The following is a 57,671-nucleotide window of genomic DNA, read 5'->3' on the forward strand; positions in this document are numbered from 1 at the left end:
CGGCCTGGCGTTGTAGGTGTAGCTCGATGCCTCGGGCTCGTACCACTGAATGTCGATGGTGAAGATGTCATAGCCATAGGGCAGCAGCTCGCGTGCCTGTATCGCCGCCACCTCCAGTGCCTGTGCTTCGGTAATGGTGGTGGCAAAGCTGTTCCAGCTGTTCCAGCCCATCGGTGGTGTGGGAGCGAGTTGGGCGTTGCCGGAAGGAAGGGGCGCCGCGCTGCCCCGGGGTGCAGCAATGGCTGCAGCAAGCCCGCCCAAGGTAGCACCCGACAACAGGGTGCGCCGCCCGATTCCTCCCCGCGCTCGCGCCGTCTGGTCGGACATCATGCATCTCCCGTCGTTCGGCGCCGCAAATTTCGTTTGCGCCTATATTGTCCGACTATATCGCAGCAGTTCGACCGTCAACGCGAGAGACTGGCCTCAAGCGCGCAAGGCGATTTCGGTATCTTCATGCGCTTCCAGAATCAGTGCCACCGTCGTTGCGCGGGCGGCTGGGCCATCCCCTTCGGTGATCGCCGCAAAAAGGCTGCGGTGGAGCGGCATCGAATCGCGCAACTTATGCGCGCGACAATGCTTGAAATAGGTCGTCCAGCGCACGGCCGCGCCGATGCTGCCCGACAGGCTGACGAGCAGTTCGTTGCCAGTCGCCTCGAGGATGGCGTTGTGGAAATTCTGATCCGCGGTCTGCCCCTCCGGGCTCGCCAGACCCGCGTTTTCCATGACTTCCAGTGCATGCCCCATGCGGGCAATGTGGCGGGGCGTGCGATATTGGGCCGCCAGTTCCGCTGCTGCCGGCTCCACAATCATGCGCAGCTGGAACAGGCTCCGCACGAATTCCGGGCTGGGGGGCTCGCCTTCGAACATCCAGGCGAGGAGATCGGGATCGAGCAAATTCCAGGCTGCGCGCTCGCGCACGCGGGTTCCGGTCTTTTGCCGGCTTTCGATCAGCCCTTTGGCCGAGAGCATTCGAAGCGCTTCGCGGACGACGCTACGCGCTACCTTGCGCGTTTCGGCGAACTCCAGCTCGCCGGGTAGCAATGCGCCAGGCGCATAACGCCCGGTGACGATTGCAATGCCAATCTCCCGCGCCACCGCGCGATGCGCGGGATCGCGCTTCGGTTTTATGGCCAATCGGACCCCCTTTGCAGCCCTGTTCTGACGCTGCTTCGTGGTGATCGCAAGCTGCCCTGAACGCTTGCTAATCCACAAAAGTCTATTGTCATATAAATCAGAAACGGTATTATGTCAGACAACTGGGTGCAAACGCCGCCACAGAAGATGCGGCGTTGCCCGTGCAAAGGGGAGGTTGAAGGGATGAAATTTCTGCATCGTGATTCGCTGCTGGGTGCCTCGGTGCTCGCGCTTGCAATGGCGTCGCCGGCCATGGCGCAGCAGGCGGCTGCACCCGCACAGACGGGCGGCGCGGACGCCTCTGACGAAGTCGTTGTGACCGGTGTGCGTGCCAGCCTTCGTTCGGCACAGGCGCTGAAGCGCAATTCCGACCAGATCGTCGATTCGGTGCAGGCGCAGGACATTGGCAAGCTGCCGGACGCGAACACCGTCGAGGCGCTGCAGCGTATCACCGGTGTGCAGATCCAGCGCCGCTATGGCGAAGGGGCCACCGATTTCGACCACCGCACCCAGCCCGCGATCACCGTGCGCGGCCTGACTCAGGTGAGCAATTTCATCGACGGTCGTTCGGCGATCTCCGCTTCCGGCGGCCGCACGCTCGACCTCGAAGCGACTCCGCCGGAACTGCTTGCCGGCATCGACGTGTTCAAGAACCCGCCGGCCAGCACGATCGAGGGCGATGTCGGCGGTGTGGTCAACATCCGTACGCGCCTGCCGTTCGACCAGTCCGGTCAGCTCATCAGCTTGACCGCCAAGGGCAATTACTACGACCGCGCGGACAAGTCCGGCGGCTCGGTGTCCGGCCTCTACAGCAACCGGTTCGAGACCGGGCTGGGCGAAATGGGCATCCTGATCAATGCCAGCTACGCCAAGAGCTCCTATCGCCAGGATGCGATCCTGATCGGCGCGTTCGGCCCGATTCCGGCCGGCACGGTGATCCCGGGTGCGCCCGCCAACGCGCAGGTGCCCTATGGCGAGCAGATCTATGACGATGGCGGCGATCGCAAGCGTTTGGGTATCGCCGGTGCCTTCCAGTGGCAGATGAGCGACCGCTTCCGGCTGACGGCGCAGGCGCTCTATTCGCGCTACACCTTCTTCCGTCAGGGTAAATATTATTACTATAACAACAACGGCAATTCGGTCACCACGCCGCTTGCCGGCGCGGCCTTCACCTGGGACAGCAATGGCTATGCGACTTCCGGGTCGCTGGCCAACCAGGTGTTCGAATCGGCGCGGTTCGACCAGGATCTGACCAACACCACCGGCAACTACACGTTGAACGGCAAGTGGGACGTAACCGATCGCCTGCACATGACGTTCGACGGTCAGTATCTGAAGTCGAGCTATAATGCCGATCGCAACGGCTTCGTCATTTCGCTCTACGACCAGACCGGGCAGACGCCCTATACCGCCAAGAACCAGAGCATCGTCGATTTCGACCTGCGCGGTTCGCGTCCGGTGTGGAATGTTCGTAACCCGGCGCTGCTGTCCGACCCGAACAATTATGCCTTCACCTATATGGCCGACGCCATCCAGCGGAACGACGCCGACAACGTCTCGCTGAAATATGATATCGACTATGACGTCGAAGGCGGCTTCCTGAAGAAGCTGCATGCCGGCGCGCGCTATTCGAACAGCACGATCGACCTGCGCGGCACCTGGAACGGCTTCTGCCTGTTGCCGTCGGGCCCGAACCCGAGCTGCTCCTCGGCGAGTGGCATTCCGTTTGTGCGCGTGTCGCAGCATCCGGAACTGGCGATGAAGGGGCCGACCCCGAACTTCTTCGACAGCCGTACGCTGACCGGCGGGATCCTCTATCCCGACTTCGAGTCGGGCAGCAGCCTGTGGGACAGCCTGACCAAGACAGAGAAAGTGTTCGGGGCTACGCCGAAGAACAGCTTCTCGCCGGGTGACCTGAACCACCAGACCGAAGAAACGATCGCCGGCTATGCCATGGCCGACTATGCCAGCCGCATTGCGGGTCTGGACATCGACGGCACCGTAGGGGTCCGCGTCGTGCGCACCAACACGGGCTCGACGGGTACGATCTTCAACAGCGATGGCAGCCAGGCGCCGCTGAACGTCAGCCGCAGCTATACGAAGGCGCTGCCCAGCTTCAATCTGCGGGCGCATCTGACCGATACGCTGCAGGCGCGCTTCGCCTTCTCCAAGTCTTTCGCGCGGCCCAATTTCGACGTCATGTCGACCAACGTCTCGCTCAATCCGGCGTCGCAGAAGACCTATCAGGTCAAGGACGCGAACGGGAATGTCGTTGCCGCCTATCCGACCGGCAGCTCAGGCAATCCTTATCTGAAGCCGATCACTTCGACCAATTACGACGCGACGCTGGAATGGTATTTCACGTCGACGGGCTCGGTAACGGTCGGCGCGTTCTACAAGGACGTGAACGGCTTCCTGGCGAGCGGCACGCGCTTCGACACGTTCAACGGCGTGACCTATGCGATCGGGACCAACGTCAATACCGGCAATGGCACGGTGAAGGGCTTCGAGGCTGCGTATCAGCAGTTCTTTGATTTCCTGCCGGGCGTGCTCAAGGGCCTTGGTGTTCAGGTCAACTATACCTTCGTTGACAGCAGCGTGAGCAACCCCTTTGCGGGATCGGGCTCGAGCATCCCGAAGATGGTGCCGCTGGAGAAGCTGTCGAAGCACAACTATAATCTTGTCGGCCTGTACGAGCATGGCCCCGTCACGGCGCGTGTCGCCTGGAACTGGCGCGGCAAGTATTTCGACACGACCACGGGCAGCGGTGCCAATGGAACTACCCAGTTCCAGAAGCCCTATGCTTCGCTGGACGCTTCGATCGGGTACAATCTGAACTCGCACATCGCGATTTCGGTCGATGCGGTGAACATCACCAACCGCATGAACGTGACCTACATCGATACGCCCAGCCAGCCGCTGCAATATACGCTCAACGACCGTCGCTTCGGCTTCTCGCTGCGGGCGACCTACTAAACCCTCCCAAGTGACTGCCGGCACGGTATCGCTACCGTGCCGGTTCTTTTCTGGAGTAGTGACTCTCCGGTGCCCGCTCCGATCGACAGCTCTGGCGATGCGCCGCTTTCGCATGTCGCAATCATCGGCGGCGGTACGGCCGGCTGGATGGCGGCGGCGGCGCTGGCGCGGGTGCTGGATACGCGCCGCATCGCCATCAGCCTGGTAGAATCCGATGCGATCGGCACAGTCGGCGTCGGCGAGGCGACCATTCCCCCCATCCTGGCCTTCAACGCTCTGCTCGGCATCGACGAAGCCGCGTTCCTCCGCGCCACGCGAGGCACCTGCAAGCTGGGCATCGAGTTCGTCGACTGGCAGCGGTCCGGCAGCCGCTATTTCCATCCGTTCGGTACCTATGGCATCGATTTCGGCGCGATTCCGTTCGAGGCGCTGTGGCAGCGCGCCAGACTGGCCGGGCAGGCAGCGCCGCTCGACGCCTATTCGATCTGCGCACAGGCCGCGCGGCTCGGGCGTTTCCAGCGGCCGGACGAAGGCGCGGCGAATACGCCGCTCGCGCACATCGGCTATGCCTATCATTTCGACGCCGCGCTCTATGCCGCTCACCTCCGTGGGCTGGCAGAGAAGGCAGGCGTGGTCCGCCACGAAGGCCGCATCGAACAGGTCGCCCGACGGGCGGACGGCGCGATCGACGCCGTTGTGCTGGAAAGCGGCACCCGCATCGCCGCCGACTTCTTCATCGATTGCTCGGGCTTCCGTTCGCTGCTGCTGGGCGAGGCGCTGGGCGTCGGGTTTGAGGATTGGGGGCATTGGCTGCCCAATGACCGCGCCGTGGCGGTGCCCTGCGCGATCGGGCCGGAGGGGCTGACTCCCTATACCCGCTCCACCGCGCGCGGCGCGGGCTGGCAGTGGCGCATTCCGCTGCAGCACCGCGTGGGCAATGGCCTTGTCTATGCAAGCGCACACCTCTCCGACGACGAGGCCACGGCGCTGCTGCTGGACAGTCTGGAAGGCGAGGCGCTGGCCGAGCCCCGGTTGCTACGCTTCCGGGCAGGGCGGCGGCGGCGGTTCTGGGAGAAGAACTGCGTCGCACTGGGGCTGGCAAGCGGCTTTCTGGAGCCGCTGGAGTCGACCAGCATTCATCTGGTCCAGGCCGGCATTGCCCGGCTGCTGGAAATGCTGCCGCTGGGTGGCGGCACCCCGGCGGACATTCGCCGCTACAACCGGCTGATGGCGGCCGAGTTCGACAGCGTGCGCGACTTCCTGATCCTGCATTTCCACGCCACCGAGCGCGACGACACCCCCTATTGGCGCGCGCTGCGGACCATGGCGGTGCCCGATACGCTCGCCGAACGGATGGACATCTATCGCGCCAGCGGCCGCGTCTATCGCGAGGCCGACGAGCTGTTCAGCAAGACGAGCTGGCTGGCGGTGCTGCACGGCCAGGGCGTGCCGGCCACCGGCTATGATCCGATTGCGGATGGCATGGCGCCCGCCGAGGCACAGGCGCGGCTGGCGCGGATCGCCGAAGTGACGGGACTGGCAGCGGCACGGATGCCCGACCATGCCGATTACTTGCGGGCACGCGGCGCCATCGGGACGACAGGACAAAAGGGATGATCGGTGTGAACAAACTGGGCTTGCTCGCGGCAGTAGGAACGATGGCGCTCGCGTCGGGCATGGGGCTGGCGCAGGACGGGCCGAAGATCGGCGATCCGCCCCAGGTGCAGCCGGTGCAGGTCGATCCCCGCCGCCCGGACTGGGAGAATCCCGCAGTGTTCGCGCGCGGCAAGCTGCCCGCGAACGCCACGCACTTCGCCTATGAAAGCGTGGCGGCCGCACTGGCTGGCGACCCGGCCAAGTCGAAGCGCTATCTGTCGCTCGACGGCCAATGGCTGTTCCATTTCTCGCCTTCGTCCGATGCGGTGCCGAACGGCTTTGAAAAGCCCGGTTATGACGTATCGCGCTGGAAAAGCATCAAGGTGCCTGCCGACTGGCAGACCGAGGGCTATGACCAGGCGCGCTATTTCAACATCACTTATCCGTTCCCGGCGAACCGGCCGCTGATTCCGCACGCGACCAATCCGGTCGGCTCCTATCGCCGCGACGTGCAGCTGCCGGCCGACTGGGCGGGGCAGGATGTCGTGCTGCATATCGGCGCATCCGGTTCGGCGACGCAGGTGTGGGTGAACGGCGTCGAGGCCGGCTATTCGGAGGATTCGAAGCTTCCGTCCGAATTCGACGTGACGAAGCTGATGCATCCCGGCCGCAACACCATCGCCATCCAGATCCATCGCTGGTCGGACGGCAGCTATCTGGAAGACCAGGATTTCTGGCGCGTCTCCGGCATCGAGCGTTCGGTCTATCTGGCCGCCGTGCCCAAGGCGCGGGTGGCCGACCTGTTCGTCCATGCCGGGCTCGATTCAGCCTATAAGGACGGCAAGCTTTCGACCGAGCTGACTCTCACCGATCGCGCCGCGCCGCTCACCGCGCGGATGACGCTGCTCGACGGCGACAGGCAGGTGCTGGTGCGCGAGACGCAACTCGCCGCCGGACCGGCGCAGAAGGTGACGCTGGCCGCCGATGTGCCGGGCGTGCGCCAATGGACGGCGGAGACGCCCAATCTCTACACGCTGCTCGTCGAGCTGGTCGATGCGCAGGGCAAGGTGGTGCAGGCGACGCCGCAGCGGATCGGTTTCCGCACGGTGGAGATCAAGGACGGGCTGGTCAGCGTCAACGGCAAGCCGATCACCATCCGCGGCGTCAATCGCCACGAGCATGATCCGGAGACGTTCCACATCGTCAGCCACGCCTCGATGGAGCGCGACATCCAGCTGATGAAGCGCGCGAACATCAACGCGATCCGCACCTCGCACTATCCGAATGACCCCTATCTGTACGAGCTGGCGGATCGCTACGGCCTCTATGTGATGGACGAGGCCGATATCGAGAGCCACGGCTATATGGATTATGCCAACAAGCATGCCGAGCGCCGGGCCGAATTGCAGGTCGGCTTCGATCCGGCGTGGAAGGACGCGCATGTCTCCCGTGTCGTCAACATGGTCCAGCGCGACAAGAACCATCCGTCGGTCATCATCTGGTCGCTGGGCAACGAAGCGGGCATCGGGCCGAACTTTGCGGCGGCAGCGGCGGCGGCGCGCGCGGTCGATCCGGGCCGGCTGATCTCCTACCTCGGCTGGGGCACCTGGGACGGGATTCAGGACCACCGCCCCAACTGGTATGCCGACATCTATGCGCCGATGTACGATCCGGCGGTGAAGCTGGAGGACTATGCCACCAACTGGAACTTCAAGCAGCCGGTGATCCAGTGCGAATATGCCCATATGATGGGCAATTCGGGCGGCGACCTGAAGGATTACTGGGACACGATCTACGCCCACCCGAACAAGCTGCAGGGCGGCTTTGCGTGGGACTGGGTCGACCAGTCGATGTACCGCTATACCAAGGATGGCCGGCGCTACTGGGGCGACGGCAGCGAATATGGGCCGAACCCCGGCGGCGAGATCGAGTTCGGCGACGGCCTGCTCCAGTCGGACCGCACGCCCAATCCGCAATGGTTCGAACTGCGCAAGGTCTATGCGCCGATCCAGTTCGAGGGTTTCGATCCTGCCAGCGGCCGGCTCACCGTGCGCAACCGGCATGATTTCCGCGACCTGTCCGGTTTCACCTTCGATTGGGAAGTGCAGGAAAACGGCGTGAAGGTCGCCAGCGGTGCGCTGGCAACGCCGGATGTCGCGGCGCACGGCGCAGGCACGATCGCGCTGCCGCTCGCGGGGCTGACCCGCAAACCGGGCGCCGAATATTTCGTGACGATCCGCGCGCGCGCCAAGGCGGATGCGGTGCCGCTGGTGCCGGGCGGCACGGTGATCGGCTGGGAACAGTTCGCGCTCGATCCCGCCTATCGCGCGGCCGAAGTCTCCGCACCCAAGGGGCGGGTGACGGCGCAGGACGGGCAGGGGGCGATCACCCTGTCGGCCGGTGGCGCGACGCTGGTGGTCAACCGCGCGACCGGGCTCGTCGATCGCTACGCGGCGGGCGGCAAGACGCTGCTCAGCGGCGGCGCGCCGCATTTCTGGCGTGCGGTCACCGATAACGACATCGGCATCGGCACCGAAAAGCAGCTCGCTGCGTGGAAGGTGATGAGCGACAGCCGCACCGTCACCGGCGTGGCGGTGCGCGATCTGGGCGATGCCGGGGGCGAAGTGCAGGTGGATTATGCCATGGGTGGCGGCGCGGTGCGCTTCACCAGCGTCTATCGCATGGCCGGCGACGGATCGGTGGCCGTCGACGGGCGGTTCGTGCCCGTTTCCGGCGAGCTGCCGCCGCCCTTCCGCATCGGCCTGGCCTTCACCACGCCGGGCAGCCTGAAGACCGTCGAATGGTATGGCCGCGGGCCGCACGAAAGCTATGTCGACCGCAAGACCTCGGCACCGATCGGGCTGTGGCGCGGCGCGATTGCCGAGCAGAACCACGATTATATCCGCCCGCAGGAAACGGGTAACAAGATCGATGTCCGCTGGATGGAACTGTCGGGCGCCGGTTCGGGTCTGCGGGTGCAGGGCGACACGCCGCTGATGATGAACGCGCTGGCCTTCCCCTATGCCGATCTCGACCGGCACGAACCCGGCACCTGGAAGAGCACCGATGTGGTGCCCAAGGCGCAGGGCACGCTGCTGGTCGATGCCGCGCAATGGGGCGTCGGCGGCGACACCCAGTGGAGCGAGTTCGGCAAGCCGCTGCCGAAATATCGGACGCAGCTGGTGCCGACCAGCATCCGCTTCCGGCTGACCCCGTTCCAGGGGGAGGGTACCACCCCTGACAGGGCGGTGCGGGCCAGCGCGACCGGCGAGGAGTAAGGGGAATGGCGTTGCGCCGGTTGAGCATGATGGTGGCGGCGGTGGCGTTGGCAGGCTCGCTCGCCGCCGCCGATGTGCCGGCGCCGCGCTGGGACACGCCCGGCGATCGCAACCCGCTGATCCCCGGCTATTTTGCCGATCCGTCGATCGTCCATGACGGTGGCCGCTGGTATATCTATGCGACCATCGATCCCTGGGGGGACGACCGGCTGGGGATGTGGACGTCTGCCAACGGGCGCGACTGGACCTTCTCCACGCCCACCTGGCCGACCAAGGCGGCAGCGACCAGCTCGACTTCGGGCGATGCCAAGGTCTGGGCACCATCGGTGGTGCATGCCGCCAATGGCGCCTGGTACATGTATGTGTCGGTCGGCAGTGAAGTGTGGGTGGGCACGGCGCCGTCGCCTGCCGGGCCGTGGCGCGACGCCAATGGCGGCAAGCCGCTGATCGACAAGAATTTCGCCCCCGCCTACCACATGATCGATGCCGAGGCGTTCATCGACAGCGACGGCACCGCCTATCTCTATTGGGGATCGGGGCTCAACTGGACGAACGGCCATTGCTTCGCCGTGCGGCTGAAGCCCGACATGGTCCATTTCGACGGGCCGGTGCACGACGTGACGCCGGCGCATTATTTCGAAGGCCCGTTCATGGTGAAGGCGGGCAACCATTATGTGCTCAGCTACAGCGACGGCAAGACGACCGAGGACACGTACAAGGTCCGCTATGCGATCGGCGACACGCCGTTCGGGCCGTTCCGCGAGGGCGCCGACAGCCCGATTTTGTCGACGGACCGCGAGCGGCAGGTCATCAGCCCCGGCCATCACGCGATCTTCCGCGTCGGCGGGCAGGCCTATATCCTCTATCATCGCCAGTCGCTGCCCTGGCCGGGCAAGGGCGATGCGACGCTGCGCCAGATCGCCGTCGATCCGCTGGCCATCCATGACGACGGTACGATCGACCGGGTGACGCCCAGCCATGGCAGCAGCGTGGCGGGGTTTGCGGCGCATCGCACCACCGGCATCGCAATGACGCTGCGCGGCGCCGCTGCCGATGCGGCGCATGGGGCGGAGCGCGCGGGCGACGACAATTATGCCACGCTGTGGCGGCCCGCGCCGGATGCGGCGCCTTTGCTCGTCGCTGATCTCGGCCGCGTGCGTGCCGTGCGCGAAACCCGGCTGCGGATGGAATATGCCAATCGCGGCTATGATGTTGCGATCGAAGCCTCCGCGGACGGCACCCATTGGCGCGAGGTGGCGGCGCAAGCGGGTGCGAACGGATCGCCGATCGTGCTGCGCCATGCGGTTTCCGCCCGCTTTTTCCGGCTGCGTGTGCCCGCCGGCGCGGGCGTCTGGGAGTGGCAGATATTCTGATCGACGCGGCGACGCTACGGCAGCCGCAGAAGGCGTGATCCTGCCGCGTCGCGCGGTGGCGCGCGCGCAATTTTCTCTGCCCTCTTTCGGAACTTCGTGGGTTCGGTATGGTTCCAGCCGTGGAGAGGCTGGAACGTAAATCTGCGCATGTCCGCTCCATGCCATGGTTTCTTCATGGCAGTCACATTGGTTGATGGAAAAGAGAGTATGTGGACAAGTCTAATCGCTGCGATGCTGGTCCTGGCGCCGCAGGGTGGAGAGGGAGTCGAAGGTCGCTGGAAGACGCAGACCCATAACGCGATCGTCGAGATCCAGCGTTGCGGGCCTTCGATTTGTGGCAAGGTCGTCACGTCCGACGTGCTGCGCACCAATCCGAACCTGCGCGACGTCAAGAATTCCGACAAGCAACTTCGAACGCGCCCCTTGCGGGGCCTGCAGATACTGAGCGGCTTTTCGCCGGGCAGCAATGGCTGGACCGGCGGCAGCATCTACAATGCCGAGGACGGCCGGACTTATAGCGCCGACATCACCATGGCGGGTCCGGACCAGCTGAAGCTGCGCGGCTGCGCGCTCAAGATTTTCTGCCGCACCCAGACCTGGACGCGCGTGCGCTGAGCCGCGCGTGCGTCCCAGTATCCCCCAGCGTATTTCGAGGTAACATCATGTCGTATCAGCGTATTTTGTTCAGTGCCGGTTCGGCGCTGCCGCTCGTGCTTGCCTTTTCGGGCACGGCCCATGCCCAGGCATTCTATCTTCAGGAACAGTCGGCCCGCGGCGCCGGCCGCGCCTTTTCGGGCGAAGTTGCCGATCAGGGCGCAGCGTCGCTCTGGTGGAACCCGGCGGCGATTGCCGACGCGACCGACACCGAAGTCGTGCTGAACGCCACGGCAATTCTGCCGCGCGGCGATGTCGTCAATCGCGGCACCCAGATCATCCGGCCGGGCGGCCAGCCGGCGGCGCCGGTGGGGGGCGATGGCACCAGCCGCAATCCGATCAACAACGGCGTGCTCCCTTCGGGCGCGATTGCGGTGCCGCTGGGGCATCGGGTAGCGCTGGGGCTGGCGGTGACGTCGCCCTACAGCTTCACCACCGAATATCCCTCGACCAGCTGGGCGCGCTACAGCGCCGAGCGGACGCGGCTGCGCACGGTCGATATCCAGCCGTCGCTCGCCGTGTCGGTGACCGATTGGCTGCGCGTCGGCGCGGGCGCCAATGTCGAATATACCGATGCCAGCCTCAGCAATGCGCTGCCCAATGTGCTGGCCGTGCTGCCCGATGGTCAGCAGAGCCTGAAGGGCGATGGCTGGGATGTGGGCTGGAGCGCGGGCTTCCAGATGCATAACAGCCGGCTGACGGTGGGCTTCAGCTACAAGTCGGCGATCCACCACAAGCTGAAGGGCGACCTGGTGGTGAGCGGGCTGCTGGGGCCGCTGGCGCCGAACAATGTTTCGCTCTCGGGCGTGCGGGCCGATTTCTACACGCCGGCGCAGGAAATTGTCGGCGCGCGCTATCGCGTCACCGACCGGCTGACGCTGAACGGGCAGGTGGTCCATTACAACTGGGACAAGTTCGACGCGATCCGCTTGGGCGCGCCGGTCAACCAGGCGATCCCGGAAAATTATCGGGAGAGCTGGAGCTATGCGGCGGGCGTCGATTACGCAGCCTCGCCGAAGCTGACGCTGCGCGCCGGCGTGCAGCGGGCGCTCACCCCCACCCAGGACGGCCAGCGCGATGCGCGCGTGCCGGACTCGAACCGGTGGAATTTCGGGGTGGGCGGCACCTATGACGTGTCACGCCGCTTCTCGCTCGACGCCGCGGCCAACTATGTCGACTTCGCCAATGCGCCGATCGACCGGCCGACGCTGGCTGCGGGATCGGCGGTGCTGACCTCGGGCACGCTGCAGAATGCACGCGCGTTCGTCTTCTCGGTCGGCGGCCACGTCCACTTCTGAGGCAAGCAAAAGGGGGGCCGCCGGGGGTGTTCCCCGGCGGCCCCAGCTACGGGGGTTAGAACTTCACGCGGACATCGACGATGAAGGCGCGCGGCGGCAGATAGCTGAACTGGTCGCTCTGGCCGTAGCCGCTCTGGTAGGTCGTGCCGTTGATGGTAGTGGTCGGGGCACCCGACGAGCTGTTCGCGATCGATGTCACCGCGCGGCTGTTGAACACGTTCGACACGGTGGCACCGATGCGGAAGCGCTTGCCGATATCCTGGCTGATCGCTGCTTCGCCGATGCTGTACGGCTTGATGCGATAGAGGCGCAGGCCCGGAAGACCGTTATACTCGGTCGCATATTGCGGGCCGGTATATTTCTGGTTGAACGACAGGCGGAAGCCGTTCCGGTGATAGGCGAAGCCCAGGGTGCCGGTAGAGAAAGGCGCCTTGGCGATCTGTGCGCCGGTCGAGACGTTCTGCGCATAGTTGTACGATGCGTTGGCGAACAGCGACAGGCCGGTCAGCGGCATCACGCTCGCCTGGCCTTCAACGCCCTTATAGTGGACCTGGCCGATATTGATGAGCAGCGTCGTGTCGCAGCCCACCGCCGTGCAGGTGCCGATCTTGTTGTTCACATTGATGATGTAGCCGTCGAAATCGAGCGACACCTTCTGGCCGTGCCACACGGTGCCGACCTGATAGTTGGTGGTGGTCTGCGGCTTCAGCGCATCGAGCGACGACGAAAGCGAGCTCGAGGCCGAATAGAAGCTCGACAGATCGGGCACATACATGCCCTGCGCATATTGGGCGTAGAAGGCCCAGTTGCGCATCACCTGCCAGTTGGCGGTCAGGAACGGCAGCGTCTTGGTCCAGGTGGCGCTGGTGTCGAGCGGGCTGCGGGTCTTCTGGTTCAGCGCCGCATCGACGCCGCGGTTGAAATGGACATATTTGATGCCCGGCGTGATCGACACGCCGTCCATCGGCCGGAACTCGAATTCGCCGAACAGCTGATACTGGTCCCAATTGGAATGCTGGACGAAGTTGATGTTCGCCTGCGAGATCGATGGCAGCGCGTTGGCGGCGGCGGTGCCGCTGCCGTTGTTGAACTTCTCGTTATAGCTCGGCAGGCCGGTGGTGCGGTCGAGATCGAAATTGTGGCGATCGGTGGCCGAATGCTCGTACCAGCCGCCGACGCGGATCTTGCCGAGCGCGAAGGTATAGTCGATCTGGCCGATATAGCCGAGCACGCGATATTTGTTGAGCTTGTTATAGCCGAGAATGTCGTTGGCATTGGCCGGATTGGTCACTGCCTTGTAGGGCGATGCCGGCGTACCGGCGCCGCTGAAGCCCGTGATGACAGTGCCGGTATTACCCGACATCGTGTTGTTGGTGTAGCCGTACATGTACACGCGATTGTCCATCGCGAAGCCCGAGCCGAGATTGCTCTGCAGGCGCAGGTAGGAGAAATCGGTGGTCTTGTCGGTGCGGTTGTACTTCCAATAGTCCATCGAGTTCGGGTTGTTGCTCAGCCCGTAATTCTTGCCCCAGATGCCGACCTGCGAGTTGGCGGCGCAATTTTCACCGGTCAGCTGGGTAAGCGGCTGACCGTCCGGGCCCAAAGCCGCCTTGGAGAAAGTGCCCGATCCCATGGTCGCGCTGCCGCAGGTGGCGCCCTTCAGCACGTCCGACTGGTAATAGAAGTTGCGGTTATAGGTGCTCATCACGGTCAGCGTGTTGGCCGTGCCGATGGGGATCACGCCCTTGGCATAGAGGTTCTTCGAACCGACCTGCGAATAGCTGAGCGCACCGTCCGAGGTGAGATACTGGCCGGTCACGACGAAGCGGGCGCCGCCCAGCTTGTCGATCGTGCCGGTCTGCAGCTCGGCGCGGCCCATGAAAGTGTTCCAGTTGCCCAGAATCGCTTCGACCTGGCCGCCGCCCTGTTCGGTCGCGGCGCGCGAATAGAGGTTGATGTTGCCGCCATAGCTGGCCTGGCCCAGCTGGCTGGCATTGCCCGGGCCGCGATCGACCACCGCGGTCTCGATCGTGTTCGACGGGAAAAAGGCCGTCGAATGGTGCGTCGGGTTGTTGGTGTCGGCAAACGGGATCGAGTCGTAGGTGACGTTATATTCGCCGTCCTGGAAACCGCGGATCGTCACCTTGCTCTCGGAAAGGCCCACACCGTTGTTATTGCCCGACACCGAGACGCTGGGGGACAGCGCGACCAGCTCGTTGAAATCGGCTGCCGGCATGGTGGTGTCGATATAATCGCGGCTGATTGCCGACTGCGGCTGGGTGGTGGTGAGCGAGGCGGTGAGCGGCGCGCCGGCAGCGGTACGCGAACCGATCACGAGCACGTCGGAAGAGGTCAGCGACTGCTTGTCGTTCGCCTGACCGGCCTGGTTGGCGCTGGTCGACTGATCTGCGTCCTGGGCTTGGGCGATGGTGGGGAACGCAAGCGCGCCCGTACCGACAGCCGCCAGCAGCGCGGCGCGAAGTGCGATGGTTTTCATGATCTTCCTCGTTGGCTGATTGCGTTGGGGGTCTTGCCGGTCCGCTGCGCGCAGTGCCGCAGCGCGCATGGCGGGCATGCGCGACAGGGCTGGGCGCACCGCGCACGCGGACGCCGCCAGAAGTTGGCGTTGAACAATGGAATCCCCTTTGACCCCGGAGCGACCTGCAGCACGGTTCCGCACCGCTGCTCCCGGATTTTCCGCTAGGTCCGGCGCATGACGGATCTGTGACTCCGGGGTGTTCGCGGCTGCGGAATCAGCCAACATTGCAAACTTAGAATGTTCGGATCATTCCGCTGTCACATCGCCGTTGTGATAGCAAAATGCCGCGCATTTCCTGTGCGCGCTGCTTTCATGATGGGACGAATTCTCGATGCGTCGCTGGCACAAGATGCTTGCCCCCTGGTTCGCGCTGCTCCTCTTCCTGCTCGCCCTGACCGGCGTTGCCACTCAGGCGACGTCGCTGCTCGATGTGCGCACCAAGCCTGCCGCCGCTGCGGTCGAGGCAAAGCCGCACAAGCATGGCGACGGAGATGCAGCGGCGGCCGCGCCACGCGAGAAGCGCAGCGCGATGGGCGGATGGAACCACTGGATCAAGAAGCTGCATTCGGGCGAAGCGCTGGGGCCGGTGGGCATTGCGCTCAATCTTCTCGGCGGAACGGCGCTGCTGTTCTTCGCCTGCTCGGGCTTCTGGATGTATCTGTCGATGTGGCTCAGGCAGCGGCGGGGCCGGCGACTGCGGGCGCGCTGATCGCGTCGTTCGCGGGAATGCGCACCCGGACTTCGAGCCCGGGTGCCGCATCTGCCAGATCGAGCTGGCCGCGGTGGAAGCGCACGATCGCCTGGGCAATGGCGAGGCCCAGCCCGCTGCCGCGCGCGCCTGAGGCTGCCGTGCCACGCTCAAAAGGTTGCTTGACGCGCGTCAGATCGCCCAGCGGCAGGCCGGGTCCATCATCGCGAATGGTGATGACGGCCCCGTCGGAGTCGCGTTCGAGTGACAGCCGCGCGCAGGTGCCGGCGGGGGTATGCGTCGCGACATTTTCCAGCAGATTGACCAGCAGCTGATTGATCAGGTCTGCATCGCCGGTGATGGTCACATCGTCGAGGCGGCCGACTTCCAGCCGTCCGCCATGGTCTGCGAGCACCGGCTCCATCGTATCCGCGACATCTTCCAGCAGCGGCCGCAGCGACAGCGCCGCCATGGCGGAGGGGTGCCGGCCCGTCTCGATTTCGGCCAGGCGCAACAGCGCGTCGAAGATCGCGATGATCGAGGCACATTCGCGTTCCGCCCGCTCGAACATGCTGGCGAACACCGGGTCGCCATCGGCCGAACCCTGCGCCAGCAGCGTGCGCAGCCGGGTGAGCGGTGTGCGCAGGTCATGCGCGAGATTGCTGGAGAAGAGCCGCTGGGTGCGCACCAGATCCTCCATGCGGTCCAGCATCCGGTTGAGGCTCTGCGCCTGTACGGCGAACATGCCGTCCAGCCGGTCTGTGGGAATGCGGCGGCTCAGGTCGCCTCCGGCAATCGCATCGGCGGCATCCTGTGTCTCCGCCAGCCGCCGCGCGGTGAGGCGGGCAAACAAGAGCGTGGCCGAAACCCCCATCACCATGGCTGCAAGCGAAATGGCGAGCACCACGCGCGGCAACAATGCGTGCAGGCTCGCCGCCGCTTCGCTGTGCTGGACGATGACGAACAGGCTGCCGCTAGGCAGCCGCGTCGCGATGGCACGGCCGGTCTGCGGCGTGCGCGAGCCGCCATAGAAGCTGACATCGGAAAAGCCCTCGGGCGGGGGCGTGATGTCCAGCCGGCCGGCGATACGGCGCCCGCTGCGGTCGAACAGCACATAGGTCCGCTCGCTCAGCACCTTGCGTTGCTGCCAGTCGAGAATCTTGGCACTCAGCGTGGCGTCGTCCACGCGGCTGCCGTCGCCCGGCTTCAGATATTTGGCGGTGTGGTAGCGCAGCGACGTGTCGATCCGGCTGGAGACCCACGCATCGGCAACGCTGAAGGCGACCATGCCGATGGCGATCATCGCCAGCGCGAAGGCGATGCCGACCTGCACTGCCAGCCGCCCGACGCCCCGATTTCGCGAGGAAAGCCGGGCGATCAGACGCATCGTTCGGATCGCAGGATATAGCCGGCGCCTCGTTGCGTCTCGATCGGATCGCAGCCCAGGCCGAGCAGGGCGGTACGCAGCCGGCTCATATTGCTTTCGACGATGTTGGTGGTCGGCGAGAAGGAATAGGACCAGACGCCTTCCAACAGCATTGAGCGCGTGACGAGGCGATCGGCGTTGCACATCAGATGGGCCAGCAGCGAATATTGCTTGCGGTTGAGCACCACTGCCGCGTCGCGGAAGATTGCGCGGTGGCTGCTGGGGTCCAGCCGCAGCTGCCCCACTTCGATCTGCGCCGGTTCGCTGCGTGGCGCGTTGCGGCGGGCGATGGCGTGAAGCCGTGCCGCCAGTTCGTCGATGTCGAACGGCTTGGCGAGATAATCATCGGCGCCGACCTGCAGCCCCTCGACACGGTCCTTCACCGATCCCAACGCACTCAGCATCAATACCGGCACGCCGTTCCCCTGACCGCGTAACTGGTCGAGCACCGCCAGCCCGTTGACGTCGGGCAGCAGCCGGTCGAGCACGATCGCGTCATGCTGGCGATGCTCCAGCGCATACAGCGCATCGGCACCGGTTTGCACCAGCGTCGTATCATGCCCGCGCTGGCCCAGGCCTGCGACGATATGCTCCGCGATGACCGGATCGTCTTCGACTATCAGGAAATGCAAGGTGCCGCTCCCTATCCGGCGCGATGCTTGCGGCGGGGGTGTGACAAACGAATGTCAGTTCCGTGTAGGTTGGAAGACGCCGCAACGCCGGTTCTTCCCGGAAGCCTCGCCATGGCGTAGGCCAATGATTGCGTATGGGACACAAGAGGGAAGCGGTGGGAAGACGGGGGCGGCCGGCGCGCGGCGCGACCATTATCGATGTAGCGGCCCGCGCGGGCGTGTCTGCGATGACGGTTTCCCGCGTCATCAATCGCCGCAGCGGCGTGAGCGAAGAGACGCGCGCAGCGGTGGAAAGCGCAATCGCCGCGCTGTCATACACCCCCAATGCCGCTGCGCGCAGCCTGGTAACGGCGGCGGAGCTGCGGATCGGCGTGGTGTATTCCAATCCCAGTGCCGCTTTCATGAGCGAGTTCCTGACCGGCGTGTTCGAGGAAGCATCGATCCGCGGCGCGCGGCTGGTGCTGCTAAAGGGGGAGGGCGGCCACCCGCCGAGCGAGGCGGAACTGGTGAAGTTCGCGAGTGCGGGCCTCTCCGGCATCATCCTCGCGCCGCCGCTGGGGGAATCGCGCGCCGTGCTGGCGGCACTGCGGCCGGCGGGCGTGCCGATGGCCGCCGTTGCAGCCTATAAGGTGCCGGGGGCAACCTGCGTCCGCATCGACGACCATCGCGCCGCCTATGAAATGACGCGCCACCTGCTCGAGCTGGGGCATCGCCGGCTGGGGTTCATTGTCGGCAATCCCGATCAGGCGGCCAGCGCCGAACGCATGGCCGGATTCTACGAAGCGGTACGCGAAGTCGCCGATGTTGAAGTGAAGGTGGCGCAGGGCGATTTCAGCTATGCCTCCGGCCTGGTGGCGGGCGAGCAACTGCTCGACGGCCCGGCGCCCCCCACGGCCATCTTTGCCAGCAACGACGATATGGCGGCCGCCGTGGTGTCGGTTGCGCATCGGCGCCAGCTCGACGTGCCGCGCCAGCTTACCGTCGTCGGCTATGACGATACCACGGCCGCAGTCACCTTGTGGCCACCGCTCACCACCGTGCACCAGCCACTGCGCCGGCTGGCTGCCGAAGCGCTGGCGCTGGTGGCGAGCGACGTGGAACTGGCGCGCGGCAAGCACCGGCCGCGCGTGCTGGAATATAGCATCGTGCGGCGCAGTTCGACGGCGTCGCCACCGGAAAATCAGTCGCCCGACGCTTCGTAGCGGAACCAGGCGAAATCGGCATGGACGCCGGCGCCGGCCATGTCCTGACACGCCATGCCGACAAAGGCGCCGGTGAAATTGGGCAGGCCGGGCAGCGTCACTTCGTCCGACAGAATGCTGGCGTCGAGCGGCAGGCCTGCCGGTTGCCATTCCGTCATGTTCGCCCCGCGCCAGGCGAAGTGCAGCGCTGCCTCGTCAACTACGACGCGCAACTCTATCGGGCCGTCCGGCAGCGTGTCGGCAATCACCGTGCCGGTGCAGCCATGCGCCGGATCGGCCGAAAGCAAGGCGAGCTGCCGCACGCCGCCATCGTCGGTGGTGACATGGAGATAATGGAATTTCGTGCTGTTATAATAACAGACCAGCCCCGCCGCCTGCTGGAAATTGGCGGGGGCGAACTCCATCCGGGTGGTGGCGGTATAGCGGAAATCGCTCTGGCGGCGGGCGACCAGCGCCTGTTCGAAATGGCTGCCGATCGTTTCCCGGCCGAACAGGCGCAGCCAGCCGGGGCGTGCGGAAAGGCTGAACAGCCGCTCGGGGCGGGGCGTGCGCAGCCATTGAAGGTCGACCGGAAGATCGCCCGCGGTGAAGCTGCCGTCCCAGGCGGCATCGGGCCAGGGCGCGGGCGAGAGCGGCGGCAGGGGCGGGGCGGGATCGGGCCGGCCGCTGCCGTCCAGCGTGCGAAGCCAGCCATCCTCGCCCCAGCGCATCGGCTGGATCGCGGTTTCCCGCCCCAGCACGCAGCGCTCACGTCCCCGCAAGGGGCGGCCGCACAGATAGGCAAGCCAGGGCGTGCCATCGGCCAGCGTGACCAGATCGCCATGGCCGGCGCGGGTGATGGCGCCCGCGCGCGCGCCTTCCGCGCTAAGCACGGCGCCTTCCGGGTGGACGGTATAGGGACCGAACAGGTCGCGCGACCGTGCCATCACCACGGCATGTTCCCAGCCCGTGCCGCCTTCCGCCACCAGCAGATGGTACCAGCCATCGCGCTTGTAGAGATGCGGCCCCTCGGTGAAGCCGCGCTCGGTTCCGGCGAAGAGCATCCGCCGCTCGCCCACCAGTTGCAGCGTGGTACGATCGAGCTCCTGCGCGACGATGCCCGCGAAGCGCTGGCGATCGGGGCGGTGGTCCCAAAGCATGTTGAGCAGCCAGCTACGGCCGTCATCGTCATGGAACAGCGCGGGGTCGAACCCGCTGCTGTTCAGCGGTACGGGATCGGACCAGTCGCCGTCGATCCGGTCGGCGGTCACCAGATAATTGTGGAAGTCGCGGAGGGACGCGCCATGCGCGCCGTTCACCGTCGTCTGCCCGTAGCGCTTCACATCGGTATAGACGAGCCAGAAGCGGCCGTCCTGATAGGTCAGGTCCGGTGCCCAGACGCCGCAGGAATCGGGATTTCCGCGCATGTCGAGCTGGCTCGCGCGGCACAGCGGGCGCGCGGCGAGGCGCCAGTGGACCAGATCGCGGCTGTGGTGGATCTGCACGCCGGGGAACCATTCGAAGGTCGAAGTGGCGAGGAAGAAATCCTCGCCGACGCGGACCAGCGACGGATCGGGGTTGAACCCGCGCAGCACGGGATTGCGGAAATGGGTCATGCGGGCTTGCGTACCAGGGTCCAGAGAAGCAGGGCGCCGAGCAGATCGAGCACGCCGAGCAGGAGAAAGAAGGGGCCATAGCCGACCCGGTCGACGAGTCCGCCGAGCAGCAGCGAAAAGACCAGCACGCCCAGATTGCCGGCAAGGCCCGCCAGCCCCGCAGCGGTCGCCACTTCGTTGCGGCGGAACAGGTCGGAGGCCATGGTGATGACGGTCACCGAGAGCGTCTGGTGCGCGAAGCCGCCCAGACAGAGCAGGGCGATTGCCGCATAGGGACTGGTGACGATGCCGACGAACGCCATGCCGGTCATCATCACCGCGCCCAGCGTGAAGGCGCCGCGCCGGGCATCCACCAGCGCCACGCCGCGACGCTGCAGAAAGGCGGCGACGGCGGGGCCGAACAGGCAGCCCAGATCCGCCGCAAGGAAAGGCAGCCAGGCGAACAGGGCGATCTGGCCCAAGTCGAAATGGCGCACCCGGGCGAGATAGAGTGGCATCCAGAAGGACAGCATGCCCCATACCGGGTCGGCGAGCATGCGCGGCAGGGCAATGCCCCACAGGTCGCGGCGACGGAGCAGCCCGAGGATTGCCGGGCGCCCCCCATCCGCAGTCAGGCGTGCCTCCTGCCCCGCGGCGATATAGGCGCGCTCTGCTTCTCCCAGACGGGGATGGCGCCCGGGCGGCCGATACCAGAAAAACCACAGCAGCGCCCAGACAAGGCCGATGCCGCCCGCGACCAGAAAGGCCAGCCGCCAGCTTTGCGTCAGCACCGCCCAGGCCACGAGCGGCGGGGCGAGGATCGCGCCGAACGATGCGCCGATATTGTATATGCCGCCCGCCACGCCGCGCTCGCGCGCCGGAAACCATTCGGCGACCAGCTTCTGCCCGGCGGGCTGCGCCGACCCTTCGGCCAGACCCAATACACCGCGGAGCGCCGCAAAACTGATCCAGCCGCTGGCAAAGACATGGGCCATGGTCAGCAGCGACCAGACGCCGACACAGATCGCGAAGCCCAGCCGCAGACCGGCGCCGTCGAGCAGATAGCCGGCAAGCGGCTGGAACATCACGCCCAGCTGAAACGCGCCGGTGATCCAGCCATATTGCTCGCTGCTGATCGCCTGCTCGGCCAGAATCAGGGGCGCCGCCACGCCCAGCACGGCCCTTGCAAGATAGTTGATGACCATCGCCCCGACGAAGAGCGCGATGATCGTCCAACGGAGATGGGGGATGCCAAAGCGGCGCAAGGCGTACTCCGTTAACGTGAACAAGAAGGCGATTCAGAAACGGTCGCCAGCACGGCCTTGGGGACGGGTGATGGCACCAATGGATCACAAAAGAAGCCGATTCGTACCGCCCTTGGTGAGTTTCTGCAAGGGTTTCGGCAACTTGTCTGACTATTGACAGGGCGTCGTATTGGATTTAACCCATAGATGTTAACGTAAACATTTGTGCATTGCAGCAGGCTTCCGGTCAGTGAAGTCTGGTGAAGTGTATCTGCAAGCGTCGCCGCCAGCGGCGCCTGCGGCAATCATAATAATCAAGATCAAATATAAGATCAGGGAGAACGGGATGTTCTTGAGAGTCGTGGCTCGGCGCGGTTTGCTTTTCCGCAATGTGTCCTTCGGAGCGATTTCACTGGCGGCATGTGCCATGGCGGCGCCGGCGCTGGCGCAGCAGGCGGAGTCGGTGCCGGCAGCTGGTTCGAACAGGGCCGATGCCACTGCGCAATCCTCCGGCAGCACCGAAGAGGCGATCGTCGTTACCGGCACGCGCCTGGTCGTCAGCGGCTTTACCGCGCCGACCCCAACCACGGTGATCGGCGAGGAACAGATTGCCGCCAATGCCCAGCCCAATGTGTTCACCACCATCGCCCAGCTCCCCTCGCTGCAGGGCTCGAGCGGCACGCAGGTCAACACCTTCAGCACGTCGAGCGGGCAGCAGGGGCTCAGCTCCTTTTCGCTGCGCGGTGTCGGCACCATCCGGACGCTGACGCTGCTCGACGGGCAGCGCGTCGTGGGCGCGAACGTTACCGGCGTTCCCGACATCAGCCTGTTCCCGCAATTGCTGATCAAGCGCGTCGATGTGGTGAGCGGCGGCGCCTCGGCTTCCTATGGCTCGGACGCCGTGGGCGGCGTGGTCAATTTCATTACCGACACGCATTTCCGCGGCATCAAGGGCAATGTTCAGGGCGGCATCACCACCTATGGCGACGATGCCCAGGGGCTGGTGCAGCTCGCGGCGGGCGACAGCTTCCTTGGCGAGCGACTGCACGTCGTCGGCAGCGTCGAATATGACAAGGAAGCCGGTATCGGCGGCGGCCAGTGGGGCACCGGCCTCGCCAATGGCCGCGACTGGTTCAAGCAGACCACGCTGATCAACCGCGGCGTCCTCAACGACGGTTCGCCGCAATATCTGGTGCGCGATTATGGCCAGTCGATCACCTTCACCAAATATGGCCTGATCACCGCCGGTCCGCTGCAGGGTACCGCCTTCGACCGGAACGGCAATCCCTTCCAGTTCCAATATGGTTCGAACGGCGTGCCGGCACGCGATGCCAAGGGCAACGTCACCGGTTGCTACCCCGGCTACTGCCTGGGCGGCGACCTGTCGGGCAATGTCGATGCAGGGCGCTCGCTCAAGTCGGCGATCGAGCGGCTCGACGGCTATGTCCGGGTAGGGTTCGATTTCGCGCCCGGGAACGAGCTTTATGTCAGTGTCAATATCGGCGAGGTGAAGACCCATAACCAGCCGGTCAACGGGCAGAACAAGCCGGGCCTGACGATCCAGTGCGCCAATCCGTTCGTGCCCGCTTCCATCCAGGCGGCCTGCACCACGGCAGGCATCACCAGCTTTGCCTATGGCACCAGCAACGCAGCGCTGGGCAATACCCGCGTCAACACCGATCGCCGCCAATATCGGTTCGTGCTGGGCGCCAAGGGCCGCGCGCCGGTGCTGGGCAGCGACTGGAACTATGATGTCTATCTGGAGCACGGCACCAACTATACCGACATCGACGTCCACAATATTCTGCTGACCAACCGCTTCAACCAGGCGATCGACGCCACGCTGGTGAACGGTGCGATCGTCTGTCGCGATCCGGTGGCGCGGGCCAATGGCTGCCAGCCGCTCAACATCATCGGCGGCATGCCGTCCGACGCCGCACTGCGCTACATCATGCCGGAACGGGGCCCCTATCAGCGCACCCGTCAGACTCAGGATGTCGCCAGCTTCAACTTTTCCGGTTCGCCGGTGAATCTGTGGGCGGGGCCGCTGACGGTCGCGTTCGGCGGCGAGTTCCGCCACGAATATTACAAGGTTCGTGCCGATCCCTATGGCGCCGGCTTTGCCGCAATCCCGGCGGGCGGCGACTACCCGGCCGATCCGGTGCTGCTGACCGGCGGCAACAACTGGTATGCCGGCAACTACAAGAACGGCAGCGGCGCCTATAGCGTGAAGGAAGCCTTTCTCGAGGCGAACGTGCCGCTCCTCAATTCCGAGGGCGCGGGCCACGCCAACCTGACCGGCGCGGCGCGCGTTACGGATTACAGCACGTCGGGTACAGTCTGGGCATGGAAGATCGGCGGCACCTGGGAATTGCCGATCGACGGGCTGCGCATCCGCGGCGTCACCTCGCGCGACGTGCGGGCGCCGAACCTGTCCGAACTGTTCGCCGCGCCGGTGACGACGACGCTGCCCAATTTCTATGATCCGTTCCGCAATACCAATGTGCTCGCAATCCAGAACAGCATCGGCAACCCCAACCTGAAGCCCGAAATTGCGCGTAACACCACCATGGGCATCACGCTGGCCAACCCGGGCTGGATGCGTGGGCTCAACCTGTCGTTCGACTATTACAAGCTGAAGATCCGCAATGTGATTTCCAGCCTGGCCGCAAGCGACATCGTCCAGCTCTGTTATCAGAAGGTGCTTCCCGCAACCTGCAGCGTCTTCAATCTGAACAACAGCGCCGGGCCCAACTATATCAATGTGCAGGCATTCAATCTGGCATCCATCGATACCGCCGGCTTCGATATCGAGGCGAGCTATCGCTGGCAGCGGCCGCTGGGCCTGCCGGGCAGCCTGACGCTGCAGGCGCTGGCCACGCATGTCATTCGCTACATCACTGACACGGGCCTGCCGGGAACTTTCCCGGTCGATTCCGCGGGCAGCAACCAAGGATCGACGCCGAACTGGAAGTGGCTGGCGGTGCAGACATACCAGAACCAGGCCTTCTCGCTGCTGGTGCAGGAACGCTGGTTCAGCGACGGGACGATCGGCAACCAATATATCGTCTGCCAGTCGAACTGCCCGGCATCGACGGCCGCGCATCCGACCATCGACCGGAATTTCATCCCCGGCGCCTTCTATCTCGACGTCGGCGGCACCGTGAATATCACCAAGGCGATCACGGCCTATGCCAAGATCGACAACCTGCTCGACCGGAATCCGCCGCGTTCGACCATCTTCAACAGTCCGACGCTCTACGACCAGATCGGCCGCGTCTATCGGGCGGGCGTGCGTTTCAAGTTCTGAGGGCGGTTCGCGCGGGCTTACCCTTCCCCGAGCCGGTGCCTGCGCGTTCGCACTCTTCCTGGGCCGCCGGCCTTCGAGTCGGCGGCTCCCCTGTGCTGAAACGGCCATGATGGAGGAGACAGGTCTTGGTTCCCATCCGCACTGCCGGTGCCGCCCGGCCCCTTGTCGCAGCCATGCTCGCGCTGAGCACTGCCGCCCCGCTTTTCGCCGCGCCTCCGGGCGACGGGCCCGTGCAGGTGCGGATCGATACCGCGCGGCGATCCACACCCGTCTCGCCCTATCTATACGGCATGTTCATCGAGCCGATCGGCGGGCTGGTGAACCGTACCTTATGGGCGGAAATGCTCGACGACCGGAAGTTCTACTATCCGGTCGGGCCAGCCAGCCGCGATGCACCGCCGCCGCTCAATGCCGAGGGCCGACCCGGCGTCAGCTATCGTAAATGGCGGCCGGTCGGCGGCGACGATGTTGTCGTCATGGACAGGGAGCGGCCCTTTGTAGGCGCACAAAGTGCCAGCGTGGCGGTGGCGGGGGACAGCCCGCGTGGACTGTCGCAGGCGGGGCTGGGGCTGGCCCGCGGCAAAAGCTACACCGGGCATCTGTGGCTGCGCGGCGATGCCGGGGCGGCGGTGACGGCAACGTTGATCTGGGGCGAAGGGCCGCATGGGCGCCAATCGGTTCGCCTGCCGGCGCCGGGCGCGACATGGGCCAGGGCCGACTTCGCCTTTAGCGCCGGTGCCGATACAACGGATGCCCGGCTGGAGATCACCGGCACCGGCAGCGGTCGCTTCGCGGTGGGGGCGGTGTCGCTGATGCCGGCCGACAACATTCATGGCTGGCGCGCGGACACGACGGCGATCGCCCGCTCGCTTCGCTCCGGATTCTGGCGGCTGCCGGGCGGCAATTTCCTGTCCAACTGGGATTGGCACGAAGCGATCGGCCCGCGGGACAGTCGCCCGCCGATGTTCGACCATGCCTGGAGCGCGATGCAGACCAACGACATCGGCATGGACGAGTGGATGGAGCTGTGCCGGCTGATCGGTGTCGAGCCCTATGTCACGGTCAATGCCGGGCTGGGCGATGCCAATTCGGCGGCCGAGGAAGTCGAATATCTGAACGGTGCCGCTACCAGCTATTGGGGCGGGCTGCGCGCGGCGAACGGCCATCCCGAACCCTATGGGGTCAAATGGTGGAATATCGGCAACGAGCCCTATGGCTGGTGGCAGATCGGCAAGACCTCGCTCGACTATTACCTGATCAAGCACCGGGCTTTCGCCGCGGCCATGAAGGCGCGCGATCCCTCGATTGTCCTGATCGCCTCCGGGGCGATGCCGGACCAGCTCCATCCCAAGGGCGTGCAGCAGAATAGCAGCCTGGAGAACATCCAGCCGAAATTCGGCACGGAGGAAGATTGGACCGGCGGCTTTTTCGACAAGGCGTGGGGCAGTTTCGACGGAATCACCGAGCATTGGTACGACCGCGCCGAGGCTCGGCCGAATGCGCCTGCCGCGGACGAGCTGATGGAGTTTGCCCGCGCACCCTCCAATCATGTCCGGATGGAAGCGCTGGAATGGGACATTTATCGCAGTCGCTTTCCGAAGCTGCGGGATTCTCGCGTGTTTCTCGCGATCGACGAATATGCTTATCTGGCGGGCGAGCCGACCCTGAAATCGTCGCTGGCCTATGCGATGGTGTTTCAGGAAATGCTGCGCCACAGCGATTTTCTGACCATGGCGGCATTCACGACCGGCGCCTCGACCATGGACATCACGCCGACGGGTGCGACGCTCAACGCCACGGGGATGGTCTTCAAACTTTATGGCGAGCGTTTCGGTGCGGGCACCGTGCCGGTGGCGCTGACCGGCACGTCGCCGCAACCCGCGCCGAAATATCCGGTCGGCTACGCGCATCCGCAGGTGGTCGCGGGCAGCCCGACCTGGCCGCTCGACATGGTCGCGGGGCTTTCGCCCGACGGACGCGCGCTGCGCATCGGCGTGGTCAATGCCACCTATCAGCCAAAGAGGCTGGCGTTGCAGGGCGTGGCGCTGACTGGGGCAGGCACACGCTGGCTGTTGCAGGGCAAGGGGCTGGCCGCGCGCAACAAAGTGGGGGCGGCGCCCGAAGTCACCATCGCCAGCGCCGCCGTGCGGGGCGCTGACAAAGGGATCGACGTTCCGGCGACCTCGGCTGTGATTTACGAGCTGGCGCTGGCGCGATAGCGCCGGCGTTCAGGCAAGCGTGGTTGCGGGGCGCAGCTTCAGGCGGCGTTGCAGAGCGCGACGCGGCAGCAGGTCGGCGAGCGAGGCGAGGCCGCCGACCAGCACATGTGTCGCCAGCGTCAGCGCCGCCACGAACAGTACTGCGCCGGCCAGGCCCGAGCCGGTGCCGATCAGCGCGGCGATCAGCGGCGCCAGCAGCGTGTCGCGCGCCGGGATCAGCGGCAGACGATAAATCATCATCCGCACTGTCGCGACGACCACCATCGTCCCCGCCGAAATCTCCGGCAGCAGCAGCTTCCACAGCATCGCCGTGAGCACCAGGCTGAGGGCGGTGCGGACGCAGTGAATGCCGAAGGTTTCCAGCAGCGCGCGCCGCGGCAGCGCGAACACCATGCGGCGGAAGGCAAAGATCGCGAACGACGAAATCACCACCACCGCTGTCGACGCCAGCAGCGTGTTGAGGAGCGTGCCGGCGGCCAGCGCATAGAGGATCGGCGCCGTCACGCCGACCATCACCAGCGTCGCGATATTGCCCGCCAGTGCCGAAGTGACCGCCACGTCGCGCAGCGTTTCGAATACCGGTACGCCCGGCGCCACGCGCCCGCGCGCCCAGACATAAAGCTGGGCGTCGCCCGAATAGCCGAACACCACTTCGTTCGCGACCTGCTTGCGCAGCAGCGCGGGCAGCGCGTCGAGGCCGATGCCCCAGATGCGGCGCAGGATCAGCCAGTCCATCACCGGCGTCAGCACATATACGGCCAGGAAGCAGAGCCAGAACAGCGGGCTGATCGGCGCGCGGAGCAGCATCGTCAGGTCGACGCCCTTCAGCTCGCGCAGCACAGCCCAGAGGATCGCCACGGAGATGGCGAGGCCGGCAACGGCCATCACCCGGTCACGGCCCAGCCGGGCCATCAGAGCGGAGGCGCGCTTACGAAAGGTGGCGAACATTACGCATAGGCCTCCGGCTCGAGCGCCTGCAGCCGGGCACCGCGCTGGACGAGCACGGTATCGGCAAACAGGTCGAGATAGCGCTGCGCCGAACGCTCCAGCGTGAAGCGGCGCAGATGCTGGTACAGCCCCGTAGGCGGCGTGGCATCGACGGCGGCGGTGCGGATCGCTTCGGCAAGCGCGGCGGCATCGCGCGGCACGATCGTGCCGAAGCGGCCCTGACCGAGCAGCCCGCGCAGGCCGCTGCCGCAATCGGTCGTGACAACCTTCAGCCCCGCGGCCAGCGCCTCAACGACGGCGGCCGGCACGCCTTCGTAGCGCGACGACATCAACAGAATGTCATAGTCGGCGAGGCGCGACGCGGCATCGGGCACATGGCCGGCGAGGTCTACCCGGTCGGCAATGCCGAGCGAGGCAGCCAGCGCCTCCAGCATCGGCCGCTCCGGCCCCTCGCCATAAATGGTCAACCGTTCATCGGCGCGGGCGCCGGCGGCGAAGGCGGCGAGCATCAGCCCGAAATCCTTCTGATGCGCCAGGCGGCCGACGGCGACGAAGCGGCGCGGCGCACCGGCAGCGGCGGGTTCGCGCGGATCGGCGAAGGACAGCGCGTCGATTGCCGGATCGTGGACGACATGGCCGCGGCGGGCCATCGGCCGCGGAAGATCGGCGAGCATCGCTTCGTCCATCACCACCCAGCCGGCAGCGCAGCGCGCCTGCAGCCACAACCAGAAGCGCCAGCCGAGCCGGGCGACCGGGTTCAGGTCGCGGCGGACCAGATCGTTGCTGATCTTCACGACGATCGGCGGGCAGGCGCGGCCGAGCAGCAGCACCATCGCCAGCGCGACGATGGTGTAGGTGGAGCCGGCGACGAACAGCAGGTCGGGCCGCTCGCGGCGGATCACCTGCGGCAGCTTCAGGATCATCCACAGCGTTTCCCAGCTCGCCTGGCTGCGGCGGGGCTGGGCGGGCACCTCATACGCGATGTCGGGCGCGAATTCGCTGCGCATCGCGCCGTCTTCGCGGCCGAGGAACAGCGGCGCATCGATGCCGAGCGAGCGCCAGTGGCGCACCATTCGCAGCGCGACGCGCTCGACGCCGCCGGGTTCAAAACTGTGCAGGAACGTCAGTACGCGCAGGCCATCCCGGCCCTGCGCAGCGCCTGCATGCGACGCACTGTTCCGGCTCGCCTCCTGCCGGGGCGAAGCTAGGGTCCGGGCGCGGTTCCGCGCGCGCGCGCGCTGCGTGAGTTTGCTTGTGATCACGTAGGAAAGACGGCGCCGAAGCGCGAACCCGCAGTTAACTACTCGAAAATATTTTCGTCGAGCGTGTGGCGGGTGGAACCATCGGGGAGCCTTGCTCGTCTCGCCGAGTCGCGCTGTTTCCGGCCGTGCGGGCAATGCGGCGTAGCGACCGCCTTGCAGGACGCGCCCAGCGCTGTTGTTGCGCTAGTGAAATAATATTTTCACGGCCGTTTCGGGTGCTTCGACGGGGCGCTGTGTTTTTCGGCCTTCCAGGCGATAGATCGATGGCTGCTACGGTAAATTCGATTAAGAAGAGCGATAACATTCAAGAATGCATCGCAGGCGATGCTGTTTGTATCTCAAATGTGACAAATATTGGATCGGCATTTATCCAAAATGGATAAATTATACGATAGAAAATGGGGTGTTTTGCTTTTCGGGATGTGTGTTTTATTCGAGTCTGTATCGAAAATAGTAACATAATAGTTGAAGCTGTGCCGGTGGCTTTGCACGCGCCAAGTGGGTTTTGGTTGAGATTGTCGGACCATTGTGGCTAGTGGGGACCATGGAGCGCAGCGGGGCCGATCTTCTTACCGACCGGGAAAGAGAGTGCCTGTTGCGCGTCCGGGACGGCCTTTCCTCCAAGGAAATCGCTGCCGAATTGGGCATTTCGCATCACACCGTCGATCTGCATCTGAAGCGCGCGATGAAAACGCTGGGCGCCGCCAACCGGCGAGACGCCGCGCGGCGCATCGAACTGCCGTCCGTAACGCCTCTGCCGGTCGAAAAGCCGTCGTTCCGGGGATTGGGTACCCAATCGGACGACCTTGCCGATCCGCCGACCGGGCTGCTTTCCTCGCCCCTGCCACGGATGGAAACGCCGCCGCGCTTGCCGGTGCCGTTCCTCCGCCAGGGGAGGCAACGCAATGACCTGACGCCAACGCAAAGGCTGGGCGCGATCGTGATGATCGCCGTTCTGCTGCTGATTGCCGTAGCCAATTTCTTCAACGGCCTGGGCGCGCTCTACACCATTACCGGCTGACCGCCGTCCGGTCCGGGAAATCCATTGATTAGTGCTGGGGCGCATTCGCCTCCACAGGGGAGCAAGAATCATGACTTCACCCAAGACCATTGCCGCTGTCCGCATCGCCCGCTCGCTGCAGCCGGCGGAAAAGGCCGTCAACGAAGCCGCGCTGAAGGTGCTGGCGGTCGGCACGGCCGTTCTCACTGCCCGTGTCGACGGCACGTTCCACCCGCTGGAAGCCCAGTCGGCAGTCGAGTTTCTTGGCGACGCAACTGCCAAGGTGTTCGGCGCGCTGAAGGACATCAAGCAGATGCACGGCGAACTGCGCGCGGCAGCCGTGCGCCATCGGGTGCTGGGCGAGGGCGACATCTTCGAAACCCCGCCGCACGACACCCCGCACGGCGAACTCGAAACCGTGGTGGCGATCAGCGAAGTCGCGTGAATGTGCCGGTTGACAGTGGGGCAGGTACCTGCATCCGGAGCTACTGATGCGTGTCCTGGTTTATCTCACCTTGCTGCTGGTCTGTTGTTCCTACGCGCTCCTGAAAGGGGGCGCACCGGAACGCTGGGGCGTGGTCATTCTCATCACGGCGGTGGTCGCATCGCACTTCGTGCCGTCTGCGGGCGAGGTGCGATTCCAGAATCTCGAGACCGGCTTGATGCTGGTCGATCTGGCGATGTTCGTCGCGGTGACGGTATTAGCGCTGCGGGCGCAGCGTTACTGGCCAATGTGGATGGCCGCGATCGTGCTCGACACGCTCATCACGCACCTGCTGATGCTCAGTCCCAAGCTGATGCCTTTCTCCTATTCGGTTATGGCTGCGGCTTGGAGTTATCCAAAGCCACTCATCCTGGCCTATGCCACCCTGCGGCATCGGGAACGCATCCGGCAATATGGCGAGGACCCGGCCTGGTCCTGACGGCAGTGGGAGGGCATCTGCATGGGTGACTTGCGGCCCGCCGACCCCGAGCAAAGCGAACTGAGCGAGATCGCCGATCTGCTGGCCGTGGCGCGGCAGCGGCTGCTTGCCCGCAACCAGCCGCTGCACGCGCGAGTGGTAGAGGCCGTGTATCGCGCCCGGCGCATCCGCGACGCAGCCTTTGGCGCGGACGCGGCGATCTTTGGTGAACCCGCCTGGGACATTCTGCTCGATCTTTATCTGGCCGAACTGGCGGAGCGCCGCCTGTCGGTTTCCAGCGCCTGCATCGGCGCCAATGTCCCCACCACCACCGCGATGCGGCATCTCGCCATATTGGAAGCCCATGGCCTGGTGGAGCGTTCGCGCGATGCGCAGGATGGCCGCCGCTCGTTCGTCGGGCTCACCGAGCGCGGACGCAGGGCGATGGACAGCTGGGTGGAGCGGATGCTGCGAACCATCGGCAACATCACCGACCGCGGCTGACGGGCCGGCCGGGGCGGGCACGCCCGACCGTCGCCCGCTTATACCAGCTTGCATGGATGTAGACTCACCCACGCGTCGCAACTGCTTCAGCAACCGCCAATCCGGCGGAAGCACGGGTCCATTCACCTCTCATTCTCAGCAAGGGCCGATAGCGGGATCCCAATGGACCCCGGCTTTCGCCGGGGTGACGCTTTGCGGAGCAGCTAGGGGGCTTATCAGCGCAATGCGGTATCAGTCTGTGGCAGTGTTGCGACGTGCCATCATGGCAAAGGCCAGCACCACCAGAAAGCCGATGCCCGGCACCAGCAGGGCGCGATTGATTCCCGCAAGATCCGAAATCCGCCCCATCGCCGCAGTAATCGCCGCGCCGCCGATGATCGCCATGACGATCAGCGAGGCGCCAATCTGCTTCAACGGCCCAAGCCGCTCGATACCGATCGCGAAGATGGTGGGGAACTGGATCGACATGAAGAAGCTGGCCGCGACCAGCGCATAAATGCCGAACAGCCCGCCGACGAATATGGCCAGCGCAGTGAGCACCGCCGCGATGCCCGCGAACAGCGCCAGCAGATACGGCGCCGACACCCGGCCCAGCAACGCGGCGCCGACGAAGCGGCCGATGCCGAACAATACCAGGCTGGCGAACAGATAATCGGCCGCCGCACGGTCGGTCAGGCCGGGCAGGTTGGCCTGGGCATAGCGGATGGTGAAGCTCCACAGTCCGACTTGCGCGCCGACATAGAAGAACTGGGCGACTACCGCGAAGACCAGCGCCGGTTCGCGCAGCACGACGCGGATCGCCGATGCCCCGCCCATCGGCGCGGCCTCCTCGTGCTTTGCCGGCGCCGGAAAGGCGATCAGCGCCGCAGCGATGGCAAAGCCCAGCACGACCAGGCCGATCGCGAGATAAGGCCCTTGCACCGATGCCAGCTCGCCCCGCAGCGTGGCGGTGCGCTCGGCGGCCGACATGGCGGCGAGCGCGTGATCGTCCTGCGCGAAACTCGACAGAATGAAATATTTGCCGATCAGCACGCCGAAGATCGTGCCGAGCGGATTGGCCGCCTGGGCGAAGTTCAGCCGGCGCGCCGCGCCTTCGGGGCTGCCCAGCTCGGCGATCAGCGGGCTGGCCGAGGTCTCGAGAAAGGCCAGGCCGCAGGCAATGACGAACAGCGCGGCGAGGAACCAGCGATATTCGCCGAAATGCGTCGCCGGATAAAAGAGCAGCGCCCCCAGCGCATAGAGCGACAGCCCGGTGACGATCGCCGCCTTGTACCCACGCCGTCGCGCGAGCAGCGCCGCCGGCGTCGCGAGCAGGAAATAGCCGAGATAAAAGGCCTGCTGAACGAAGCTGGTCTCGAAATCGCTGAGCGTGAAGGCGCGGCGGAAATGCGCGATCAGAATGTCGTTCAGGTTGTTCGCCATCCCCCACAGGAAGAACAGCGAAACCGTGAGGATGATGGCCGGGGTGTAGCGTCGGGCGGCCTTGCTGGCCATGATGTCCTCTCCTTGGTCCGATGCGCGTTGGCGCGCTTATTCGATGGCGCGGTCGAGATGCGTGTAGCCGCCGTCGACGAACAGCCACTGGCCGGTGGTGTGGCTCGCCCGGTCGGACAGCAGGAACAGCGCGGTGTCGGCAATTTCTTCGGGCGTGGTGAAGCGATGGCCCAGCGGCACGCGGCGTTCGATCTCCGCGCGGCGCGCGATAGGATCGTCAAAGCTCTTCAGCCATTCGGCATAAGCGGGCGTGCCCACTTCGGCGGGCACGATCGCGTTCACCCGGATGCCGTCGCCACGCAGCGCCACGGCCCATTCGCGGGTCAGCGCCAGCACCGCGCCCTTGGCGGCGGCATAGGCGCTGGTATGGCCCTGGCCGGTGATCGCGGTTTTCGAGGCGACATTGACGATCGCGCCCCGTGCCGCCTGCAGATGGGGCAGCGCGGCGCGGGCCATGCCGTAATAATGGACCAGATTGATGTCGAGCGAGGCGCGGAACTCGGCCGGCGTCGCCTCGAACCCCAGATTGTCGTTGCGGCCGGCATTGTTGACCAGTCCGTCGATGCGGCCCCAACGCGCCACCACCGCCTCGACGGCGGCGACCACGGCATCGTCCTCGGCCAGTTCGCAGCCGTGGAACAGCCAGTCGGTGCCCAGCTGCGCCACCAGATCGGGCGGCGGCGCCTCGCGTGAGACGATGGCGGGCAGGGCGCCTTCGCGCGCCAGCCCGGCGGCGACGGCAGCGCCGATCCCCGACGAGCCGCCGGTGACGATCACGACCTTGCCGGCGAGGCCCAGATTCATGCGCCGAACCGGAAGGCGGCGAGCGTCTCGGGCTTCATTTCGATCGAATAGCCGGGCCGCTGCGGCGGCATATAGGCAGCGTCGCGGATCACGCAGGGATCGAGGAAATGCTCGTGCAGATGATCCACATATTCGATCACGCGACCCTCCATCGTGCCTGCAAAGCACAGATAGTCGATCATCGACAAGTGCTGGACATATTCGCACAGCCCCACGCCGCCGGCATGCGGGCAGACCGGCAGATTATAGCGCGCCGCCAGCAGCAGGATCGCCAGCGCTTCGTTGACGCCGCCGATGCGGCAGGCATCGAGCTGGACCACATCGATCGCGCCCAGCGCCATGAACTGTTTGAAGAGGATGCGGTTCTGGCACATCTCGCCGGTCGCGACCTGCACCTTGCCGATGCCGTCGCGGATCGCCTTGTGGCCCAGCACATCGTCGGGGCTGGTAGGCTCCTCGATGAACCAGGGATTGGCGAAGGCGAGGGCGTTGACCCATTCGATCGCCTGGCCGACTTCCCACACCTGATTGGCGTCGATCATCAGCTTGCGGTCTGGGCCGAGCACGTCGCGGGCGATGCGCACGCGGCGAATGTCGTCCGCCAGATCGCGACCGACCTTCAGCTTGATATGGTGGAAGCCCGCATCGACGGCCTCCTGCGCCAGCCTGCGCAGCTTTTCGTCCGGATAGCCGAGCCAGCCGGCTGACGTGGTGTAGCAGGGATAGCCATTGGCCTTCAGCGTCGCGATCCGTTCCGCCTTGCCCTCGGCACGCGCGGTGAGCAGGGCCAGCGCTTCCTCGGGCGTGATCGCGTCGGTCAGGTAGCGGAAGTCGATCGCGCGGACGAGCTGCTCGGGCGTCATGTCGGCGACGAGCTGCCATACCGGCTTGCCTTCGGCCTTGGCCCACAGATCCCAGACAGCGTTGACGACCGCGCCGGTGGCGAGGTGCATCGCGCCCTTGTCCGGGCCGATCCAGCGGAGCTGGCTGTCGCCGGTCAGGTGGCGCCACATCCGCCCGGCATCCTCGGCGATCCAGGCGAGGTCCAGCCCCACGACCAGATGCCGCATCGCCTCGATCGCGGCGATGCACACTTCATTGCCGCGGCCGATGGTGAAGGTGAGGCCGTGCCCCTCCAATCCCGGGACATCCGTCTCCAGCACGACATAGGCCGCCGAATAGTCCGGGTCCGGGTTCATCGCGTCCGACCCGTCGAGCGAGGCGCTGGTCGGGAAGCGCAGGTCGACCGTGCGCAGGCCGGTGATGCGGGCGGTCATTGCCGCCGGGGCGGCTGCGGCCGCGGGGGAAAACACTGTCATAACGGGGCTTTCAGTTGACCCAGCCACCATCGATCACATGGACCGCACCGGTGGTGAAGGCAGCTTCGTCGCTGGCAAGATAGGTGATGAGGGCGGCGATTTCGTCTTCCTGGCCCAACCGGCCCATCGGCTGGCGGGCGACGAAGGCGGCATGTGCTTCCTCGACGCTGATCCCCTGCGCCGCGGCCTGATCGGCAACCCGCTGGCGCAGGCTGGGAGTGTCGACCGTGCCGGGGCACACCGCATTGCAGCGGATGCCGCGCGCGACAAAGTCTGCGGCGACCGATTTGGTCAGGCCAATTACCGCTGCCTTGCTGGCCCCATAGGCATAGCGATTGGGGATGCCCTTCACGCTGGAGGCAATCGACGACATGTTGACGATTGCCCCGCCGCCTTTTTCGAGCATCGCCGGCAGGAAGGCGCGGATCATGCGGTGCATGGCATGGACGTTAAGGTCGAAGGACAAGTGCCAATCGGCATCCGTGCCGTCGAGGATCGACCCCGCGGCAACGAAGCCGGCGATGTTCGCCAGCACGTCGACGGGGCCGAGGCGCGCCGGCAATGCGGCGATTCCCTCTCCATCCAGCAAGTCCAGTACCACCGGCTCTACGCCTTCCAGCGCGGCCAGTGCGTCCGCATCGCGGTCCAGCGCGAAAACCCGCGCGCCTTCGTCCCGCAACCGCAGCGCAGTCGCGCGGCCAATGCCGTGCGCGGCCGCCGTGACCAGCGCCGTCTTGGAGTTAAAACGCATCCGCTCCCCTTTCATCGCTTTCATCAGTCAAAGTAACTTTCGTTGCAAGCGGTTTGCGGCTATTTTCATACGCGAGATGCGATTGGCATGACAAATTCCGCCATTGCCGCTATGCAAAAGCCATATGAGTAAAAAAACGACAGTCGAAGGGGAGCCCGCGCGGCAGCCGGTCTACGCCGCGCCGGCGCTGGAAAAGGGAATCGATGTGCTGGAACTGCTCAGCACCGAACCCATCGGTCTGACGATCAGCGAGATCGCGCAGCGGCTGGGGCGGTCGATCAGCGAATTGTTCCGGATCATCGTCGTGCTCGACCGCCGTGGCTGGCTGCACAAGGAGCCGGCGAGCGACCGCTATCGCGTCACCTATCGCCTGCTGGAAATCGCCCATCGCGCAACCCCGGCGCAGGAACTCACCCATGTTGCGACCCAGCCGATGCACCTGTTGGCGGCGGCGACGCAGCAATCCTGCCATCTGGCGGTGGTCAACGGCACGCACGGGCTGATCGTCGCGCGGCAGGAAAGCCCCGGCGCCACCGGCTTTGCAGTGCGACTGGGTACCGAGATCGACCTGCGCACCAGCTGTTCGGGCCATGTGCTGCTGGCCTTCATGGAGGAAGAGCGACGCACCGGCTTGTTCCCCAAACCGCTGCCGGCAGCGCTGCACGCCCGGTTCGAGGCGATTCGCGCGCAAGGATATGAATCGATCCCCAGCGCGCGCATCGCCGCCGTCTCAGACATCAGCTGCCCTGTTTTCGGGTTCGACGGCCATGTCGTCGCGGCGCTGACCATTCCGTTTCTGGCGGCGATCGACGATGCGCCGCACGTCTCCGAAGACGAGGCGCTGGTGCTGCTCAAGCAGACGGCTGCGACGATTTCGGGCGCGCTGGGCTGGTTCGACCGGGCCGAGGCGCCGGTCGTGCCCAGCCTGTCGGTGGCGGCACCCGCGCGCCGCCGCCGCGCCGCGGCGCGCGAACGGGCCTGATTTCCGCGCACCTTCCCGAGGGTGTCATGAGGGCGATCCTACTGGACCAAGCAACCGTCATCCCGGCGGAAGCCGGGACCATTGCCCTGTTCGCTGGGGGAAAGAACCGCCACGTCAGCGATAATGGATCCCGGCCTTCGCCGGGATGACAATTGTTTTTGGAGCACCGCTCCCCCTCCCGGGCTTCAAACGCGATTGCCCTGAAGCGTCAGCCCGGCATCACCCCGTGCCGGCGGGCATAGGCGGCGAACAGGGTGGGCCAGGCCGATGCTGGTGCGGTCTTCGGCAGGCGCACGCCGAAACCGTGTCCGCCCTGGTCGAAAGCGTGCATTTCGGCGGCGCGGCGGGCGGCGAGCGTCGCCTGATACAGCGCGAGGCTGTTGGCGATCGGCACCAGCCCGTCGTCGCTCGCATGGACCAGAAACAGCGGCGGCGTATCGGCGGAAACGCGGTTCTCAAGCGAGGCCGCAGCAAGCGCCTTGGGGTCCGCCCCCGGCCCGAACAGATGGTCGCGCGAGCCGCCATGGGTGAAGGGCTGGGCCAGCGTTACCACCGGATAGATCAGCCCCGCCAGATCGGGCCGCGCCGAAAGCCGGTCGGCGGCGTCGACGGGCGTATAGGTCGCCTCGGCATGGCGCGTGGCGAGGCTGCCGGCGAGATGTCCACCCGCGGAGAAGCCGAGCACCGCCACCTGCGCCGGGTTCACGCCATATATGGGCGCATGGTTGCGGATCAGCCGGATGCCGCGCTGCGCATCGGCCAGCGGCACCGTGGCGCGGTTCGCCCAGCCTTCGGCGGGCAGGCGATAGCTGAGAATGAAGGCCGTGACGCCCAGCGCATTCAGCCAGCGCGCCTGTTCCTCGCCTTCATTGTCCCAGGACAGAAAGCCATAGCCGCCGCCGGGCACCAGCATCACGGCGCTGCCATTGGGGTTGGCGGCGCGGCGCACCGTCAGCGTCGGCATGTCGATGCCGGTCAGCCAGCGATCGTTGAAGCCCGGATCCTTGGAGCGCTGTTCGGTCGCAGGCTTCGGCAGCGTGGCGGGGGCGCCGGGCGCCCGCCCCGGCCAGAGCGGCAATACCGTGTCGCCGGCGATCTCTGCGCGGGCGCGCGACGGGATTGCCGCGGCGAGGCCGGCGCCGGCCGCCCCGGCGAGCATCGTGCGGCGGCTGAAATTCTGCATGGCCATATTTCCTCTCCTCGTCCCCGACGCTTGTTGCGATTGGGTTGCATGGCAGCGGGCGAAAGTAAATTTCCGACCGCCGGTTTCTTTCGCTTTTTGGTAACGCTAACCTTCCGCCTGACAAGGAATGAAATTCCGGCGAGCAGGAGAGACGGGCATGAACAGGGTGTGGATCGCGGCGCTGCTGGCGGGCAGCGCGATGGGTGCGGCGCAGGCGGCCGAAGACCAGGGCTATAGCCGCACGGCCGATGGCGTGGTGGTGACGCCGACCGGCGGCAGCGCGTCCCGCGTGCAGGTGTCGGTCCATGGCGACGGCATCTTCCACATCGTCGCCATGCCCAAGGGGCTGGAGAATGCCACGCTGGCGCCGAGCCTGATGGCGCCCAACCCGCCTGCACCCGGCGCGTTCGACGTGAGCAGCGCGAACGGCCATGTGCTGGTGAAGGCAGCGCGCGCCACCGCCGATATCGAGATCGCCACCGGCCGGGTGCGCTTTACCGACGCCAGGGGTCGTGAGCTGCTCGCCGAATCGAGCGTGGCTACGTTCCGGCCGGTGTCGGTGGAGGGCAAGCCGTTCGTCACCGTCAGCCAGCAGTTCAATCGCAGCACCGACGAGGGACTGTACGGTCTGGGGCAGCACCAGAACGCGCAGATGAATTACAATGGCGAGGACGTCGAACTCGCCCAGCACAATATGGATATTGCCGTGCCGTTCGTCGTCTCGACGCGCGGCTACGGCCTGCTGTGGGACAATCCCAGCATCAGCCGGTTCGGCAATCCCCGGCCCTACACCCCGGTCGGCGAGGACATGAAAGTGACCAGCGACGGCAAGCCGGGCTGGAAAGCGGAATATTTCCTGGGCGGCACGCTGGCCGTGGCGCGGCAGGAAGCGACGATTGATTACCAGTATATCAAGGACCAGAAGAACTGGCCGGAAGCGGCCAAGGCGAAGACGGTGGCTGCCAGCGGCGGCCAGAACCCCGCCGGCAATGCTGTGCAGAAACAGACCGTGGTGTGGACCGGCGAATTGCAGCCGGAAGTGACCGGCATGCACAAGTTCCAGCTCTATGCCTCCAGCTATTTCAAGCTCTATGCCGATGGCCGGCTGGTGCTCGATCGGTGGCGGCAGAACTGGAACCCCTGGTACACGAATTTCGACTTGCCGATGGTAAAGGGCAAGCCGGTCAAGATCCGCATCGAATGGGCGCCGAACAACGGCTATATGGCGCTGCTCCACAATGATCCGCTGCCGGGACCGGACCGCCATTCGGTCTGGTTCACCAGCGAAGTGGCGCAGGCCAAGAATTACTGGTTCGTACCCGCCGAGAATATGGACGGCGCGATTGCCGGCTATCGCCAGATTACCGGCAAGGCCGAGATGATGCCCAAATGGGCCTATGGCTTCTGGCAGTCGCGCCAGCGCTACGACACCGCTGCCGAAGTGACCGGGGTGGTGGCGAAATACCGCGCGCTGAACATTCCGCTCGACAATATCGTGCTCGACTGGCGCTATTGGCGCGACCCCGAATGGGGCAGCCATGCCTTCGATCCGACCCGCTTTCCCGATCCCAAGGCGATGGTCGACAAGGTCCATGCCGACCACGCCAACTTCATGATCTCGGTCTGGCCGAAATTCTATCCGGCCACGGCGAACTACAAGGAACTGGCCGCCGCCGGCGCGGCCTATCAGGGCAATCTGCGCCAGGCGAACAAGGACTGGGTGGGGCCGGGCTATACCAGCACCTTCTACGATCCCTATTCGGAAGAGGGGCGCCGCATCTTCTGGCGGCAGGTGCAGGAAAAGCTGGGGGTGATCGGCACCGATGCCTGGTGGGCCGATGCCAGCGAGCCTGACATGCATTCCAACCTGTCGATCGCCGAGCGGATCGACACGATGGGCCCCACCGCGATCGGGCCGGCCGCGCAATATTTCAACAGCTATCCGCTGATGAACGCGCGCGCTTTTTACGAGGGCTGGCGCGCCTTTAAGCCCGATGTGCGGCCGTTCGTGCTGACCCGCTCGGGCTTTGCCGGGCTGCAGCGCTATGCCGCGGCGGTGTGGTCAGGCGATGTGGCGAGCCGCTGGTATGATCTGCGCGCGCAGATTTCCGCGGGCGTTAATGCGTCGATGTCGGGCCTGCCCAACTGGACGCACGATATTGGCGGCTTCGCGCTCGAGGACCGCTATTCGGCGAAGAACCCCAAGCCCGAAGACGTGGCCGAATGGCGGGAGCTCAATCTGCGCTGGTTCCAGTTCGGCGCGTTCAGCCCGCTGTTCCGCAGCCATGGCGAGTTCCCGTATCGCGAGATTTACGAGATTGCGCCCGAAGGCTCGCCGATGCGCGCCTCGATGGTGTGGTACGACCAGCTCCGGTATCGTCTGATGCCCTATATCTACACGCTGGGCGCCGACACCTATATGAAGGACGGCAGCATCATGCGGGGCATGGCGATGGATTTCCCCGCCGATGCCAGGGCGCGGACCATCAACGACCAGTATCTGTTCGGCGATGCCTTTCTGGTCGCGCCGGTGACCGAGTACAAGGCGCGCAGCCGGGTGGTCTATTTCCCCGGCACCGGCACCTGGTACGACTTCTATTCCGCCAAACCCTATCGCGGCGGCACGTTCGCGGGCGTGGCGGCACCGGCCGAACGGATGCCGCTGTTCGTGCGGGCCGGGGCGATCGTGCCGATGGGGCCGGTGACGCAATATGTCGACCAGGCGCCCGACGCGCCGCTGACGATCACTGTCTATACCGGCGCGAACGGCAGCTTCTCGCTCTACGAGGACGATGGCCGCAGCGAACAATATAAGGCGGGGGCGTTCAGCCGCATCCCGATGGTCTGGGACGAGAAGGCAGGCACGCTGACGATCGGCGCGCGCGAGGGCAAGGGCTGGCCCGGCATGGCGGCGGCGCGCAGCTTCCGGGTGAAATGGGTGAGCGCCGGCAAACCGGTGAACGACGACAATGGCTTTGACGCTGAAGTTCGGTATCAAGGTGGTACGGTCGTGGTTCAGCGGAGGTAATAATGATCGGATCAGGGTGGCAGCGGCGCGGGGTTCTGGCGGGACTGGCGGCGATGCCGGCAATCGCGCGGGCGCAGGCGGTGGCCGATGGTCCGGTGCAAGCCAACTGGCCGTCGCTGGTTGCGCATTACCGTTACCCCGATTGGTTCCGCGATGCGAAGTTCGGCATCTGGTCGCATTGGGGGCCGCAGGCCGTGCCCGAACAGGGCGACTGGTACGGCCGGCTGATGTACATGCAGGGCCATCACGTCTCCGATTTCCATCGCAAGACCTATGGCCACCCCGCCGATGTCGGCTTCATGGAGGTCCAGAACCGCTGGACCGCCGCGAACTGGGATCCGGAAGCGCTGATGCAGCGCTATGTGAAGGCCGGGGCGAAGTATTTCGTGTCGCTGGCCTGCCATCACGACAATTTCGATTGCTACGACAGCGCGCACCACCCGTGGAACGCCACGCGGATCGGGCCGAAGCGCGACGTGGTCGGTACCTGGGCGAAGGTGGCCCGCGCGCACGGGCTGCGCTTCGGCGTTTCCAACCATGCGGCGCATGCGTGGCACTGGTTCCAGACCGCCTATGCCTATGATGCCGAAGGGCCGCGCAAGGGCGAGCGTTATGACGCCTTCCGTCTGACCAAGGCCGACGGCGTCGGCAAATGGTGGGAAGGGCTGGACCCGCAACTGCTCTACACCGGCAAGCACCTGCCCGCGCCCGACGGCATCGATACCATCGCGGCGATGCAGAAGTGGCAGGACGACAATACCGGCCAGTGGATGGAGCATGGCCCGGCCGAAGACCCCGGCTATGCCACGCGCTGGCTGCGCCGCCAGATCGACCTTGTCAGCAAATACCAGCCCGATCTTTGCTATTTCGACGATTATGAACTGCCCTTCGGCCCGGTGGGGCTGGCGGCGGCGGCGGACTATTACAACCGATCGATCGCCTGGCACGGCAAGATCGACGTGGTGCTCAACGCCAAGCAGCTGAAGCCTTATGCGCGGTTCGGGCTGGTGCAGGATGTCGAGCGCGGCTTTGCCGACCATCTGTGGGACGAGCCGTGGCAGACCGATACCTGCCTGGGCGACTGGTTCTACAAGCGCAGCCTGTTCACCGAAAAGCGCTACAAGTCGGCGAACGATGTGCTCACTCGACTGGCCGACGTGATTTCGAAGAACGGCAACCTGCTGCTGTCGGTGCCGCAGCGCGGCGACGGCACGATCGATGCCGAGGAAGAGAAGATCCTCGACGATCTCGCCGCCTGGATGGCCGTCAACAGCGAAGCGGTGTTCGGCAGCCGGCCGTGGCGCGTCTATGGCGAGGGGCCGACGCAGCTCACGGCCGGGATGATGAACGAAGGCGCGTTCAAGGGCTTCGCCGAAGGCGATGTCCGCTTCACCGCCAAGGGCGGCGCGCTCTACCTGTTCTGCCTCAAGGCGCCCGAGCACCCGCTGACGGTGCAGGCGCTCGCCGGCCATGGCCAGGGGCGGGTGGCGCGGGCACGGCTGCTGGGCGGTGGCGACGTGCCCTTCCGCCAGGACGCGAAGGGCCTCACCCTCACGTTGCCGCGCGGACTGGGCACGGTGCCGGTGGTCAAGCTGGAGGGGCCGGGGCTGGTCGCCTGACCGGCTCGCCTCAGATCGCGCCCTTGATCATCCCGTAATGGTGCCAGGCGAAGATCGCCGCCGCACCGCGATGGGGGCGCCATGCCTCGGACCAGAGGCGCGTCTGCTTCTCGCTCGGCCTTTCGGGGTGGCCGAGCAGGCGGCCGATCTCGATCTGCACGGCCAGGTCGCCCGCCGGCCAGATGTCGGGCCGGCCTTCCGCGAACAGCAGATAGATTTCCGCCGACCAGCGGCCGATGCCCTTGATCGCGGTGAGCCCGGCAATCGCTTCCTCATCGTCTGCCGGCAGCGCGGCGAGGTCCAGCCGGCCGCTCGTCACTTCCTCGGCAAGGCTGCGGGCATAGCTGATCTTCTGACGCGACAGGCCGGCGGCGCGCAGCGCGTCGTCGTCGACTGCCGCCAGCGCGTTCGGATCGTCGATCGTCCCCAGCGCCGCTTCCAATTTATTCCATATGGACTGGGCGGCGGCGACGCTCACCTGCTGGCCGATGATCGTGCGCAACAGCGTGGCATAGCCCCGCGCGCGGATTCGCGGCTCGGGATAGCCCGCCCGCGCCAGCCCGGCGGCGAAGCCGGGTTCGATGGCGGCGAGGGCATCCAGCGATGCTTTCAGCTGTTCGGCGCTCAGTCCCATGCGGTGTGTCCTTGAACTGGCGCCGGATCGGCGGCATGGACCGCCCGGCAAAAGGAGAATGCGATGCCCCAGCTTATCGTCGTCACGCGGGATGGAACAGAGCGTACGGTCACGGGTGAGGCAGGCCTCAGCGTGATGGAAGTCATCCGCGACAACGGCTTTGACGAACTGCTGGCGCTGTGCGGCGGTTGCTGCAGCTGTGCCACCTGCCATGTTCATGTCGACCCGGAATTTGCGGACAAACTCCCGAAGATGAGCATGGACGAGGACGATCTGCTCGACAGCTCGGCAGATCGCGATGCGACTTCGCGGCTGTCGTGCCAGCTGCGCTTTACCGAAGAACTCGACGGCCTGCGCGTGCGCATCGCCGCCGAGGATTGATGGCCCGGGGCGTGGCGCTCAGCCCGCCCCGCCATGATAAAGCGCGCGGAAATTGTTGGCGAAGGCGGTCAGCCGCCCTTCCTCGATCGCCGCGCGCAGATCGGCCATCAGGGTCTGGTAGAACCAGAGATTATGCTCGGTCATCAGCATCGCGCCCAGGATTTCCCCGGCGCGGACAAGGTGATGGAGATAGGCGCGGCTCCACTGCGCACAGACCGGGCAGGGGCATGCCGGATCGAGCGGCCCCTGGTCCTCGGCGAATTTCGCATTGCGGATGTTGATCGGGCCGTTCCGCGTGAAGGCCTGGCCGGTGCGGCCTGAGCGGGTCGGCAGCACGCAATCGAACATGTCGATGCCGCGTTCGACCGCGCCGACAATATCATCAGGCTTGCCGACGCCCATCAGATAGCGCGGCTTGGCCTCGTCGAGCTGGCCCGGCGCATAATCTAGCACCCCGAACATCGCCTCCTGGCCTTCGCCCACGGCGAGGCCGCCGACGGCATAGCCGTCAAAGCCGATGTCCTTCAGCGCGTCGGCGCTCGCCTTGCGCAGCCCTTCGTCGAGCGCCCCCTGCTGGATGCCGAACAGCGCGGCGCGGGCGGCATGGTCCTCGCCCGAATCGAAGCCGGCGCGGCTGCGCTTCGCCCAGCGCATCGATCGTTCCATCGCCCTGGCCTGCACCTCGCGGGTGGAGGTGGTCGGCACCAGCTCGTCGAACGCCATGACGATGTCGGAGCCGAGCAGCCGCTGGATTTCCATCGAACGCTCGGGGCTCATCATGTGGCGCGAGCCGTCGAGGTGGGAGGCGAAGGCGACGCCTTCCTCGCTGCGCTTGGTCAGCTCGGACAGGCTCATCACCTGATAGCCGCCCGAATCGGTCAGGATCGGCCGGTCCCAGCCCATGAACTTGTGGAGGCCCCCCAGCCGCGCGACGCGCTCGGCGGTGGGGCGCAGCATCAGGTGATAGGTGTTGCCGAGCAATATGTCGGCGCCGCTCGCGCGCACGTCCTGCGGCTTCACGGCCTTTACGGTGGCGGCGGTGCCGACCGGCATGAAGGCGGGGGTGCGGATTTCGCCGCGCTGCATGGCGATGGTGCCGCGGCGCGCCTTGCCGTCAGTGGCGTGGATGGTGAACTGAAAACGGGGCATCCCGCGCTATTGGCGCGGTTTCGGCGCCAAGCCAAGCGGGGAGGGGCTGCTCGCCCGCTCACCGGTGCGCGGCGACATAGTCCAATATGTCCTGTGGCGTGCGAAACACCACATCGGGGCCGGTTGCCGCCAGCACTTCCTCGGCAGCATAGCCCCACAGCACCGCCCCGGCGCGCATGCCGACTTCGCGCGCGGCATCGACATCGCGCGTCTCGTCGCCGATCGCCAGCGCAGCGTGTGGCTCGACGCCTAGCTTGCGCAGCACGCGGCGGAACTTGGGCGCCTTGCCGAACAGCGAGGATCCGCACGCAAAGCATTCGATCTGCGCGGCATGGCGCGGCCCCAATATCGCCCGGGCATTGGCTTCCGAATTGGACGTGACGAGCGCCAGCCGTACCCCGGTGGCCACCAGCCGCTCGAGCAGGTCGGTCGTGCCGGGAAACAGCTCGATCCGGTGGGTTTCGCGGCTCACCAGCTTGCGGGTGTAGCGGGCGATCCACGGCATTTTCCAGGCCGGGATGCCCAGATAGGCGATCACTTCGCGCGAACTTTTGCGGCGAAGCAGCTCCACTTCCTCCGGCGCCACACGGCGAAAGCGGAACCGGTCGGCCAGATGGTCGACCACCGACAGGAACCAGTCGCCGCTGTCGGACAAGGTACCGTCGAAATCGAAAACGACCAGATCCACGCCTGATTGTACACCAGCCCGGGTCTGGACCGCTGCCTCAGCCATGGCTGACGCAGGTTCCATGCAGCTGGCAGGCGGCGCCGTCGCCCAGCTCGATCTGGATGGTGCAATGGTCAATGTGGAAATCGTGCGACAGCCGGTGCTGCAGATCGCTCAGGAACGCATCGCCGGGATGGCCGCCGGGAACCACGAGATGCGCGGTAAGTGCGGCTTCGGTAGTGCTCATCGGCCAGATATGGAGGTCATGGACGCGCTCCACGCCCGGCAACGCCCGCAGCATGGCTTCAACCCGGTCGCCGTCGATATGGTCGGGCACAGCCTGCAGCGCCATGGTAAGCGACTGCTTCAGCAGGCCCCAGGTGCCCCACAGGATCACCAATACCACCAGCAGGCTGACTGCCGGGTCGATCCAGCGCAGGCCGGTCCACCAGATCAGGCCACCGGCCGCCACCACGGCGGCGGAGATACCGGCGTCGGCAGCCATGTGCAGATAGGCGCCGCGAATGTTGATGTCCCCATGCCGCCCGCGCGCGAACAGCAGCGCGGTGCCCAGATTGACGGCAATGCCCACGCCGGCCACCAGCATCACCGGCAGCGCGGCGACGGCAGGCGGGTTCGACAGCCGCTCGATCGCCTCCAGCGCGATCGCGCCGATAGCGACGAGCAACAGCAGTGCATTGGCCAGTGCCGCGAGAATCGAGGAGCCGCCCAGGCCATAAGTGAAGCGAGAGGTGGCCGGGCGCTTGCCAAGCTCGGCGCCGACCCAGGCGATCAGCAGGCCCAGCACGTCGGACAGGTTGTGGCCCGCATCGGCCAGCAGCGCCATCGAATCGAACCAGATGCCCGCCCCGCCTTCGATCACCACAAAGGCAAGGTTCAGCGCGGTGCCGATCGCGAAGGCGCGGCCGAAATCGGCCGGGGCGTGCGAATGCCCATGGCTGTGGCCATGGCTGTGGCCGTGGTGGTGATGGTCGTGGTGCGCGGACATTGCAGCCTTCTTAGCGGGCGGAACTTGCACGAGGCTAGCCCGATGCGATGGAATTCAGCGCCGGCCCTTGCGGCGGCCGTCCATCAGGCTGGAAGCGGGCGGACGGATCGTCACCAGCTCGCGCCGTTCGATCACCCCGTCCTTGTTCTTGTCGAACCGCGTCCAGAGCAGGTCGAAGCGGGCGGCGAGTTCGTCGAAGGTGATATGGTTGTCGCCGTCGCGATCCACTTCGAACGGGCTGGGCAGGGTGTTGCGGTCGCCCATCCAGCGTTCGGACCAGTCCGAATAGGCGATATAGTCGATCCAGCCCTTGTGCGCGGTATCGATGCTGTCGAAGCTGTGGCGCAGTCCTGCGTCGAATTCCGCGCGCGTGACCTTGGCGTCACCATTGGCGTCAAACGCGGCGATCATCATCGCCACCGGCTCGGCGATCACCGTCGCAGCCGGCTGACCGACCGTGACAGGCGTAATCGGGTTGCCGCCCGCATCGCCTCCGGGGCGGCTATGGTCCTGGGCCGCGGCCGGTACGGCGGCGAGGAGAGCAAGCGGCAGCAAAGACAGGCGCATCCTGGACCTCATTCTTTTCGGCAAGCGCAGCGCGGGGGTGCCGTGGCGTTGGAGGCGGCGTTTGCCGCTCTTCCCTGCCGTATCGTCGCTGGGCGTGCCGCGCCAGCCCCAAGATGCCTGTGCGTGTCCGGGTGGTTCAGCCGATCGCGGCACGCGGACGAAGCCGGCCGAACAGCGCTTTCCCCGCGGCCAACAGCTTTGCCTCCGGCCCGGCGGGGCGCCCTGCCACCACCCAGAGCAGCATGAGGCAAGCGATATAAACCGCCAGCCCGATCACCGCACAGACGCACAGCCCGCAGAAAAGCGGGAAGGTGCCAAGGCCCACCAGTTCACCCCGGATCGCGAGCAACGTTGCAGCCAGCACGGCGCCAGACACCAAGGGGCGGATGCACTGCGCCATCTGACGGAGGACAGGGACGCCGATCAGCTGCTTGACGATCAGCAACGAGCGAAGCGTCAGCGCGAGCGTCGTCAATGCACGCGCCGCGATCACGCCATAAATGCCCCAATAGAGGGCGCCGAGCGTCACCAGCGGAAGCTTGATGAAAAATTCCGACGCGCTCAGCCAGACCCAGACATGTGGGCGGCGCAAGGCAGTAGCGAGCGATCCCAGCGGCGCCGTGAGGGGCGGCAGGATCAGCGTCAGGCACAGCCATTGCATCGGTTGTGCGACGCTCTGCCACTTCGGGCCGAAAGCGAAAAGGACTGCGGCATCCGACAGGAAACCCAGCCCCACCATTGCAGGTGTGCCCACCGCCAGCAATCCTACGCTCGACAGCATATAGGCAGCCCGCAGCCGTTCGGCATCGTGCCGTACCAGGTTGAAGGCCGACAGCAGCGGGCCGTAGATCGGCTGAATGAGCGCTTGTTCGGGCAGCCCGGACAAGTCGCTGGCCAGCGTGAAGGCGCCCAGGTCGTGCGCGGGAATCAGGCGCCCGAGGACAAGCTTTTCATATTGCCAATTGACCGCCGCGAAGACCTGCGCTGCCGTGGTCCAGGCGAAGAAGCCGGCGAACACCGGCCATTCCGACAGGCTGAGGCGAGGCCGATACGGGGCCACCACAAAGGAAGCGAAGCCGGAAATGGCCGGCCCGGCGATGCTGGCGCATGCAATCGCCCAATAGCTTCTGGTCTCCCAGGCGACCGCGCCGGCAATCAGCAGCGCACCGGTTTTCCCGATGATCGCGAGCAGGACATCCTTTTTGAAATTCAACTGCTGGCGGAATTTCGAAAGCACGGGGCTGCGGACGCTGCGAAACCAGGGCGTGAAGCTTATCACGGCGATCAACCCCAACAGCCGGGGGTCGCCATAGAAATGGGCGATCGGCGCTGCGGCCAGCAGCAGCAAGAAGGTGACCGCCAGCCCGCGCAACAGCGAGATGGTGAATGCCGTATCCAGATGCGCGCGCGTGATGGGACGCTGGCCGATCAGCACCTGATCGGTCGAAATTTCGAAAACGGTTTCAACGATCACCACGCAACTGAGCGCCAGCGCGACAAGGCCAAAGTCACTGGGCGTTAGCAGACGGGCCAGAATTAGTAGCGATAAAAAATCAATTAGTTTAACGGTTAGCTTACTGAATATCAGCCAAGCAGATCCCCCGGCGACATTCTTGGACAAACCTTTGACGTCGGCATTTTGGCTGGCGGGCATCGCGCTTTGGGCTCTTGTATCCATCGGCCTGCATCTTGGAGGAGGTGCCGGCAGGCGCGTGGGATATAGATTGAAACTGCTTAATAGCAGCTTCCTTGCGACAAATGGACGAGCGACGCAATCGGCGCTGCGCGCGCGCGGGGAGGACCGTCAGGGCCGTGCGGGCAACAGCAGCGAAGAGTCGCCATAGCTGTAGAAGCGATAGCCGTTCTGAATGGCATGGGCATAGGCCGCCTGCATCCGTTCCAGGCCCATCAGCGCCGATACCAGCATGAACAGGGTGGAACGGGGCAGGTGGAAATTGGTCATCAGCCCGTCGACGCCCTTGAAACGATAGCCGGGGGTAATGAAGATCGCGGTGTCGCCTTCGAACGGGCGGATCACCCGGTCCTCCCCGGCCGCGCTTTCGAGCAGGCGCAGGCTGGTGGTGCCGACGGCGATGATCCTGCCGCCCGCCGCGCGCACGGCATTCAGCCGGTCGGCGGTGGCCTGGTCGATGCGGCCCCATTCGGCGTGCATCTGATGGTCGTCGGTATCCTCGGCCTTGACCGGCAGGAAGGTGCCGGCGCCGACATGCAGCGTCAGCGTGGCATGGCCGATCCCGGCTGCCTCCAGCGCCGCCATCAGGCCGGGCGTGAAGTGCAGCGCCGCAGTGGGCGCGGCGACGGCGCCTGGCTCGGCGGCGAACATCGTCTGATAATCTTCGGCGTCGCGCTCGTCGGTCGGGCGCTTCGACGCGATATAGGGCGGCAGCGGCATCCGCCCGGCGCGTTCGAGCAGCAGCTCGACCGGCTCGTCGCCGGCGAAATCGAGCGCGAAGCTGCCGTCCGCCGCACGGTCGGAGGCGATGGCGGTCACCCCCGCGCCGAAATCGATAGCGTCGCCCGCATCCAGTCGTTTCGCATTGCGGATAAAGGCACGCCAGCGGCGCGGCCCTTCGCGCTTGTGCAGCGTGGCGCCGATCCGGGCATTGCCGCGCGTGCCTTCAAGCTGGGCGGGGATCACGCGGGTATCGTTGAACACCAGGCAATCGCCGGGGCGAAGCTGGTCCGCCAGATCGCGCACGATCGCATCGCGCGTTTCCGCGCCGTCCAGCACCAGCAGCCGCGCCGAATCGCGCGGGCTGGCGGGGCGCAGCGCGATCCGGTCGTTCGGCAGTTCGAAATCGAAAAGGTCGACGTTCACCGGGTACGGACCGGCGTCACTTCTTCTTCGGGGCCGGCTTGCGCGGGGCCGGCGCGGCCGGCGTCGTCGGCAGCAGCACCGGGGCTGCCGCAGGTGCCTGGGCGGGTGCTGCCGAATAGGGCGGCGGATTGTCCGACTGGATATAGGCGTGGAGGATCACGCTGGGGTGGGCGGGCGGCTCGCCGCGCTCGATCTTGTCGACCCATTCCATGCCGGAGACCACGCGGCCGAACACGGTATAGTCGTGGTCGAAGGTCAGCTTGGGCGCCATCATGATGAAGAACTGGCTGTTGGCGCTATTCTCCGCCTCGGTCTTCTGTTCGGGCGTGGCGTTTTCCGGTGCACCGCGGCGCGCAGCGGAAACGGTGCCGCGCACATGCGGCAGCACGCTGAATTCGGCCGGGACGTTGGGCAGATCGGAATCGCCGGTGCCGTCGCCCTTGGGGTCGCCGCCCTGGGCAATATTATAGGGATCGTCGACCACGCGGTGGAAGGTCAGGCCGTCATAGAAATGGCGACGGGTCAGCACCTTGATCCGCTCGACCATCTTCGGCGCGACATCCGGGCGCAGGCGGATCAGCACGCGGCCGCCGGTCGACAGGTCGAGCACCCAGGTATTTTCGGGATCGGCCGGCACGACGATCGGCGCGGCGCTGATCGTCGCGGAGACGCCCTTCAGCGGCTCGGCTTCCTTCTTCTGTGGGGCACGGCCCTGCGCAAGTGCGGGGGTGATAAACAGGGTGGCGGCCAGGGCAGCCATGGCGGCAACGAAACGCATCAACTTCCCCACTCGGATCCAGGAATATGCCGGCTCTAGACCAAAGCCGGCGCGCCGCAAAGCCGCGACGTGTAACAGCAGATTTCAGCCGGTGCCCTTGCGGCCCAGCTCGTACACGCGGCGGCTGACATCGGCCTCTACGCTGGGCGTGACGAACTTGCGGATGGCACCGCCATAGAGGGCGATTTCCTTCACCAGCCGGCTGGCGATCGGCTGCAGCGAAACATCGGCCATCAGGAAGACCGTTTCGATCCGGTCGTTGAGCTGCTGGTTCATGCCCGCCATCTGATATTCATATTCGAAATCGGCGACCGCGCGCAGGCCGCGCACGATGATGCTGGCATGTTCGCGCTCGGCAAAGTCCATCAGCAGCGAATCGAAACTGACCACGTCGATCTCGCCGGGAATGTCCGCGACTTCGCGCTTCACCATCGCCAGCCGCTCCTCGATCGAGAACATCGGCGATTTGGAGGGGTTGGTCGTCACGCCGATCACCAGCCGGTCGACCAGCTTGGCGCCGCGACGGATGATGTCCATGTGCCCGCGCGTGATCGGGTCGAACGTGCCGGGGTAAACGCCGATACGGGGGTGCATGGCCGGACTCCTCAGCGGTCGCGTTCAAGCGTGAAGCGGGCAATGTCGCGCAGCAGATCTGCTTCCGGACCGAAGGTGTGGAGATGGGCGATCGCCTGGTCGACCAGCATCCGCGCCTGTTCGCGCGCCCGGTCGATACCGAGCAGCGACAGGAAGGTTTCCTTGCCGCGATCGCCATCCTTTTGCAGCTTCTTGCCGACCAGCGCCTCGTCGCCTTCGGCATCGAGAATGTCGTCGGCGATCTGGAAGGCAAGCCCGACATCGCGGGCATAGCCGCGCAGGCCCGTGCGGCCCTCGGGCGGCACCCGGCCCAGGATCGCGCCGCTTTCAACCGCGCAACTGATCAGCGCGCCGGTCTTCATCGCCTGCAACCGGGTGACGGTGGCGAGGTCGAAGCTCGCCTTTTCCGCTTCCAGGTCCATCATCTGGCCGCCGGCCATGCCCGCCGGCCCGGCCGCCCGCGCAAGTTCTGCCGAAAGCTCGATCCGCACGAACGGGTCGGGATGCGTCGCGTCATGCGCGAGAATCTCGAACGCCAGCGCATGCAGGCAGTCGCCGGCGAGGATCGCCGTCGCTTCGTCGAACGCCTTGTGCACGGTCGGCTTGCCGCGGCGCATATCGTCATCGTCCATCGCCGGCAGATCGTCATGGATCAGCGAATAGACATGGATGCATTCGATCGCGGTGCCGACCCGCGCCGCGCAATTGCGGTCGACGCCGAACAGCCGCGCCGTGGCGAACACCAGCAGCGGGCGCAGCCGCTTGCCGCCGCCGATCGCCGCATGGCGCATCGCGCGGTACAGCCCCGCCCGCGGATCGTCGGGAACCGTCAGCAGGCTATCGAACTGGCCGTCGATCTCCGCGGCGACCTGGCGCAGCGCCGATTCGAGCGCGAGCGACGCGTGCGACACGCTCGCCACCGCCTCAGCCGGCCGCGAACGGGGCAGTGCCGGCGGCACGCCCCTCGGCATCGGTGCGGATCGCTTCGATCCGGGCCTGGGCAGCATCCAGCCGGGCGGCGCATTGCCGGCGCAACCGGTCGCCGCGCTCATAGAGGTCGATCGCCTCCTGCAGCTGTGCCTCGCCGCTTTCGAGACGGGCAACGATCCGTTCGAGCTCCTTCAGGGCCTCTTCGAACGAGAGTCCGGCAATATCCGCTTCCTCAACCATATTGCCGCTATGCGGCAGGCGGGGGGGCGATGGCAACCGGGGACTGGCAATCGCCCTGCGGTTAAATGGCCTGGTATGATTGCCGCACGGGCATCGCATTCCTAGCTGCCGCGTTAAGCGAGGCAAAGGAGACTCACGGCATGTTCGAAACCATCAACCCCGCCAGCGGAGACGTGATCGAGCGAATCGAAGAGCTCGACGACGCCGGCGTCGAAGCCGCGCTGGCCCGCGCCGAAAAAGCCTATCGCCACTGGCGCACGACCGCGCTTGCCGAGCGCACCGCGCTGCTTTCCGCCATTGCCGACCAATGGGAAGCGAACAAGCAGAAGCTTGCCGAAACTGCCGTGCGCGAAATGGGCAAGACCATCACGGGCGCGATCGCCGAAGTGGAAAAATGCATCAGCGGCTTTCGCCATTATGCCCAGTCCGGACCCGCCTATCTGGAACCAACGCGCGTAAAGACGCCCACCGGCCATGCCGAGGCGCGCTGGCTGCCGATGGGGCCGGTGCTGGCAGTGATGCCGTGGAATTTCCCCTATTGGCAGGTCGTCCGCTTCCTCGCGCCGACGATTCTGGCGGGCAATGTCGGCCTGCTGAAGCACGCCTCCGGCGTCCAGCGCTGCGCCGCGCTGATCGAGGAACTGGCGACCGCTGCCGGTGCGCCGGAAGGGCTGTTCCAGAACCTGCCGATCAAGTCGGACAAGGTGGAGGCGATCATCGCGGACAAGCGCGTGGTGGCCGTCACGCTCACCGGCAGCGAGGGCGCGGGCGCCAAGGTGGCGCAGGCGGCCGGCCGGGCGTTGAAGAAAGTGGTGCTCGAACTGGGCGGCTCCGATCCATTCATCGTCATGCCCTCGGCCGATCTCGACAAGGCTGCCGCGACGGCCGTTACCGCGCGCGTCCAGAATGCCGGGCAGAGCTGCATCTGCGCCAAGCGGATGATCGTCCATGCCGATGTCTATGACGCCTTTCTCGAAAAGTTCGTGGCCGGCATGCGGACTGTGGCGATCGGCGATCCGATGGACAAGGCGACCGGCATGGGTCCGCTGTCGAGCGTGCAGCAGCGCGATACCGTGCTCGAACAGGTTGCGCGTGCCACCGCAGCGGGCGCGCGGCTGGTGACGGGCGGCGAAAAGATCGAGCGGCCGGGAGCATGGATGACGCCCGGCGTGCTGACCGATCTCGACCCGGAAAGCGATGTCGCGAAGGAGGAAATCTTCGGCCCGGTCGCCGCCGTCTATCGCGTCGCGAATATCGATGACGCCATCGCGCTGGCGAACGACGTGCCCTATGGCCTCGGCTCGTCGGTGTGGACGAACGATGCCGGGGAAGTCGAGCGCTTCGCCCGCGACATCGAATCGGGGATGACCGCGGTGAACGCGCTGCTTGCCTCGACCCCCGAGGCGCCGTTCGGCGGTGTGAAGCTATCCGGCCATGGCCGCGAACTGGGGCCATGGGGGCTGCACGAGTTCATGAACCTGAAGGCCGTGATGTTCGGCGCGGGCAACAAGCCGGGCGATTGAGGGAGTAGTTATACGCCCTCCCCTCCCTGAAAGGGAGGGGAGCGATGAGGCTCACCGCCCGGCCTTCACCTCCGCCAGCAAGTCCTTGCGGCTCAGCTTGCCGACCATCGTCTTGGGCAGGCTGTCGCGGATCACCACTTCGGCGACGCGCTCATGCTTGCCGAGCTGGCGGTTGAGCCAGGTGCACATCTCGACCGCGTCGGCATGCTGCCCTTCGGCCAGCGTGACATAGGCGTGCGGCAGTTCGCCGTGATAGGCGTCCGGCAGGCCTAGCACGAGCGCCTCCTTCACCGCCGGGTGCTGGTACAGCACGGCCTCGATCTGGCTGGGGAACACCTTGAACCCGCCGACGGCGATCATGTCCTTCAGCCGGTCGACGATGCGGATATAGCCATCCTCGTCGATCAGCCCGACATCGCCGGTCCGCAGCCAGTGGTCGTCGACAAAGACATGGGCATCGGCATCGGGCCGGTTCCAATAGCCTTTCATGATCTGCGGGCCGGACACGACGATCTCGCCTGGCTCTCCCGGCGGCGGCGGCCGCGTCGGGTCTTCCTTGTCGACCAGCCGCACGCGCGTCGCGGGGATGGGCTGGCCGATCGTGCCGGGCTTGTTCAGCCCCTCATAGGGGTTGGTCGACACCACGCCGGAGCTTTCGGACAGACCATAGCCTTCGATCACCCGCGCGCCGGTGGTCTTCTCCCAGTTCGTCTTTAGCTGTTCGGATAGCGGCGCACCGCCCGAAATGCAGAAACGCAGCGAGGAGAAGTCGGACGGCTTCATCCCCGGCGCGTCGAGCAGCGCCTGGTACATGGTCGGCACGCCGGGCAGCGAGCGCGGCCGGGTGCGGCGCAGCTCGGCCAGCGCCTGGCGGGCGTTGAAGCGCGGCAGCATCACGATCTCGCCGCCCGTCACGACGGTGCGGTTGAGCACGCAGGTGTTCGCGAAAACGTGGAAGAAGGGCAGGATGCCGAGGATCTTGTCCTTCTCCTTGCCCAGGTCGGGGTCGAGCCCGGCCACCTGCCGCGCATTGGCCGACAGGTTCTGGTGCGTCAGCATCGCGCCCTTGGGCGTGCCGGTGGTGCCGCCGGTATACTGGATCAGCGCCAGATCATGCTCGGGGTCGATCTTTGGCGTGGCGCAGGTGCCGGCGTTGGCGATCAGCTGCGAAAAGGCGAGGATGCGCGGATCATGCGGGCGCGGCGCCACTTCGCTGCTGCGAAACCAGCGATAGAAGAGCGACTTGGCAGGCGGCAGCGCCCCGGCGATCGAGCCGACCACCAGCCGCTCCAGACTGCTCTTTTCCAGCACCTTCAGCGCGGTGGGCAGCAATGCCGTCGCCGACAAGGTGAACAGCAGCCTGGTGCCCGAATCGGCGACCTGCGCCGCCAGCTCCTCGACGGTGTAGAGCGGCGAGAAATTCACCACCGTCGCACCCAGTTTCAGGATGCCGTAATAGGCGGCGACATAATGGGGCACGTTCGGCAGGAACAGGCCGATCCGGTCGCCCGGGCCATAGCCCAGCGAAGCCAGCCCGCACGCGACGCGATTCGCGCCGTCCAGTGTCTCGCCATAGCTGTAGGTGCGGCCCATGAAATCGAGCAGCGGGGCTTTGGGATGGGCGGTTGCACTCGCTTCGAACAGGTCCACCATGGACAGTGGCGGGAACGCCCGATCCCACTCTCCCGGATGCCTATAGGCGGTGCGCCATGCTTGCTCAGCGTCACTCATTGACACAGGTGTAAGCAGAGGCGCGGGCGCTGGCAAGCGGCCTGGAAGATTATTGGAGCTGGCGGCTCCAGGTCACCAGCACCGAAATGGCGACTACGCCCAGGTCGATGACGGCCTGTACCCGCTGCGGCGACAGGTCTCCCATACGGTGGGTCAGGATCTGGATGTCGGCGCGGTGATGCGGGGCGGTCAGGGCCACCAGCGCAAGCGCGGCGCCACCGGCAAGCAAAAGCTTTTTCATCCGACGCGCCACAGTCTCTCTCTCCCCGCAGGGCGGCATAGTATCGTTAACGCGCCGTTCCGGCAAGCAGAGAGCCGCGGCTTAGAGACTGTTTGGGAATGCGAGGGCGGAGGGCTGGCGAGGGATTTTCTGTCGTTCGCGAGGAGCCGACCACAGCCGATGCCGGAAGCATCGGTGAGGATCGGCGACGCTGCGGTGGCGAAAAAGACCCGCCAGACCGACCCGATCGCATTCCCAAACGGTCTCTTAGGCCACATCGCGCAGGCGCTGGCGCGCCCGGTCGCGGCCTGCGGACTTCGCCTCGAACAGGGCGGCGTCGGCGCCGCGGTACAGCGCCTTCCATTCGATGTCGCTGGCCAGCGGCCCCTGGCATGTGCCGATGCTGGCCGTGACCTTCAGGTCGAACGGCATGCGCATGCCGCGCAGCCGGGCGAGCAGCGCATCGGGGTCCACCCGTGCATGCGCATGGGCAAGGATGGCAAATTCCTCGCCCCCCATCCGCGCCACCAGCGCCGTATTGGGCACCGCGCTCCGCAGCATCCGTGCGAACAGGCGCAGCACTTCGTCGCCGCCGTCATGCCCCAGCGTGTCGTTGACGCGCTTGAAATGGTCGATGTCGGCAATCAGCAACTGTTGCTCGCCCTCACGCCCGATCGCCTGGTGCAGGAAGGCGCGGCGGTTGAGCAGGCCGGTTAGCGGATCGGTATCGGCCAGGCGGCGCGCCAGCACTTCGCGGGTGATGGCGTCGTCGCGCTCGTCGCGCAGGAACTTGATCCGATGGGCGACCGCCATGGCGGAAAGCTGCGCTTCGACCATCATCGACAGGATGGTCGAATTGTCGAGCCAGAAGCTCCAGGGAAGGAAATGCAGCGCGGCTGCCACCCGTACCAGCCCCAGCAGGATCGGCGTGCTCCACGCGATGCTGAACAACCACAGGAAATGCGAACGCTGTCGCCAGGCGGCGGCGATCATCGGCGCGACAATGGCGATCAGCCCGCCGATGCAGACCGTGTAGATCAGGTCCACCAGGCGCAGGTCGATCGCACCGAAGGTCACCACCAGCGCGCCCGACACTGGCACCACCGCAGCGGCGACTCGCATCCCCCGGTCCAGCCAGGGCGTCATCACCCGCTGTTCGAAGAAGCTGCGCGTGAACAGCGCGGCGGCAGCGGCAGCCAGGCTCATGAACAGATAGTTGAGCCGCAGCCTGTCGTTATTGGCGATTTCCGGCAGCGCCCATGCCAGCAGTCCGGACGAGCTGACGGCATAGGCCAGCATCGCCCCCATCAACGCGCAATAATGGAGCTGAAACCGGTGGCGCATCGCGCACCACAGCGCGAGATTATAGATGATCAGCGCCACGCTCATGCCGCCAAAGCTGGCGTAGAGCAGCGCCATCCAGAGATTGGCCCTTGCAACCTGCTCCGGCGTCGTCAGCCGCGCGTCCAT

47 protein-coding genes (2 of these 47 running past the window's edge) are annotated in these 57,671 nt (G+C 65.7%); 19 read left to right on the forward strand and 28 right to left on the reverse strand.

Going from position 1 to position 57,671, the window contains the following annotated elements:
• A protein-coding gene (locus ACT53K_RS01620; RefSeq protein WP_476226780.1) for a glycoside hydrolase family 27 protein crosses the window boundary here: on the reverse strand, nucleotides 1–327 show its beginning. Its footprint begins 1,059 nt before the window's first position; the window shows 327 of its 1,386 coding nt (coding positions 1–327); its start codon is at nucleotides 325–327; its stop codon lies beyond the left edge, outside the window.
• Between the two features lie 96 nt (nucleotides 328–423).
• Nucleotides 424–1,134: a FadR/GntR family transcriptional regulator gene (locus ACT53K_RS01625; protein WP_476226781.1), complete on the reverse strand. Its 711-nt coding sequence runs from the start codon at nucleotides 1,132–1,134 to the stop codon at nucleotides 424–426.
• A gap of 183 nt (nucleotides 1,135–1,317) precedes the next feature.
• Between ACT53K_RS01625 and ACT53K_RS01630 the strand changes: the two genes are divergently transcribed.
• The 6 genes from ACT53K_RS01630 to ACT53K_RS01655 all read left to right on the forward strand — a co-directional run bounded on the left by ACT53K_RS01630 (nucleotide 1,318) and on the right by ACT53K_RS01655 (nucleotide 12,309).
• On the forward strand, nucleotides 1,318–4,110 hold the full coding sequence (locus tag ACT53K_RS01630) for a TonB-dependent receptor (RefSeq protein WP_476226782.1): 2,793 nt from the start codon (nucleotides 1,318–1,320) through the stop codon (nucleotides 4,108–4,110).
• 69 nt (nucleotides 4,111–4,179) lie between these two features.
• Entirely contained in the window at nucleotides 4,180–5,727 is a 1,548-nt protein-coding gene (locus ACT53K_RS01635) for a tryptophan halogenase family protein (protein WP_476226783.1), read from the forward strand.
• Nucleotides 5,724–8,984: a glycoside hydrolase family 2 TIM barrel-domain containing protein gene (locus tag ACT53K_RS01640; protein ID WP_476226784.1), complete on the forward strand. Its 3,261-nt coding sequence runs from the start codon at nucleotides 5,724–5,726 to the stop codon at nucleotides 8,982–8,984. The genes ACT53K_RS01635 and ACT53K_RS01640 overlap by 4 nt, the downstream gene beginning before the upstream one ends.
• Nucleotides 8,985–8,989: 5 nt before the next feature.
• Entirely contained in the window at nucleotides 8,990–10,357 is a 1,368-nt protein-coding gene (locus tag ACT53K_RS01645; protein ID WP_476226785.1) for a family 43 glycosylhydrolase, read from the forward strand.
• A gap of 207 nt (nucleotides 10,358–10,564) precedes the next feature.
• Nucleotides 10,565–10,972, forward strand: coding sequence for a DUF2147 domain-containing protein (locus ACT53K_RS01650; protein ID WP_476226786.1), 408 nt, complete (start codon nucleotides 10,565–10,567; stop codon nucleotides 10,970–10,972).
• Nucleotides 10,973–11,019: 47 nt separating this feature from the next.
• Complete coding sequence (locus ACT53K_RS01655) at nucleotides 11,020–12,309, forward strand: OmpP1/FadL family transporter (RefSeq protein WP_476226787.1); 1,290 nt, start codon at nucleotides 11,020–11,022, stop codon at nucleotides 12,307–12,309.
• Nucleotides 12,310–12,364: 55 nt separating this feature from the next.
• On the opposite strand, the gene ACT53K_RS01660 is transcribed toward ACT53K_RS01655, so the two are convergent.
• The gene (locus ACT53K_RS01660) at nucleotides 12,365–14,806 is read right to left on the reverse strand and encodes a TonB-dependent receptor (protein WP_476226788.1); all 2,442 of its coding nucleotides are present in this window, start codon (nucleotides 14,804–14,806) and stop codon (nucleotides 12,365–12,367) included.
• A 373-nt stretch (nucleotides 14,807–15,179) separates the two neighbouring features.
• Here ACT53K_RS01660 and ACT53K_RS01665 point away from each other — a divergent pair, with 373 nt between their 5' ends.
• A complete protein-coding gene (locus ACT53K_RS01665; RefSeq protein WP_476226789.1) occupies nucleotides 15,180–15,557 on the forward strand; it encodes a PepSY domain-containing protein in 378 nt (125 codons plus the stop codon).
• Here ACT53K_RS01665 and ACT53K_RS01670 read toward each other — a convergent pair.
• Nucleotides 15,520–16,923, reverse strand: coding sequence for a sensor histidine kinase (locus ACT53K_RS01670; protein WP_476226790.1), 1,404 nt, complete (start codon nucleotides 16,921–16,923; stop codon nucleotides 15,520–15,522). The two genes, ACT53K_RS01665 and ACT53K_RS01670, sit on opposite strands and share 38 nt — an antisense overlap.
• The gene (locus ACT53K_RS01675) at nucleotides 16,914–17,594 is read right to left on the reverse strand and encodes a response regulator transcription factor (protein ID WP_476226791.1); all 681 of its coding nucleotides are present in this window, start codon (nucleotides 17,592–17,594) and stop codon (nucleotides 16,914–16,916) included. The genes ACT53K_RS01670 and ACT53K_RS01675 overlap by 10 nt, the downstream gene beginning before the upstream one ends.
• 134 nt (nucleotides 17,595–17,728) lie before the next feature.
• Between ACT53K_RS01675 and ACT53K_RS01680 the strand changes: the two genes are divergently transcribed.
• Entirely contained in the window at nucleotides 17,729–18,796 is a 1,068-nt protein-coding gene (locus ACT53K_RS01680; protein WP_476226792.1) for a LacI family DNA-binding transcriptional regulator, read from the forward strand.
• Here ACT53K_RS01680 and ACT53K_RS01685 read toward each other — a convergent pair.
• Entirely contained in the window at nucleotides 18,775–20,391 is a 1,617-nt protein-coding gene (locus ACT53K_RS01685; protein ID WP_476226793.1) for a glycoside hydrolase family 43 protein, read from the reverse strand. The two genes, ACT53K_RS01680 and ACT53K_RS01685, sit on opposite strands and share 22 nt — an antisense overlap.
• The gene (locus tag ACT53K_RS01690; protein WP_476226794.1) at nucleotides 20,388–21,635 is read right to left on the reverse strand and encodes an MFS transporter; all 1,248 of its coding nucleotides are present in this window, start codon (nucleotides 21,633–21,635) and stop codon (nucleotides 20,388–20,390) included. The genes ACT53K_RS01685 and ACT53K_RS01690 overlap by 4 nt, the downstream gene beginning before the upstream one ends.
• Before the next feature lie 406 nt (nucleotides 21,636–22,041).
• On the opposite strand from ACT53K_RS01690, the gene ACT53K_RS01695 reads away from it, so the two are divergent.
• Nucleotides 22,042–24,924 (forward strand): TonB-dependent receptor plug domain-containing protein, encoded by a 2,883-nt coding sequence (locus tag ACT53K_RS01695; RefSeq protein ID WP_476226795.1) that lies wholly within the window; start codon nucleotides 22,042–22,044, stop codon nucleotides 24,922–24,924.
• Nucleotides 24,925–25,049: 125 nt separating this feature from the next.
• The gene (locus ACT53K_RS01700) at nucleotides 25,050–27,143 is read left to right on the forward strand and encodes an alpha-N-arabinofuranosidase (RefSeq protein WP_476226796.1); all 2,094 of its coding nucleotides are present in this window, start codon (nucleotides 25,050–25,052) and stop codon (nucleotides 27,141–27,143) included.
• A gap of 9 nt (nucleotides 27,144–27,152) precedes the next feature.
• On the opposite strand, the gene ACT53K_RS01705 is transcribed toward ACT53K_RS01700, so the two are convergent.
• The gene (locus ACT53K_RS01705; protein ID WP_476226797.1) at nucleotides 27,153–28,091 is read right to left on the reverse strand and encodes a hypothetical protein; all 939 of its coding nucleotides are present in this window, start codon (nucleotides 28,089–28,091) and stop codon (nucleotides 27,153–27,155) included.
• Nucleotides 28,091–29,227, reverse strand: coding sequence for a glycosyltransferase (locus ACT53K_RS01710; protein WP_476227271.1), 1,137 nt, complete (start codon nucleotides 29,225–29,227; stop codon nucleotides 28,091–28,093). The genes ACT53K_RS01705 and ACT53K_RS01710 overlap by 1 nt, the downstream gene beginning before the upstream one ends.
• A 670-nt stretch (nucleotides 29,228–29,897) precedes the next feature.
• Here ACT53K_RS01710 and ACT53K_RS01715 point away from each other — a divergent pair.
• The 4 genes from ACT53K_RS01715 to ACT53K_RS01730 all read left to right on the forward strand — a co-directional run bounded on the left by ACT53K_RS01715 (nucleotide 29,898) and on the right by ACT53K_RS01730 (nucleotide 31,759).
• Nucleotides 29,898–30,374 carry a helix-turn-helix domain-containing protein gene (locus ACT53K_RS01715; protein WP_476226798.1) on the forward strand — a complete coding sequence of 159 codons (477 nt, stop codon included), beginning with the start codon at nucleotides 29,898–29,900 and terminating at the stop codon, nucleotides 30,372–30,374.
• A 70-nt stretch (nucleotides 30,375–30,444) separates the two neighbouring features.
• The gene (locus tag ACT53K_RS01720; protein ID WP_476226799.1) at nucleotides 30,445–30,798 is read left to right on the forward strand and encodes a hypothetical protein; all 354 of its coding nucleotides are present in this window, start codon (nucleotides 30,445–30,447) and stop codon (nucleotides 30,796–30,798) included.
• Between the two features lie 46 nt (nucleotides 30,799–30,844).
• Nucleotides 30,845–31,276: a hypothetical protein gene (locus tag ACT53K_RS01725; RefSeq protein ID WP_476226800.1), complete on the forward strand. Its 432-nt coding sequence runs from the start codon at nucleotides 30,845–30,847 to the stop codon at nucleotides 31,274–31,276.
• A gap of 21 nt (nucleotides 31,277–31,297) precedes the next feature.
• Nucleotides 31,298–31,759, forward strand: coding sequence for a MarR family winged helix-turn-helix transcriptional regulator (locus tag ACT53K_RS01730; RefSeq protein ID WP_476226801.1), 462 nt, complete (start codon nucleotides 31,298–31,300; stop codon nucleotides 31,757–31,759).
• Between the two features lie 231 nt (nucleotides 31,760–31,990).
• Here ACT53K_RS01730 and fucP read toward each other — a convergent pair whose 3' ends face one another.
• Genes fucP through ACT53K_RS01750 form a run of 4 tightly spaced genes read right to left on the reverse strand, consistent with a single transcriptional unit; the run spans nucleotide 31,991 to nucleotide 36,127 of the window.
• The gene (gene fucP, locus ACT53K_RS01735; protein WP_476226802.1) at nucleotides 31,991–33,253 is read right to left on the reverse strand and encodes an L-fucose:H+ symporter permease; all 1,263 of its coding nucleotides are present in this window, start codon (nucleotides 33,251–33,253) and stop codon (nucleotides 31,991–31,993) included.
• Nucleotides 33,254–33,289: 36 nt separating this feature from the next.
• On the reverse strand, nucleotides 33,290–34,057 hold the full coding sequence (locus tag ACT53K_RS01740; RefSeq protein ID WP_476226803.1) for an L-fucose dehydrogenase: 768 nt from the start codon (nucleotides 34,055–34,057) through the stop codon (nucleotides 33,290–33,292).
• Complete coding sequence (locus ACT53K_RS01745) at nucleotides 34,054–35,376, reverse strand: L-fuconate dehydratase (RefSeq protein ID WP_476226804.1); 1,323 nt, start codon at nucleotides 35,374–35,376, stop codon at nucleotides 34,054–34,056. Before ACT53K_RS01745 ends, ACT53K_RS01740 begins: the two co-directional genes overlap by 4 nt.
• A gap of 10 nt (nucleotides 35,377–35,386) precedes the next feature.
• A complete protein-coding gene (locus ACT53K_RS01750) occupies nucleotides 35,387–36,127 on the reverse strand; it encodes an SDR family oxidoreductase (protein WP_476226805.1) in 741 nt (246 codons plus the stop codon).
• Between the two features lie 124 nt (nucleotides 36,128–36,251).
• On the opposite strand from ACT53K_RS01750, the gene ACT53K_RS01755 reads away from it, so the two are divergent.
• The gene (locus ACT53K_RS01755; RefSeq protein WP_476226806.1) at nucleotides 36,252–37,109 is read left to right on the forward strand and encodes an IclR family transcriptional regulator; all 858 of its coding nucleotides are present in this window, start codon (nucleotides 36,252–36,254) and stop codon (nucleotides 37,107–37,109) included.
• Between the two features lie 208 nt (nucleotides 37,110–37,317).
• Here the strand turns inward: ACT53K_RS01755 and ACT53K_RS01760 are convergent, their stop codons facing one another.
• Entirely contained in the window at nucleotides 37,318–38,292 is a 975-nt protein-coding gene (locus ACT53K_RS01760; RefSeq protein ID WP_476227272.1) for an alpha/beta hydrolase, read from the reverse strand.
• Between the two features lie 157 nt (nucleotides 38,293–38,449).
• On the opposite strand from ACT53K_RS01760, the gene ACT53K_RS01765 reads away from it, so the two are divergent.
• Both ACT53K_RS01765 and ACT53K_RS01770 read left to right on the forward strand, forming a co-directional pair.
• Nucleotides 38,450–41,320: a TIM-barrel domain-containing protein gene (locus tag ACT53K_RS01765; RefSeq protein WP_476226807.1), complete on the forward strand. Its 2,871-nt coding sequence runs from the start codon at nucleotides 38,450–38,452 to the stop codon at nucleotides 41,318–41,320.
• Between the two features lie 2 nt (nucleotides 41,321–41,322).
• Nucleotides 41,323–42,939 (forward strand): alpha-L-fucosidase, encoded by a 1,617-nt coding sequence (locus ACT53K_RS01770; RefSeq protein ID WP_476226808.1) that lies wholly within the window; start codon nucleotides 41,323–41,325, stop codon nucleotides 42,937–42,939.
• 10 nt (nucleotides 42,940–42,949) lie between these two features.
• Here the strand turns inward: ACT53K_RS01770 and ACT53K_RS01775 are convergent, their stop codons facing one another.
• Nucleotides 42,950–43,573, reverse strand: coding sequence for a DNA-3-methyladenine glycosylase family protein (locus ACT53K_RS01775; protein ID WP_476226809.1), 624 nt, complete (start codon nucleotides 43,571–43,573; stop codon nucleotides 42,950–42,952).
• A gap of 63 nt (nucleotides 43,574–43,636) precedes the next feature.
• Between ACT53K_RS01775 and ACT53K_RS01780 the strand changes: the two genes are divergently transcribed.
• Nucleotides 43,637–43,954, forward strand: a complete 318-nt coding sequence (locus tag ACT53K_RS01780; protein ID WP_476226810.1) for a 2Fe-2S iron-sulfur cluster-binding protein — start codon at nucleotides 43,637–43,639, stop codon at nucleotides 43,952–43,954.
• Between the two features lie 18 nt (nucleotides 43,955–43,972).
• On the opposite strand, the gene tgt is transcribed toward ACT53K_RS01780, so the two are convergent.
• The 10 genes from tgt to ACT53K_RS01830 all read right to left on the reverse strand — a co-directional run bounded on the left by tgt (nucleotide 43,973) and on the right by ACT53K_RS01830 (nucleotide 52,727).
• Nucleotides 43,973–45,103 carry a tRNA guanosine(34) transglycosylase Tgt gene (tgt, locus tag ACT53K_RS01785; RefSeq protein WP_476226811.1) on the reverse strand — a complete coding sequence of 377 codons (1,131 nt, stop codon included), beginning with the start codon at nucleotides 45,101–45,103 and terminating at the stop codon, nucleotides 43,973–43,975.
• A gap of 58 nt (nucleotides 45,104–45,161) precedes the next feature.
• Nucleotides 45,162–45,791: an HAD hydrolase-like protein gene (locus tag ACT53K_RS01790; protein ID WP_476226812.1), complete on the reverse strand. Its 630-nt coding sequence runs from the start codon at nucleotides 45,789–45,791 to the stop codon at nucleotides 45,162–45,164.
• Nucleotides 45,792–45,828: 37 nt separating this feature from the next.
• Nucleotides 45,829–46,779: a cation diffusion facilitator family transporter gene (locus tag ACT53K_RS01795; RefSeq protein ID WP_476226813.1), complete on the reverse strand. Its 951-nt coding sequence runs from the start codon at nucleotides 46,777–46,779 to the stop codon at nucleotides 45,829–45,831.
• A 54-nt stretch (nucleotides 46,780–46,833) separates the two neighbouring features.
• Complete coding sequence (locus ACT53K_RS01800; protein WP_476226814.1) at nucleotides 46,834–47,346, reverse strand: EF-hand domain-containing protein; 513 nt, start codon at nucleotides 47,344–47,346, stop codon at nucleotides 46,834–46,836.
• A 136-nt stretch (nucleotides 47,347–47,482) separates the two neighbouring features.
• Complete coding sequence (locus ACT53K_RS01805) at nucleotides 47,483–49,000, reverse strand: oligosaccharide flippase family protein (protein WP_476226815.1); 1,518 nt, start codon at nucleotides 48,998–49,000, stop codon at nucleotides 47,483–47,485.
• Between the two features lie 150 nt (nucleotides 49,001–49,150).
• Nucleotides 49,151–50,185: a tRNA preQ1(34) S-adenosylmethionine ribosyltransferase-isomerase QueA gene (gene queA / locus ACT53K_RS01810; RefSeq protein WP_476226816.1), complete on the reverse strand. Its 1,035-nt coding sequence runs from the start codon at nucleotides 50,183–50,185 to the stop codon at nucleotides 49,151–49,153.
• Between the two features lie 16 nt (nucleotides 50,186–50,201).
• On the reverse strand, nucleotides 50,202–50,963 hold the full coding sequence (locus ACT53K_RS01815; RefSeq protein ID WP_476226817.1) for a peptidylprolyl isomerase: 762 nt from the start codon (nucleotides 50,961–50,963) through the stop codon (nucleotides 50,202–50,204).
• Between the two features lie 84 nt (nucleotides 50,964–51,047).
• A complete protein-coding gene (gene coaD / locus ACT53K_RS01820) occupies nucleotides 51,048–51,557 on the reverse strand; it encodes a pantetheine-phosphate adenylyltransferase (RefSeq protein WP_476226818.1) in 510 nt (169 codons plus the stop codon).
• A gap of 11 nt (nucleotides 51,558–51,568) precedes the next feature.
• Complete coding sequence (locus tag ACT53K_RS01825; RefSeq protein WP_476226819.1) at nucleotides 51,569–52,468, reverse strand: polyprenyl synthetase family protein; 900 nt, start codon at nucleotides 52,466–52,468, stop codon at nucleotides 51,569–51,571.
• 13 nt (nucleotides 52,469–52,481) lie between these two features.
• Complete coding sequence (locus ACT53K_RS01830; protein ID WP_476226821.1) at nucleotides 52,482–52,727, reverse strand: exodeoxyribonuclease VII small subunit; 246 nt, start codon at nucleotides 52,725–52,727, stop codon at nucleotides 52,482–52,484.
• A gap of 140 nt (nucleotides 52,728–52,867) precedes the next feature.
• Here ACT53K_RS01830 and ACT53K_RS01835 point away from each other — a divergent pair, with 140 nt between their 5' ends.
• A complete protein-coding gene (locus ACT53K_RS01835) occupies nucleotides 52,868–54,250 on the forward strand; it encodes an NAD-dependent succinate-semialdehyde dehydrogenase (protein WP_476226822.1) in 1,383 nt (460 codons plus the stop codon).
• Nucleotides 54,251–54,301: 51 nt separating this feature from the next.
• On the opposite strand, the gene ACT53K_RS01840 is transcribed toward ACT53K_RS01835, so the two are convergent.
• From ACT53K_RS01840 to ACT53K_RS01850, 3 genes are all read right to left on the reverse strand, one after another.
• Entirely contained in the window at nucleotides 54,302–55,981 is a 1,680-nt protein-coding gene (locus ACT53K_RS01840) for an AMP-binding protein (protein WP_476226823.1), read from the reverse strand.
• Between the two features lie 49 nt (nucleotides 55,982–56,030).
• Nucleotides 56,031–56,222, reverse strand: coding sequence for a hypothetical protein (locus ACT53K_RS01845; protein ID WP_476226824.1), 192 nt, complete (start codon nucleotides 56,220–56,222; stop codon nucleotides 56,031–56,033).
• A gap of 246 nt (nucleotides 56,223–56,468) precedes the next feature.
• A protein-coding gene (locus ACT53K_RS01850; RefSeq protein ID WP_476226825.1) for a GGDEF domain-containing protein crosses the window boundary here: on the reverse strand, nucleotides 56,469–57,671 show its 3' portion. 477 nt of this gene lie beyond the right edge of the window; the window shows 1,203 of its 1,680 coding nt (coding positions 478–1,680); its start codon lies beyond the right edge, outside the window — the gene reads right to left on this strand; the stop codon is at nucleotides 56,469–56,471.

The organism is Sphingomonas sp. DMC8 (assembly GCF_056314185.1).

Bases quoted from the DNA above. Each gene is read 5' to 3' on its own strand.
- fucP (WP_476226802.1), bottom strand. From the start codon at position 33,253: ATGGCCAGCAAGGCCGCCCGACGCTACACCCCGGCCATCATCCTCACG.
- ACT53K_RS01775 (WP_476226809.1), bottom strand. From the start codon at position 43,573: ATGGGACTGAGCGCCGAACAGCTGAAAGCATCGCTGGATGCCCTCGCC.
- ACT53K_RS01840 (WP_476226823.1), bottom strand. From the start codon at position 55,981: ATGAGTGACGCTGAGCAAGCATGGCGCACCGCCTATAGGCATCCGGGA.
- ACT53K_RS01760 (WP_476227272.1), bottom strand. From the start codon at position 38,292: ATGCAGAATTTCAGCCGCCGCACGATGCTCGCCGGGGCGGCCGGCGCC.
- ACT53K_RS01845 (WP_476226824.1), bottom strand. From the start codon at position 56,222: ATGAAAAAGCTTTTGCTTGCCGGTGGCGCCGCGCTTGCGCTGGTGGCC.
- ACT53K_RS01670 (WP_476226790.1), bottom strand. From the start codon at position 16,923: ATGCGTCTGATCGCCCGGCTTTCCTCGCGAAATCGGGGCGTCGGGCGG.
- ACT53K_RS01795 (WP_476226813.1), bottom strand. From the start codon at position 46,779: ATGTCCGCGCACCACGACCATCACCACCACGGCCACAGCCATGGCCAC.
- ACT53K_RS01680 (WP_476226792.1), top strand. From the start codon at position 17,729: ATGGGACACAAGAGGGAAGCGGTGGGAAGACGGGGGCGGCCGGCGCGC.
- coaD (WP_476226818.1), bottom strand. From the start codon at position 51,557: ATGCACCCCCGTATCGGCGTTTACCCCGGCACGTTCGACCCGATCACG.
- ACT53K_RS01695 (WP_476226795.1), top strand. From the start codon at position 22,042: ATGGCGGCGCCGGCGCTGGCGCAGCAGGCGGAGTCGGTGCCGGCAGCT.
- ACT53K_RS01765 (WP_476226807.1), top strand. From the start codon at position 38,450: ATGAACAGGGTGTGGATCGCGGCGCTGCTGGCGGGCAGCGCGATGGGT.
- ACT53K_RS01685 (WP_476226793.1), bottom strand. From the start codon at position 20,391: ATGACCCATTTCCGCAATCCCGTGCTGCGCGGGTTCAACCCCGATCCG.
- ACT53K_RS01715 (WP_476226798.1), top strand. From the start codon at position 29,898: ATGGAGCGCAGCGGGGCCGATCTTCTTACCGACCGGGAAAGAGAGTGC.
- ACT53K_RS01800 (WP_476226814.1), bottom strand. From the start codon at position 47,346: ATGCGCCTGTCTTTGCTGCCGCTTGCTCTCCTCGCCGCCGTACCGGCC.
- ACT53K_RS01665 (WP_476226789.1), top strand. From the start codon at position 15,180: ATGCGTCGCTGGCACAAGATGCTTGCCCCCTGGTTCGCGCTGCTCCTC.
- ACT53K_RS01830 (WP_476226821.1), bottom strand. From the start codon at position 52,727: ATGGTTGAGGAAGCGGATATTGCCGGACTCTCGTTCGAAGAGGCCCTG.
- ACT53K_RS01745 (WP_476226804.1), bottom strand. From the start codon at position 35,376: ATGACAGTGTTTTCCCCCGCGGCCGCAGCCGCCCCGGCGGCAATGACC.
- ACT53K_RS01835 (WP_476226822.1), top strand. From the start codon at position 52,868: ATGTTCGAAACCATCAACCCCGCCAGCGGAGACGTGATCGAGCGAATC.
- ACT53K_RS01650 (WP_476226786.1), top strand. From the start codon at position 10,565: ATGTGGACAAGTCTAATCGCTGCGATGCTGGTCCTGGCGCCGCAGGGT.
- ACT53K_RS01645 (WP_476226785.1), top strand. From the start codon at position 8,990: ATGGCGTTGCGCCGGTTGAGCATGATGGTGGCGGCGGTGGCGTTGGCA.
- ACT53K_RS01660 (WP_476226788.1), bottom strand. From the start codon at position 14,806: ATGAAAACCATCGCACTTCGCGCCGCGCTGCTGGCGGCTGTCGGTACG.
- ACT53K_RS01725 (WP_476226800.1), top strand. From the start codon at position 30,845: ATGCGTGTCCTGGTTTATCTCACCTTGCTGCTGGTCTGTTGTTCCTAC.
- ACT53K_RS01655 (WP_476226787.1), top strand. From the start codon at position 11,020: ATGTCGTATCAGCGTATTTTGTTCAGTGCCGGTTCGGCGCTGCCGCTC.
- ACT53K_RS01770 (WP_476226808.1), top strand. From the start codon at position 41,323: ATGATCGGATCAGGGTGGCAGCGGCGCGGGGTTCTGGCGGGACTGGCG.
- ACT53K_RS01730 (WP_476226801.1), top strand. From the start codon at position 31,298: ATGGGTGACTTGCGGCCCGCCGACCCCGAGCAAAGCGAACTGAGCGAG.
- ACT53K_RS01780 (WP_476226810.1), top strand. From the start codon at position 43,637: ATGCCCCAGCTTATCGTCGTCACGCGGGATGGAACAGAGCGTACGGTC.
- ACT53K_RS01705 (WP_476226797.1), bottom strand. From the start codon at position 28,091: ATGTTCGCCACCTTTCGTAAGCGCGCCTCCGCTCTGATGGCCCGGCTG.
- ACT53K_RS01805 (WP_476226815.1), bottom strand. From the start codon at position 49,000: ATGCCCGCCAGCCAAAATGCCGACGTCAAAGGTTTGTCCAAGAATGTC.
- ACT53K_RS01630 (WP_476226782.1), top strand. From the start codon at position 1,318: ATGAAATTTCTGCATCGTGATTCGCTGCTGGGTGCCTCGGTGCTCGCG.
- ACT53K_RS01750 (WP_476226805.1), bottom strand. From the start codon at position 36,127: ATGCGTTTTAACTCCAAGACGGCGCTGGTCACGGCGGCCGCGCACGGC.
- ACT53K_RS01755 (WP_476226806.1), top strand. From the start codon at position 36,252: ATGAGTAAAAAAACGACAGTCGAAGGGGAGCCCGCGCGGCAGCCGGTC.
- ACT53K_RS01815 (WP_476226817.1), bottom strand. From the start codon at position 50,963: ATGCGTTTCGTTGCCGCCATGGCTGCCCTGGCCGCCACCCTGTTTATC.
- tgt (WP_476226811.1), bottom strand. From the start codon at position 45,103: ATGCCCCGTTTTCAGTTCACCATCCACGCCACTGACGGCAAGGCGCGC.
- ACT53K_RS01640 (WP_476226784.1), top strand. From the start codon at position 5,724: ATGATCGGTGTGAACAAACTGGGCTTGCTCGCGGCAGTAGGAACGATG.
- ACT53K_RS01740 (WP_476226803.1), bottom strand. From the start codon at position 34,057: ATGAATCTGGGCCTCGCCGGCAAGGTCGTGATCGTCACCGGCGGCTCG.
- ACT53K_RS01720 (WP_476226799.1), top strand. From the start codon at position 30,445: ATGACTTCACCCAAGACCATTGCCGCTGTCCGCATCGCCCGCTCGCTG.